This is a genomic window from Calothrix sp. CBUCES-K 9914 (assembly GCF_059640475.1).
In genome coordinates this window covers 1-48786 of sequence record NZ_JBXXZH010000042.1, presented here as the reverse complement: position 1 = coordinate 48786, position 48786 = coordinate 1, and the positions used below count along the sequence as shown (strand labels likewise).

Genomic DNA, 48786 nt, shown 5'->3' with positions numbered 1-48786 from the left:
GCACTCAGCACTCAGCACTCAGCACTCAGCACTCAGCACTCAGCACTCAGCACTCAGCACTCATAACTAAAAAAAAGGAGCAGGTGTCGATTAAGGACTGCTCCAAAAAGGTTATAAATTACTCAAGCGAAGAATTATGTCCGAAGACAGTAATTGTTATTAAATGTTTAAGATGTTTTTGAATTTGACTAATTTCCCCACTACAAAAGGGATAAATAAGGATTTAGTAATCAAACCGTATTATGTAAACTTTAAATATATAGGCTTTAAAGTTTTTTGGAAGCTTAACAGGAAACAACTTGTTTGGATTGGGAATTACTAATTATAATGACTGACGCAGCATAAACAAGCGTTTTTATGCAAAATCAATTATCTAACCAGTTGGCTCATGCGAAGAAAGCGGGTTTTTGACCTTCTCGCGCGTAAGTCTTGGTTATAAACTGAGATTTTTTGACTTTCAGCCTGTTCAACCGTGAGTTGTTTTATCTATGGTAACTAGCCTTGATCCCCAACCCAAAAAACCGAACGTTCAGATTAATTAGTCATTTTCCCATTCTTCACGACCAATTAAATCAGCAATGCGGTCTCGCAGCAGAAAATCGCATTTTTCTAACTCACACTCAATGCAAACCCATTCTCTAGCAGGAATGTACTGGCACAGGGTGTATATGGGCTGTTGTCTGCTTACAACCCCTTTCTGCACCAGGCGACGTGCTTCGTCTTGAATCACGCCGAGAGAATAGTAATTAATAGAAGGCACCGTATTCACACTCATGTCTTTATCTCACGAATTACACTTAACTAGTGTTCCCGAAATTGTACTGGAACTAACGCAGCAAAAAAATCGACCTATCGCTTGAGTTTTGTAGTTTGCTATACGGAACTATTTTCATTCTGGCGCTACATCTACTCAAATTATCTAAAGAAATGTGAAAAAAATCAATAACCCCTGACATTTATGCAGCTGACGATTTTGGTCTTGCGTGTGAGCTTCATGTTTTTACACCACTACCCGGAGGCATCGTCAAAACAGAAAGCAGCATTCTCTGTTGGAAAAGAATGCTAAAAGCGCGCATTTCCCAGCACCGCGAAAGTCTTATGGAAGGGCTGTTACGCAATATATACACGATAATTTACACCTTCAGAAAGAATTACACTTAATAATTGCTTGGCTTGGTAGAAATACACAAATTACCTGCCTAGTGATTGGTGTAATCTAGCTCTCGTCATAGATGTTAACATACACTACAAAATTTTCCAGCTTACCCACTTTTAACAGTTTTTTAAACAAAGTTTAATAATTTAATAATTTGATTGACAGTTAATTTAAGTGTTGTGTTACTGATGTCGGGATGTCAAAACAGCATCTAGATTGGGATAGCAGCATCCCTTGTCATGGCAGCGTAAACGGTAGCGTGCGTGTTCTGGGAGTTAGGTGAACAGTAGATGCAGGTGTAACTACGCGGTTATTAAGTTCAAAAGGCGACGTAGACAGGTGAGCGCAATCAAAATGATTATGCGCTTTAATCTAGACATAATATAATTACAAATTGTTAATTTACGTTACGTTTATGAAGCTAATCAATATTGCAGTGTCAAATAGTGCTGAATTTGGCCGACCTGTAAGCACAGAAAATGTTTACTCGTTGCCCACGCAAAAATAGTAGGTGCCTTCATATCGTTGTTTCGACGTTATTATCTAACGTCGAAGCAAAGGGTTATTCTTCGTCTGGTTCTTGTTCGTCTGGTTCAAGTTCAGTGGAAATATCTGTCGGACGCTCGTTGCGAATACGGTTTAAAAGTGATAGAACATTAGTACCGCGTTCAATTGAATCATCCTCAACAAACAAAACTTCTGGAGTACGACGCAACCGCACGCGCGCACCAAGTTCAGTGCGAACAAAACCGGTAGCTGATTTTAAACCTGCCATTGTTTCGGCTTTAGCTTCTTTACTTCCATAAATGGAAACAAAAATCTTAGCGTGTTGTAAGTCACCAGAGACATCAACATCTGTAACGCTGACCATTCCGGCGCCGACACGGTCATCTTTAATGTCGTTAAGCAGCATTTGACTAACTTCTCGTCTAATCAATTCTGCAACGCGCTCTACGCGGCGATTAGTTGCCATAAAATTTACTAAGCCTCCTCAAAAGAAATTAGCACTCAGCACTCAGCATTCAGCACTCAGCACTCAGCACTCAGCACTCTCAACTAAACAGCAGTTAGACCAAGCATTGCTCGCAGTGTTAAAGTCAGGAATACGAAACCACTGACTAAGATGCCGATTATAGCGACTAAAGTTACTGGACGCTTGAGTAATGGTGCTAACGGCGCCAAGAGGTTTAAGAAAATACCTAAAAGGGTTGAAATAAAGTAGCGAGGGTAGCGAGAAACGTTATCCCAAAAACCATCAAACATTTGAATTTATACTGCCTTAGTTATAGTATGTGTTTACAACAAATTTACAAGCGTACTCTCAATTGTAATACAGATGGTAACAAATTTTGACAACAGAATGTAATTGATAGGCGCATCCAGTAGAGACGCTCCGGTTCAGGAGCGTCTCTACACGTACTGAAATAATAAACCCCGGACGCTCGATAGAACCGGGGTTTATTATATATCAAAATTAAATTTAATGATTTCACTTATTTACTTAACTGAACGCTGCCGCTTTAACTTAGAAACTGGGTTTCTTAGTAGGTGACAATAATAATAACTAGAACCAGGAAAAAAGCATCAAGCTCGAAGTAGCCCATCAACTATATGTTTAACACTATAAGTTTAACAGTATCGATTTAATGTTCATCCAATTAACCTGCTTGCGCTTCGGTGTGATGACCGTTACGAATTGTCCAAGCTATTTCTAGAAGTTGAGTCCAGCGTTTTTGCAGTTGTTTGGGAGTGCATTTAACAGTTTTGGCAATAACTTGGTCATTAACCGATGCTGTTTTGAGTTGTAGAATTTGTCTTTCTTGCTCTGTAAGCTGGTTGACAAAGTTGTCCCACTGCTGCGAAGATAACCCCAATTTCTGATCAATACCAGCACCTAACCACTGATGTACTAACTGCCAGTTGTGAGTGCGAGCAAATTTCTCAACGTGATATTTAAAACGTTGTTGTAAGTAGTCGCGCTGACGGCTAGTTAAACCCAAAATACTGTCAATCTCTGGAGCAGGGAGGTCTTGAAGTTTAAGCGTCAAATAATCTATGCAATCTTTTTGACCTTGTGCTTCAAGATAGTTGATCAATTCTTGGACAACACGGTTACGTTCTGAATCTTCAGCAGGATCAAAGTTTCCTTGCGATACTAACTGCGCGCGTAGTTGTTGTACAGTTGAGTTACGTTGGTAAGCTTCAGATTCCTCGGTGCGTGAACCTTCGAGGGCAGCTTCAAAGTCAACTGTTGTTTCTAATGGCTGGCGCCGACTATAATTTTGAGCGCGTAAGATAATAAGTTGTTGGTTACAACCACCGGGTAAGTTAATTCGGCGTTTAGCATACTGCTCAGTAAATGCCATGTATTCAGCTAATTGTAACTTTGTACGTGGCGAGTAATTTTCGGCGAGTTCGTTTTCGCGACGGAAGGCCTTGATTGCTTCGATATAAAACGCTTGTAAGAAATCTTCAATCAAATTATAACGTGCATCAAATCCAAGTTGAGCGTTAGGGGTTGAAATATGGCGGTATACCATTGAACCTAAGCTACTGTGTAGTTCAACGCGACCTCTTTGAGAGCCGAGTTTATAGTAGTGCAAGCACTTTTGGATACGATGTTTTGCTAATGTTAGAAGCCAAGAATTAACTTGCCCAGAAGTTTGAATACGAGAGCTTTTATCACAAATGCGCTCAACTTCTTTAGCGATGCGTGTGGAAACAGCTTGAATGCAAGCTTCGGATGCCTTGATTTGTGGCTGAAATTCTTGAATTAGCAAATCTATCAAGCTGTTATTGTTTGCAGTGGAAAATTCAACGGAACCGTGCTGGGTTGCTGGGGAGATGTTGTTGGTGAGATTAGATTTCATGATTTTTTTCCTGGAAGATAGCACCGTAACAAGTGCGAGCGAATTTTGGGCAACAGGGCAAACTCGTTTAAGCTTGAGAGTCGCTCAACCACCGCTCACATTTATGACTGTATAAAATCTAAAAAAGTTACGGGTATCCACTTGTGTCGGTTTTTCTATACGCACCACTTTACGACTGGCACAAGGATGTCCAATACTATAGGAAATCATCTCTAATCCTTACACAGCAATACTTATACCACTGTTTACATCTGTCTATTTTTATCTGTTTGTATGTGACACTTTTAAAAGTGGCGCCAAACAGGAATTTTCATTTTAGGAAAAAAACCCTCAATCCATAATCTAAAATTCCAAATCAACACTGCCTAGTCCTTGACGCACTAGGACAGGCTCATCTCCTGTTAAATCTAAAATGGTAGATGTACCTACCGTTGGTTCCTCACCTGTATCGACTATTACATCAACTAAGTCATCTAATCGGTCAAATAATTCGGCTTGTGTAATTGGTGGTTCAAAATCTGGAGATTCATATTCATCATCATCACGTGGTAAATGCGCGCTCGTTGAGATAATTGGATTTCCTAACGCTGACAACAAGGCCGAACACACATTATGGTTAGGGACTCGAATGCCAGTAGTTTTACGTTTGGGGTTTTGTACTATTTTAGGTACTAGTTTAGTTGCAGGTAGCAAAAATGTGTACGGGCCAGGAATTAAACGCTTCATAGTTCGGTAAGCGTTGTCGCTCACAAAAGCATAAGTCGAGATATCTGAAAGGGAGGGACATAGGAATGTTAAAGGTTTGTTATTTGCTAGCTGCTTTATTTGTCTGACTCTTTCCACTGCTGATTTAGCATTCAAGTCACAACCAATGGCATAAACTGTATCTGTGGGATACAGCATAACTGCACCACGCCTTAGTTCTGCTTGTATTTGCTCTATTCCACGGGTTTGAGGGTTTTCAGGATGAATTGAAAAAATTTTTGCCATGAGTGTTTAGATATTACGTTACCTTAACAATAATCATCTACTACTAACGTCACTGACCCAAAACTTTAGTTAGGGGCTTGCGATAGAAAGGCTAACCATCTTTTAAAGGCAAGTTAAACCAGTGTCTAGCTTGCAGGTTAATAACCTGAATTGAACTGTTTGGGTATGGTAGCCCACAAGAAGTTAAGAATGCCTCCCTAGTTTTTAACCTCTCTGACAGTCAATAGCGAAGGGAAGTACACACAATTAGTAGCAATACTGATTGATTTATAATTCAATATTGACAATGTTTGTGCCAGTAGTAGATTCCAATCAAAGACCGTTAATGCCAACATCTCCGAGTAGAGCAAGGCGTTGGATCAAGCAGAAAAAAGCTACACCATTTTGGAGGAAAGGGGTATTTTGTATTCGATTAAATGTAGAACCAAGCGACAGGAATTATCAACCGATTGCAGTTGGTTTAGACCCCGGCTCAAAGCGCGAAGGATTTTCTGTTAAATCAAAAGCGCATACTTATTTAAACGTACAGACTCATGCGGTTGATTGGGTGAAAGACCATGTGGAGACACGTAGGAATATGCGACGTGCAAGAAGATCCCGCAATACTCCATGTCGGCAGAATCGTAAAAATAGATTGAGGAATAAGCCAAGACTTACACCATCAACTTTAGCTAGGTGGCAGTGGAAGTTACGTATTTGCAAATGGTTAGCATCGCTGTTTCCCGTTACTGTATTTGTAGTTGAAGACATCAAAGCTAAAACGTGGAAAAGAGCTAAAAAATGGAATAAGTCATTTAGTCCTTTAGAAGTTGGTAAAAAGTGGTTTTATTCGGAATTAGAACAACTTGCCCGACTTGAAATTAAAACAGGCAACGATACTTACGAATTACGTCAAACTTTAGGGTTGAAAAATTCTAAAAACAAACTCTCTAATAAATTTGATGCTCACTGTGTTGACTCATGGGTGCTAGCTAATTGGTATACCGATGGTCATTCAAAACCAGACAACACAAGCTTAATTGAGGTTATTCCTCTTGAGTTCCATCGTCGTCAGTTACACCGACTAAAACATCAAGAAGAGCATATTAGACCGCGCTATGGTGGAACAATTAGTGCTGGTTTTAAGCGTGGTTCGATTGTGAAGCACAAAAAATATGGTTTCTGTTATGTCGGTGGATGGCAGGAATCACCAACCAAAAAAGACCCAAACAGAAAAACAATTAGTTTGCACAGTTTGGCAACTGGAAAGAGGTTAACTCAAAACGCAAACCCTACTGATTGCAAGTTCAAGACGTATAACTCGTGGCGAACTGAAGAAACAGGATAATCCTGTTAACTCGTTTTTCCTCCCCTAACTTCAGTTAGGGGTTTCCAAACTATACCGGAGGTTTTCATGAGTAAAGTTGTTTATCTTCAATGTCCGACAGGTATTTCGGGCGATATGTGTCTAGGCGCCTTAGTAAGTTTAGGTGTTCCAATTGAGTATTTAACAGAAAAACTGAATGCGTTGGGAATTGATGGGGAGTATACTCTTAGAGCAGAATTAGTTCACCGTCACGCACAGCAAGCAACAAAAGTACACGTTGATTTAGTTGAACAACAACGGCATCACCACGGGCACCATCACGAACATCATCAAGAACATCATTTGGGGCGCCATTTGCCAGAAATTGAAGCGATGATTTTGCAGGCAGGTTTACCACCGCGCGCCCAAGCATGGAGTCTAGCAGTGTTTAGGCAGTTAGCAGTTGCAGAAGGTGATGTACATGGTGTGGCGCCAGAAAAAGTTCACTTCCACGAAGTTGGTGCAGTCGATGCAATTGTGGATATTGTAGGTACTTGTTTAGGTTTAGATTGGTTGGGTATTGATAATGATGATATTGGTTTACCTTTACTATATTGTTCGCCGTTACCTACGGGTGGGGGAACTGTTAAGGCAGCACATGGACTAATGACTGTACCTGTTCCTGCGGTATTGAAGTTATGGGAAGCGCGCTCTTGCCCTGTTTATAGTAATGGTATTGAAAAAGAATTAGTCACTCCAACAGGTGCAGCGATAGTAACGACTCTTGCAAAGCAATTTGGCACCTCCCCAGCTATGACTATCAAACAAGTAGGGCTTGGTGCAGGAAATATGAATTTACCTATTTCAAATATTTTACAAGCTTGGTTAGGTTTATTAAGCTCCGAATCAAATCAAGACCAAACTAATGATAATAGTCCTTACGTTGAAACAATCTCAGTTCTGGAAACACAAATCGATGATTTAAATCCACAAGCAATAGGCTATATTTATGATACATTATTGGCTGCTGGTGCGCTAGATGTGTTTACTCAGTATATCGGCATGAAAAAATCGCGTCCAGGTATTTTATTAACTGTAATTTCTCATCAGGACAAGATGCAGCAAGTTCAAGAAATTATATTTCGCGAAACTACTACTTTAGGTATTCGCGTCTCTACACAACAACGTAGTACTTTACGACGCGAGCTTGTTGCAGTAGAAACTGAATATGGAACGGTTAATGTTAAAATTGCGTGGCTTGGGCAAGGAGCAGATAAGGTTATAAGTAATATTCAGCCTGAGTACGAAGATTGTGCTTCTTTAGCAAGACAATATAATATTCCTTGGCGCGAAGTTCAACGTGTTGCTTTGCAAACTTGGCATCTGAAGAATGAAAGATAAAAAGAGATAATATAAATCCCCCTAAAGGGGGATACACTCTGTATTAAGTTGTATTCGTTTTTACGAATCCAGTCTAGCTTCTGCCGGCATTTTTAATACCTTCGATTGGATTTCCAACTGTCTTTTCAGCTTGTTCAGCCGCATAGTCAGGGGCTTCCTGGGCATTATTTTTAATGTTTTTTAAGCCCTTCTTAGCAGATTTTCCAAAACTACTTGCTTCGTCCTGTACCTTATCTTTTACAGACGAGGCTTTATCTTGAATCTTTTCTCCCAGTTTGTCGGCATCTCTTGCGACACGGCGAGCATTTCTACCGGCATCAGACGAGCTTCTTTTGATATTTTCTTCAGCTTGACGCTTGAGTGCTGCTGCTCGATCTTCTACATTTCCGAGTGCGCGCGCATCTCTATCGCTAAAGTTATTGATTCCGCCTTCGTATTCGTTAATAGCACCCGCGTCTTTTGGTGCATAATATTCGGACTTCTCTCCGGCATTAGGTTTTGTTGTCGCAGCAAGGGAAGTACTTACGCTTGTAAAGAATAGAAACATGCCTATTACTATAACAGCTAAAACCTTCAACGGACGCAACTTTTTCATCGTATGGTTCCTCTCTATTTGAACTTTCGATATTTGGATGATTATTTGGAAATGGTTGGAAGTAGCTTTTAAGCTTCTATGAACGGGAACCTAGATTTGGCTGTAATTCTGGTCTAGCTCCAGCTTCAGAACCTTTATCCTTTAAAAATGCTGATGCATCTTCAACTGATTCTTTCACAGTTTCAATGCGGTCTTTGATACGCTCACCTACGTTTTCTTCGCGTTGAATTAAACCACCTGGTTTTGGTTGATTAAAATCTTTTTCGGTGATGATTGGCATTGAAGCTTCTTTTTCTGCCCGACCTTGTGGAGTTTCAGCACCAGGGTACAATAATTCGTTCTCACGACTTGCTACTCGTTGCGAATCGGTCTTTAAGCTAGCTTCAGAGCGACTTTGTACTGGTTGGCTATTAGGATTAGTAGCTTGCTTCTCGGCTGAAGCACAAGCAGTTGTTACCATCAACAATAAACTGAAGAGTGTAACAGTTAGAATTTTACGCAAGCGAACTTGCTTGATTCTTGAAAATAAGGTTTTCACTTAGCCCTCCTTCGATTTAAGATTGCTCAAGGAAATAGCGATTCGCACGGGTATTTCTGCACGACATCCGCTGCTGCTTATAGCTTTGAGCTAGCTGCAACACTTCACAATATAGAAATATAAATTGGCTTGTGTCCTCTAACGAAAGTCTAATCATTATTAACCGTTAGAGTGATATATTATAACTAAATAGATATATAGGCATTGACTAAAAATGAACTTTTGAGTCTCTGAGCGCATCTTAAGTAATATCAGAATGTGTAGGAAAAATTATGCCTATGTTAAAACGGATACTGCGCTGGTTAATTTTGGGTGGAACGTTATTTTTTTTGGCGAAAGCTTTAAAAGATAATTGGTACTCGGTAATGGCTACTCGTATTGATGAAGTGGGATGGGCTATACTCAGTATTGCAACAGGGGTAACTTTACTCGCACATACTTGGGCAGGTTTAGTATGGACTTGGGTGTTGAAAGAATTAAAGGCGCCTGTTCCAACTTTACATTTTATCCAGGTTTATCTCAAAACTAACGTCGCTAAATATTTGCCAGGTAACGTTTGGCATTATTGGGGAAGAATTGTTGCCGCAAGTCGCGCGGGGGTTCCGAATTCAGTAGCAACTTTGAGTGTAGTTCTCGAACCTCTACTAATGGCTGCTGCTGCTTCAATTATTACTGTTTTATTCGGCTACGAGTTTACTGTACTTACTCCCAGTATCGGTTTGCGAATACTACAATTTATAGGTTTAATCGCGGTGCTTTGTTGTTTTCATCCCCGCTTACTCAATCGTGTCCTACGTTTATTACAAAAGCTGAAGTTTAAAAAAACTAAATATTCTGATACCGAGACTACAGAAACTTCTACTGAATCTACAACTAGTTTTTATTTGCAGCGTTATCCATTAAAACCGTTGTTAGGAGAACTTGCCTTTTTAGTATTGCGCGCGTCGGGATTTATCCTAACTATATACGCTCTTGCTCCTATACGATTAGAACAGCTGCCTTTACTGCTGGGTACATTTAGTCTTGCTTGGTTACTCGGACTTGTTACACCTGGATCCCCTGGTGGTTTGGGAGTTTTTGAAGCAACTGCAATAGCTCTATTACAATCTCATTTTCCCAGCGCATTAGTAATAAGTGCTGTTGCTTTATACCGTTTAATCAGCATTATCGCTGAAACTGCTGGTGCTGCTTTTGCGGTCATTGATGAACGAATAACGATTGATTTTTAATGTGGAGACGTGATTAATCCCTACGGGAAAACCTCCGGTTTACACGTCTCTAAGTTTTTAATTGCGAGAAGACTCGATAGGCATCTAATTCATCATCTTGCTGTGTAATTTTATTTTGTTCCATCATAATTAAATTATACTCAACATTTTCTGCATAAATAGCAAAAGTAATATTGAATATCTCAATAAAATTAATTACCCACTTACACTCATCTTCAGGATACTGATCATAGTAGCGGATTAAATCAGCAATCCGCATTTCTAAATGACTACGTGAATGTTTTGAAACCAAGACAATTTTTAGTAGCGTAACCACTAAAGTTAATGGATTTCCTTTTGAGAGCAACATGATAAATAGTACCGAAGGTTCGCGTCCGTTTTCAGTTGTTAAACAATCAATAATTTTATTACACGTTCTTAAGATAAAATCTTTATTGATAGTGCGTTCATGATATTCTTGTTTCCATGCATCTAGTTTTTCGGCTAATTGTTGCTTGAGAGTTTCTACAAAATCTTGCTGTTGAACTGCAAATATTAAATATTTTTGTAAACTTGTTTTAAAATTACCAAATGTTTGATTTTGTGTCTGCTTCACAAAAATGTTGGCAATATTTTCATAGCTAAAAACACCCTTTCTTAACACTATCGTTTTAATTAATCTTAGGACATTATCTCCCAGGATAGTTGGATTTCGATAGCGTGTGGTGGTGGCAATAGAAAAATTTGTTTGTGATTGCGCACGCGCAATATACATTGCTAGCTCAAATTTATACTTTTCTTTTAAAACCTTACAAAGTTTTCTAGCAGCTTCTCTCTGCTCTTTGGGATTTTCATCTTTCAAAGATTGAGATAGCAGTAGATATGAACTATAGCGTGTAACCCAATGTCCTTTGACGGGTTGGTCGTGACGGTGGGTAAACAACTGTAATTCTTGGTAATCAGTACTTTTAATAAAATTCTCTAACCAAGTCCGAGCTATTTTTATTTTAGAAGGAGTAGTTGGTGTAATACGAATTTCATAATTACCTAATATATCAACCAAATTGCAAATATATTTAATTCTTCTAGTACTCTCCCAATTATTAATCAAAATATAGCAGCAACGCTTGATAGTGTTGCGAAACTCTTGTTCGTTATGTTCCAAAAAAACAAGATACAACCCCAAAGAAGACTTTGAGGTTTCCGAGTCTAGGCAATCGATAAATGAACGCTTGAAAACTTGTAAAACTTCCTCTGGTTGCCAGCTTTTTACAATTCGCAGTAAAAAACTGTACAGCTTTTCTTGAGTGTTCTGTAGTTTTAGAAGTTTATCCTTCGATTTCGCAAGATCTCGATTACCCTGACCATGTGGCAAGCTATTTACGGTCATTGCAGTACCCAAGACCAATAGTCCTCAGTTCACCTTGTTTACAGCTTAACCTTGCTCTATGCGAGTATCAATCTATCTTTCCCAGAATATTTATTCTTTTTACAGAAAATTAATAAACGACCCAATTTGTATGTAATTACATTGAACTTTTTTTTAGTCACTACTGATAATATTATGTTGCAAATAGTATTATTTTCACCATAAATACACTTAGGGAACGGTGCCAAATTCCTAGAGGATAAGTTGGATACGAATATATCCTCTAGGAAAATCACTAACTATGGCGCCTAAATTCCTAGAGGATAAGTCACATACAAATATATCCTCTAGGAAAATCGCAAACGATGACACTTTCGTTTTAGTAGTCGATTTATAGGCGCCATTCGTTCAACGTAGGATAAGCTGCATACAAATAGTCCTCTAGGAAAACTATAATCATGGTGAGATTTGTTCCTAGAGGATAAGTGTATCTAATATTATGTTGTAGGTTAACACCCAAGAAGATGGGGGCGGAGGGACTTGAACCCTCACGACCGTTTAAGGTCAACGGATTTTCATCCTTTTGTAGCTTTCACTACTACCGACTGTAAATCAACTGAAGGTTTTAAGGATTGGACTCTCCCTTTACCCTCGGCTTTACGTTAGGGTAGCTCCCGTCGAGTCTCTGCACCTTCCGAAAAGTTAGGGTAGAGACGCAATTAATTGCGTCTGTACGAGGAACGGAGTTAAAATACTCAGCACTCAGCACTTTATTACTCATCACTTTTTTGGCTTGGCTCAGGATTGCCGTATCTGTGAGATTTAGGTTTCCCTGAATTTGAGAGCTTACACTTGAAGGATTTCTCACAACAAGGCTCAGTTGTCTAAGTCCGTAGCGTCTACCATTCCGCCACGCCCCCGCAATTTGCATTTGGGAGTTACTTGTATGTGGTGGCAGGCGTTAACTGCCCCCTGATATATTTGAGCATCAATTATGTGATTTGTCCAACATTTTTGGAAAAAAATTTGAAAAAGTTTTGGAATCAGCATTTTTTAGCCTATGGCGCCGCAAAAATCAATCAAACTGTACTAGGCGTAAGTCAAGGTAAAAGCCTATGATGGAAATAGTGCGCTAAATCAATAATGCTCAATATGACAGAAGTTTTATCCTCTTTATCCTCAATCCAAATTGTGCCTCTGCTATATCTAGCTTTGGCTGGAGCTTATCTCCTAGTACTGCCCTTAATAATTGTGTACTATATGAAGTTTCGCTGGTACTCGGTAAGCTCGTTTGAGCGCGGATTTATGTACTTTTTGGTGTTTCTCTTTCTTCCAGGATTGCTCGTTTTGTCTCCTTTCCTGAATTTTCGACCCAAGCGGCGCCAAATTCCTGCTTAAACAGCATTAAAAAGCATAAAATATCTTATTCGGTAGGTCATTTACAACTTTATGCGACGTATAGACGCGATTGGGATTATATTGGGCGTTTTTTTAGCCGGTGGTTTAGGATACCTTTTATTTCAACAGGTTGGCTTTGATAGTCAATCTGCTGGTATTTGGACTCAAGCTGTGCTAGTCGTCGGTTTGATTGGTTGGCTTGTTACTTACCTGAGACGCGCGGTAAGTAACAACATGACCTACCATGAACAGCGTCAACGATACGAAGATGCCTTTTTTGAAAAACGTCTTGCTGAACTCACACCCGAAGAACTAGAAAAAATCCAAGCCGAAATCGAACAAGAAAAGCAATCTCAAAATTAAAAAACTCTCTTCGCTCTGTAGAGACGCGAGGAACCGGAGCGTCTCTACTGCGTCTCTGCTGCGTCTCTGTGGTAAAAATATATACTAAATAAGCAAGCCAATAGTAAATTGATTGACTAACTACCATAAACAACTGAGGATTAACTATTAGCTGTTAAAGATTGACTTATTAACGAATGACTGCTATTTCAGATTGCTTCCAAAATTTGGCTAAAACTAATTCCTGTGCCTTTATTCCGTTTATTACTGCAGGAGACCCAGATTTACAAACGACTGCTCAAGCTTTAGAGGTTCTTGACCAAAACGGTGCCGATATCATTGAGTTGGGTGTTCCGTACTCTGACCCATTAGCGGACGGACCTGTTATTCAGGCAGCAGCAACGCGAGCGCTCGCGAATGGGACTACATTTGTATCAGTGTTAGAGATGTTAAAGGCGACGATACCAAAAATTCAGGCGCCAATAGTTTTATTCAATTATTACAACCAGATTTTAAATCGTGGTATTGATAATTTCCTTGAACAAATAAAATCAGCTGGTGTTGCGGGGTTAGTAGTTCCAGATTTACCACTCGAAGAAGCTGATAGCCTACTCTCACCCGCTGCTGCTATGGATATTGATGTTATTTTACTTGTGGCGCCGACTAGTTCAGAAGACCGCATTCAAGCTATTGCTCGTGCGTCACAGGGTTTTATATATTTGGTTAGCGTTACAGGAGTTACAGGAGTTCGTAACACAATTGAAACACGAGTATCAGATTTAATTGGTCAGATTCGCGCAGTTAGCGACAAACCAATTGGTGTTGGCTTCGGAATTTCACAAGTTGAACAAGCAAGTCTTGTCAAAAACTGGGGTGCTGATGCGGTAATAGTTGGCAGTGCAATCGTTAAACGTCTAGCAACTGGAACACCAGAACTAGGTTTAAAGTCGATTGGTGAATTTACCCACAGTCTCAAACAAGCAATCCGCTCTTAGTTCATAAATAATTCAAATACTTATGGAAGTGTGTTGCCCGGAAACTTGATTATAAAAAGTGTTAAGAGTAACTGGAGCATTACCCTACGTAGTAGACAATTTAACAGTTATCGTCTTGAATATATAAAGCGTATACGAGACGATTAGCTACTACCGAAGGGCGCCATGTATCATGATTCGGGTGTCATCATATAGTTGATTGAGGTATAAGTGTATGAGTGTGAGAGTGTATAGGTTACTAATGAATATATTTACATCGCTAGAGGGGTTAGCGCGATGAGTGAAAGCATGGCATTTATTGGCGGAGTAGCAGTCGCTGGATTAGCTGCTTTAGTTCTACTCAAAGGAACTGGCGCCCCAGCTACTACAAGTTTCGTCGCTCCGCAAATCCAAACGCCGATGGTGGCGCCGCAAGTAATGCCGCAGCAAAATCCATACGGCTATCCCGGACAAGGAGTTGCACAAAATCCTGTACCAATTGCTCCAAATGATCCACAGCGTCTTGTAGAGTCAGAGCGCATGAAAATGCAACTCGATACTCTCCAGCGCGACAATGACCGACTCAAAAATGAAAATCAACAACTCAACACCCAACTTCTAGCTTTCAGTAATGCTCAACAACAACGAGCATTCCAAGACCAACAAAATCAACAGCGAGCAGCTGCACTTCAGCAAGCTCAAACTCCCTGGTGGTCTTCTGGTATTATTTGGGCTGTTGGCGGTATGGCTTTAACAGTTGGCGGTGGTATAGTCGTAGCCGGCGTATCCAGCTTGTTCTCACAAAAACCACGTCCAGTTCGTACTGTTCAAGTAGTGCATCCGTATACAGGCCCGACTCCACCACTTGCTCCTACCCGACGCGCGGAGTTCCTACCTCCACGCAATGAAGCCAGACGAGTCGAAACTCACGAGTATGACGATGCTTATTAGGCATTGTTAAGAACTTTGAAGACAAATAATGGTGATGGGACAATAATATTAGTGCTAAGTACAAAAGTTTTGGCGTATCACTAGTTTTATTAGTCCCTTTTGATTTTTCAATTTACTGGCAACGGATGATAAACAGATGTAACGGATAAGTTATTGGTTACAAACAAAACCTATTGGTCTGTGTCATTAATTCTGGTGTGTTGTAGCATAGGCGTCCCGCCTGTGCGTCCGGTCAGGCGAGACGCCTAACCTACCAGAACTATTGACACGAACTACTAGCTATTTAAGATCAACTATCCGTTACATCTGTTCTATCCGTTGCGAAAATTTAGCGAAACCATAACTTTAAGTCTATTAAAGTGAGTCCTACGTGAAGTCGTTACAAGTTGAGGGGACACTTTTTTAACTGGCACTGAGTATAAAGAACTAGCTTAAATCTGAATATTTATATAACTTTGTATTAATTCTTACCTTGCGCTCAACTCAATTTAATTGATAGATTTAGCGCTTTTTCAAAAACTATAGTATTACCTTATACTTACTATTGAATATACTGAGAAGCTCTATCTAATAGTTTTCTTATCTAGTTTGTGATGAATATAGCTAATAATTTATCAAAGATTCATAAAAACGAGAAAGTTGTTTTATAAAAAATAACAAAATTATGATACCCTATAAAAAGGTTAAAAATAACCCTTCCCTGAGACGGCGTAGAGGATAGTTATCAATTAAATGCGACAGTAGCGTAAATCTGCGTTTGTCGTTTCAAAAGTATTTATATATCTCTTAGTACTTATCAAAGCTAATTTCTTACAGCTTTATATATATCTATGGGTATGAAGTATAAAAAAAAACATATACCTCTAAAGATGTATATACGGACAGAATTGCACGTGAGAAGATAAGAAAAAATACTTAACAATTTTTTTCTACCCTGATTGCTAGTTGGTAATTTGTGGGTAATATTACTGAAGTGTTACTAAGAGCTTTTAGGGTTCGGTTGCATCGACTAAAATATCGTAACTTTGATTCATCCTCCATGAGTTCTAGGTAGCAGCAGATATCATGATTAATCATGGCTAATGTATGCGTGAATATGTTTTCCTCTTGGGAACATAATAATCGCCTTAGCAGTCTGCGTTTTTGGCGCCCGTTGCACTCATTGAAGTTCCCCATCCTCACACAAAAATCACAGCAAGCTTGTTCATAAGCTTTGCAAAATTTCATAGGTCAAAGCAGCGATTACTTCTTTTTGTGAAGTTTATATGTTGCTGAATTAGAGCGCAAATTTGTACAAAGTTGATTCAATTCAACTGGAGTACATCACGACTTGCTAATGAAAATTGTTAGCCACCGATAGAGTTATCTATACATTGTTAATTATTGTGTACTTGAAAAAAAAGTGCAAATATGCCTCAAATGAGGCTGAAATGCCATGAAAATACGAGAAAAATAACATGAAATAATGATGAAGATACTGGCTAGGATTACGAAGACTGATTGTGAAGAGGATAAACGTTTGCTAATATGCTCTAACTAGAAAAATAAATACAAAGATTAAACAATCACAGGAAAAATGATTTTTGACTGAGCATAACTTGTTTTATGATCAACAATTTTTGCTGAACTCCCTCATGAGTACAGGTTTGATAACAATAATCGGGCTGATGATTTCTAAAATTCAAGCCCACTTTTAAGTAAAACCGATTCCTATTAGTTGATGCCTAACAATGACATCTATATTTTCGTGGTTGAGGCGTAAGCACCTCTTTATTCCCATTTTTGCATTCAGTATATTTGCTAACGGTATAATACCTGGTTCTGCTCAAACAGAAATACCTAACACTGCACGTGTGGGTGCGGATAATATTCCGGAAAGACCAGGTGGTAGGGTTGTTGACTCTAACCAAGTAGTGGTTAGGGCAGGTCAAGCTGCGCTAGAGATTATTAAAACTGGAGACCGAGCAGCGGCAGAGCCAGGTGATACTGTTATTTATCGTCTTGCAATTAGAAACACAGGTAGAGCGGTAGCAAGAAATATCACAGTCACAGACAGGCTACCGTTAGGGTTGTTATTTATTCGCAGGTCTATACGAGGCACCATTGGCGACCGAGTAGTACAAGTAAATATCAGTAGCGGTACTACGGGTACAGTAACAATCAGTACACCAGAAGAACTTCAACCGAACCAGTCGTTGAATGTTTCTTATGCAGTCGAAGTAACTCCAGATGCTGTGCGTGGAAACGGTAGAAACCTTGCACAAGCGCGCGCTGGAAACCTCACGAGTAATCAAGCAAGTCATACGTTGCGTATACGTAGCGGTATCGTTTCAGACTGCGGCACAATTATCGGGCGCGTGTTTGTCGATAAAAACTTTGATGGAGAGCAACAACGTAACGAGCCAGGAGTGCCAAACGCTGTAATCTATATGGATGATGGTAATCGAATTGTCACTGACGCGAACGGAATGTACTCATTAGCAAACGTTGTATCTGGCTATCGGTCGGCAACGCTTGATTTAACGAGCTTACCAGGCTATGCTCTAGCACCAAATAACTACTTTATCGAAAGAAACAGCCAGTCACGGATGATTCGATTGGCACCAGGAAGTATGGCACGAGTTAATTTTGCAGTCACTCCAGCGTTTTCAGAGGGTAAACGATGAAAACACAATTAGAAAAAAACATACCTGATCAGTCTCACCTAAATTGTTCTGATTGTCAAAGGGGACAGACCCCACACACAGAACATAATCCAAGTGCTAAAGGTACTTCAGTTTTAATGGCTCTACGTTTAGCTTCGTCAGTCAAAAGTAATGCTGTAAGCACTGCATTTCTGATCTTCGTTGTACCTTCGCTTTTTGCCGCCAAGATATTTGTACCATTATCAGCGCAGGCAGCAACGCTGAATCCTGTACCGAGCGAAGTTAACCGAGATAGACTACTTATTGCTGAAGCGGAAGAAGGGACAACACCCGCGAGTGGACAACTCAACACGACGAACTTCGCAAATCCCACATTCACTAATCCTATAGTTCCTTCTTCTAGCCCAACTCTAACAAATCCGGAGACTTCTCCACAAAATCCCAATCAAACACAATCTACACCACAACAACTCGGTCAAGGAACTGAGACCACCACCCCAACAGCTTTACCCCAAGGAATTACTGCTCAAAAAATTAAGTTAGATATTGCTCCTGCTGGAGACCCAAGAACGCAAGCTGATGGACGTTCAACGATTAAGTTACGTGGGACTCTAACTGACGAAAAAGGTCAGCCGATTTTAGGTGATGTAGTTATAACATTAACCACAAGCGCCGGTAAATTTGTTGGCGCCGACCAAAGTCGTGACCAAGATGGTTTTCAAGTAATCGCGCGCGATGGGGAATTCACTGCTACGCTGCAATCAGATATAAAACCACAACAGGTTCGTGTTCGAGCAGCAGTTGACAAAATCAAAGTTAGAAATTCTTCACGTTTTTCTCCCAGAGTTGACCAACTTGATCCGAGAATAGTTGGACCACGTGGGGATGAACCATTTCCACAAGCGAACGACACCACAATACTAAATAACACGATTGATTCGCCGTTAGAAGCTTATACGCAAGTCGAGTTTGTAACTTTTTTACGTCCTTCCCTCGCTACAGGTATCATCAACTTACGAATTGGTGCGGGTGGTACTGATTACTGGGGTAGCTTTAGTGATTTTCTTAACCCTGGAAAAATAGATAATGGAACAACGGTAGACTTTAAAGCTTCGGTGTTCGCAACGGGTAAAGTTGGCGAATGGTTATTTACTGGAGCATTTAATAGTTATCGTCCGATAAATCAGGACTGCGAAGGCAGAAACAGACTTTTTGGTAGTACTCAGTTTTGCGAACAGCAATATCCTGTTTACGGTGATAGTTCGACGATGACTCCAACTACACCGTCTATCGATAGTGTTTATGCTCGCTTTGAACGGACTCCTTCAATACCAGGCGCCGAACCTGATTATTTGATGTGGGGTGACTATAATACTGAAGAATTCTCGCGCATCTCACAGTTATATACAGCTACAACTCGACAACTGCACGGTTTGAAGTTGAACTACAACTTCGGTGCTTTGCAAGTCACGGGGATGTACGCGAATAATATCGAAGGTTTTCAACGTGATACTTTTGTTCCTAATGGTACGAGTGGAAATTACTTCTTATCGCGGCGCCTACTTGTACCAGGAAGTGAAACTGTTTATGTAGAGGCTGAGGAAATTAACCGTCCAGGTACAGTAGTTGAACGACAACCATTGTATCGAGACTTGGATTACGAAATCGACTACGACCGAGGTACATTACTATTCCGGCGCCCAATATTAGCAACTGATTTAAACCCGTTTGGTACAACTTTGGTAAGAAAAGTAGTTGTATCCTACCAAAACGAAGGTGGTCAAGGCTCTAGTCTTTATGCAGGAAGAGTTCAATATAACTTCTCAAATGATTTGCAGCGAAAATCATTCTTAGCAGGTAGTTATTTGCGTGAAGACCAAGGAGACAATCAATTTGAACTATATGGTGCCGACTTTTTAGTATCGCTTGGCAATGTCGGTAAGATTGTCGGGGAAATCGCGCGTTCAAATAGCGATTTGCTGACAGGACAGAACGTCAACGGTAATGCGTACAGATTTGAAGCAAACGTAAATTTAGGTGAAAGAGTTCTAGGTGAAGGTTATTATCGAGCAGTAGAACCGGATTTTGTCAACAATGCGACAACCAGTTTTTCACCTGGACAGACTCGTTACGGAGCATCGGTACTAGCTAGAGCAACTGAAACTACTACGTTCCGGTTTTCTTATGACTTTGAAGAGAACTATGGTACTGCTCCGGGTAGAGTTGTAGACTTCTTTGATTTGTTTGATCCCCAACCGCAGTCACGTCCAGGTACACAAGTTAGTAATAAACTGCGAACTTTGCGCGCGGGAATATTACAACGCTTTGGTACAAATCGTTTGAGTCCAGAAGCGAGTTTGGAATATGTAAATCGTGACCGTCAAGATCGGGTAAATAATACTCTGAGTGGTAATGCAGATCAACTAGTATCACGATTAAAAGTACCTCTGGGAGAATCACTTTTATTCCAAGCACAGAACGAACAAAATATTGGTGGCAATGACCCCCTATATCCAAACCGAACAACGTTGGGATTAGATTGGAAAGCATATCAAGGTGTGACATTTCGATTAGCGCATCAATTTTATGACAGTAGCGCATTACTTAGAGGAAACTCAATAACAACTTTCGACACCATACTCGACCATAAGTTCTCTGAAAATACGGCAATTACAGGGCGTTATTCTGTACTGAATGCTTATAACGGACTTCAAGGACAAGGCGCCGTTGGTTTGAATAATAAATGGGCAATTGCTCCTGGGTTGCGATTATCACTTGGTTATGAATACGTTTTCAGCAATCTTTTCGGCGCCACTGCCGCTGGTCCTCGCTACGAGCAATACTACACAGTTGGACAAACCGCATCTTCCCTAGGACTATTTTCTGGTTCTGTTTATAGCGTCGGTCTTGACTATACTGATAATCCCAATTTCCAAGCTAGCACCCGATTTGAATATCGCGATGGTAATGAAAACAATAACCTCGTGATTTCTGCAGCGGCTGCTGGTAAGATTACTCCCGCGTTAACGGGGTTAATTAGATATCAACAAGCAGGTGAAGCTAACGTATTTTTACCGTCCGGTTCGAGTGTTACCGATACTGGTGGCATCAGATTACAAGGTCTTGGTGATACTGCTAACTTGAGAATTGGTTTAGCGTATCGCGACCCTACAAACGATAAATTTAACGGTTTACTCAAATATGAATGGCGCCAAAATTACGACTCAATACCCGAAACACAACTCGTAGGTTCGACAGTAACAGGTCATGTGTTCTCAGCGGAAGGAATTTACGCACCAAACTGGCGCTGGGAATTTTTTGGAAAATTCGCACTTCGTAACGGTGTAACCTTTGCTTCGGGCGATAGATTTGATGGAACGGCGAAATTAGCCCAACTCCGTGCCACATATCGTTTAGGTTATCGCACTGACTTAGCTGTAGAAGGACGTTGGATTGGTCAAGATTCAAACAGTAATAACGGCTATACAGAATATGGTTTCGCGGTTGAAAGCGGTTACTATTTAACACCCGATTTACGGTTAGCAGCAGGTTACAGTTTTGGTAGCGTTGAAGTTAATGGCGATAGAGACTTTACTGGTTATCGTTCCGAAGGTGGCTTATATGTAAATATCAGCTTGAAACTCAACGAACTTTTAGGTGGATTCGGGCTACAAAAACCTGTACCAAAACAACAGCAAGAATCTACAGTTCAACCAGTTTCAGCGGCGCCACAAACACCCCCAAATCCATTCCCAGCTAACCCTAGTAACGAAACTCAACCTCAACAACAAACTACACCACAAAATCAAATCCAACAACCAACTCCAACAGAACCAACGCCAACACCCGGTAATCAGTCAAGTACACAAACTCAAGTTGAGTCAAACACACAAAATATACAGTCGAATCAAACTCAACAAACATCAACTCCTGATACTCCACTTCAACAAGCACCTTTACAGGAAACTGTTCCTAATAAAACAGATTCTTTATTACCTTCCAAACAAAGTGAGTTGAAACAGCCAACAGATGTTGAATCTTTTGTGAATCAGCGTACTTTTGGATTTGATACTAATCATACTAATACTGTTTCGTCACAGGAACAAATATCGTTTAACCAACCTCAAGAAGTCGCTGCGGGTGTTGAGTTTACGAGTGAAAATGGATGGTACACAACAGAGGATATTAATAGTCTAAATAGTCGAGATATCCATTTAGAAGAACAAAATGTACTTTCTTACCCCACAAAGTCGGAAAATCAACGAAGAATTCAACCCCTACAACCATTAAGGATATCGGGGCAACAACAGCTTCTAGACAAACTTAAAAAGCATATGAGAGCGTCAATTGACTTCAATCAGTCAGTAAACGCTGCTACTGTTCAAGGTGTAGAGGAGAGGAGTAAGAGTAAACAACCCGCCACTGACTCCCTGGGGTTATAGTGGGGGCTTTTAAAAAGCCCAGTTTACCAGCCTCAGTAACAACTACGTTCTTTACGTCACGACACCCACGGATGCGTAGCTAGTCCGTCCAGTATATCTGGGTATCCATTCGGCTCTGTCGTTAGTCATTAAACATCTTTAAAGGGTTAAGGAAGTGTGGCTAGCGTAAAAAGCGTTAAGAACATTGGCGAAGCTAACATTACCCAAGTTTCTTGGAGGGACATTATGTCCAAAGTTTTCTTAATTGATACAAACAAAAAACCATTAAACCCAATTCATTCAGCACAAGCTCGGCAGTTATTGCGCTCGCAAAAAGCGGCAGTTTTCAGACGTTTCCCGTTTACCCTAATTCTCAAGGAGGCAAAACCTGATATAGAAGTTCAACCACTGAGATTAAAAATTGACCCTGGTGCTAAAACCACAGGTTTATCATTAGTAAACGATTCAACTGGTGAGGTAGTATTTGCAGCAGAAATTCAACATAGAGGTTTTCAAATTAGGGATACTTTGACATCTCGCGCGGCTTTACGTAGAAGTCGTAGAAATAGAAAAACTCGTTATCGGCAAGCGCGATTTACCAATCGTAGACGTAAAGAAGGTTGGATACCACCCAGTCTTACTAGTCGCGTTGATAATATTATTACTTGGGTAAAACATCTGCAAAAATTTGCAAAAGTTGATGCGATTAGTCAAGAATTAGTAAAGTTTGATACCCAATTAATGCAAAATCCGGAAATATCTGGAGTTGAATATCAGCAAGGTACTTTGGCAGGTTACGAGACGAGACAATATTTATTAGAAAAATGGGATAGAAAATGCGCTTACTGCTGTGCAAAAAATGTTCCTTTGCAAGTAGAGCATATTCATTCAAAGGCGAAAGGAGGTAGTAATAGAATTTCAAATCTGACATTAAGTTGTGAGAGATGTAACTTGAAAAAAGGGACAACAGATATTAAAACCTTTCTCAATAAAGACCCGAAAAAGTTAGAGATGATACTCAAGCAAGCTCAAAGACCATTGGCTGATACTGCCGCAGTTAACACTACCAGATTCACTTTATTGAATGCATTAAAATCCACAGGTTTAGCAGTAGAGACTGGTAGTGGTGGATTAACCAAATTCAATCGTAGTCAACAAGGTTTAAAAAAGACACATTGGATTGATGCAGCTTGTGTAGGTCTATCAACACCAACTTTGATTATTAAAGGAGTTAAGCCTTTGTTAATAACTGCTAAAGGACATGGAACACGGCAAATTTGTCGAACTGACAAATATGGTTTTCCAACAAGATACGTACCCAGAAATAAGTTTGTTCATGGTTTTCAAACTGGGGACATCGTAAAAGCAATTGTTAAAAAGGGTAAGAAAATTGGTACTTATGTTGGTCGCATTGCAACCCGTTCTAATGGAAGTTTTAATATCTTAACCAAAACTGGTTTAGTTCAAGGAATTAAGCACAGCGATTGCAAACAAATTCACAAAAAGGATGGTTACTCCTATGCATTTTAAGAGATTGGAAATTGTTTGCCTGTTCCCCTCCTTGTTTTGCTGCTATAAAGCAAAATTCAGTCAGGGTACTACTCAAAATTTCCCTTTCTTTCCTCCCAACACTAAACACAGTGGGTATAGTGTGAGTCTCCAGGGAGGTAATTGATGAAAAATAGGGAAAAGGGAAAAGGTCCAAGGGAAAGGGGAAAAATAAAATGGGAAAAAAGAGATGGAATAACATTTCTATCCTTTAACCAAAACCCCTTACCCCTTACAATACTGGCTTTTAGCTTGTGTTTCCTACCATCAAATGCTGCATTGAGCGAGCAAAATAGTACTAATATTGCCCAGCAACCAAATGCGCCCACAAATGTAACAACGCCAACTCCGGCACTGCGGATAATTGTAAATAGTAACCAAGACGGTAATGTTCAGCAGGACAACCAATTAACTTTACGCGAAGCGGTTGAACTCGCAAATGGAACCCTCAAAGTTGAGCAACTTAGTCCTGCGGAAAAAGCGTTAGTTACACCTTCTACATCTGGGGGTTCGCGGATTGAATTTAATTTACCCGCAGGCGCCACAACAATTCAACTGCAAAAAATCTTGCCTGACTTAGCTTCTCCAAACCTCGTAATTGATGGAACGAGTCAACCTGGTTACGATGCGACAAAATCAGCAACTGCGGAAATTGCTATTCCCATACCAGTTGTAGCCGTAACTCCGGCGCCAAACATAGAGATTTTTCGTGGGTTGACGGTTGTTGCTGATGGAATAACCGTGCGGGGGTTAAGTTTATATGGCTTCAACGCAAGTCCTGTTAAACAGCAGTTGGGAAACTTACTTATATATGATGGTGTTCCCAAACCTGTGACACTAACTACACCACCAGGTGACATTGTTGTTGCCCACCGTTTTCCACCACCAAATACAACAAAACAGCAACCCCCTAACAGCAATTTTCCTTTTTATGACAGGGATGTCCCACCCAAAAATGTCGTTATTGAGGATAACTGGTTAGGACTGACTACTGATGAAAAAATACCCCAAGAAACTTCTGCGTTTGGGGTTTATGTGTTTAACTCACAAGGTACTACAATTCGTCGTAACCGTATTTACTACCATGATGGTAGTGCGATTATTACATCTGTACGTGGTGAAAATACTTTAGTAACACAAAATATCATCGTTGGAAATGGCTTGGCTGGGATGCCGGATGCTTTGCGTATCGAGGGTGTTGTCACAAATTCCCAAATTACAGGCAACTTGATATGCGCTAATGATGGTGCCGGGGTGTATTTATTTAAACCTGATGGTAATCTGCTACTGCAAAATAACAAAATCACCTATAACGGTAGGCGCCTGCGACGAGCGGCAGTATATTTGATGGGTAGTAACCATCGCGTTATTGGTAATGAAATTGATAACCAAACAGGCCCCGGAGTCAGCGTTACCTCATTTCCACGTAACGACATTGGTAGTCGTAGCACATCGAGCGGCAATATCATCAAGGATAACCGATTTGCTGTACTCGAAGGATTGAGTATTGACTTAATCACCCAGCAAAATCTTGAAGTTAGCGACTTTCAACGCGGTGATGGGGCAAACCCAAAACGTAATTCCGATAACCGCCGTCTCGATACTGGAAACGGTGCGGTTAATGCTCCAGAATTTTCCACACGCGCGTTTCCACCGTCAGGCTCAAGTGTCACGGTACAAGGCAAAGCTGACCCAGGTTCGGAAGTCGCAATTTATAAATTGAGCGACTACCAACGCGGCAAACAAGCTGTCTACGACTATGGCTACGGCGCCCTCAATGTACCTTTGGGCATCGTTACTGCTGATGCCAAAGGTAATTTTACTACCAGTATTACTAATATCCAGCAAGGAGACGCAATCAGCGCAATTGCCACTGATACAAAATATGGTACTTCAGAACCATCAGTAGCAGCGGTCATTGGTCAAGCGGGGACTTTTCCTAATCTCACGCCAAATTCACGCCCTTCTCCGATAGTTCCACCACAGTGTACAACGCCACCGAAACCTCCGGCGCCACCGCCACCACCACCGCCACCACCACCACCACCACCATTAAAAATTCGTGTACCGCGTAATATTCACTTCGCGCTTGATAAATCGTTTATCAGTCCAGCTTCTGCGGAAGTGTTAGACAGAGTTGCGGAGGTATTACTACAAAATCCAGTAATTGTAATTGAAATTGTTGGACATACTGACCCACGTGCAAGTGACGCATATAACTTAGCACTAGGTAGACGAAGAGCGTTATCAACACGTAACTACTTATTACGTAGAGGTGTGGCACCTGAACGAATGACCATACGTTCAGAAGGTGAATCACAACTTCTTAACCCTGGAAGTACGGATATTGTGGATTATGCAAGAGATCGACGCGCGGAAATTATCTTTAAAGATATTCGTGGCGTAGATATTATCATCGAACCACAAGAAGACGATTTACAAATCGAACAGCGGCGTCGTAACCAAGCTCAACCACAACGCACACGCCCTCGTCGTACTCGATAAGGAATAAGGACAAAGGGGAAAGGAGAAAGGAAAAATAATAACACTTGTATCCTTTAACCCTAAACCTTTAACCTGAAATATTAGAAATTTAGTGTACCTGAGACTGATGAAACATCCATTTAAACGAATAATTCAAGCGTTTAATAGCGGCTGGATTCGTGTCTGGAAGCGAGATGTAGGAGTTGTAAATCGAAGATGGCTTTATTTTAAGTTTTTTAGCTTTAAGTCATTACGATATTACTTTTTGGCATCAGTGATTGCAGTCACACAAATAGTCGGCTTCTCTTACTTTCCGAAACAGAAAGTAGTAGCGCAAACGGAAAATTTATGTCCTGCGGGAAATGTGCCAACACCTGTAAATTGGACACCAGCAAATGGGGCGCCTGCTATTGCGGCTGAAACTATAAATGTTGGCGAAGTGGCTGTAACTTTCAGTTTTACAGAAAGTCTTCCCGGACGAGTTATTGACAATGTGGAAACAAAAATCGAGAACGGAAACTATGGTGGGATATCCGGACCTAACTTACGGTTTAATATCGGTCAAGACAAAACTCCATCACCAGGAAGTGCGACTTTAAGTCTCAACTTTTCTAGACCTATAATAATTGCATCTCCTTTAACTCTTCTTGATGTAGACCGTAATGGCACACAGGATACGGTAGGGGGTACGGCATTTATTTACCAAGATAGAGTCACAGTTAATGCATTTAATGGTGATGTTCCTGTTGGAGTAACTTTAAGGTCACTTCCCAGTAGGCAAGGTACCATTAATACTCGTGTGACAGGAAACACTGTTGTAGGTACTATTGGAAATTCTTTGCAACAAGATTCAGATTCAAATGTTTCAGTGACACCTGCTAATCAGTTAAACCGCATTGACTTTCTTTACGAACCAGGTACGGAATTTGGTCAACCTTTACAGGATGAAACCGTTGGTTTGGCACAATTTAGTATTTGTCTTCCTGCTCCTCCTGGCGCCACAATTGGTGACACTGTATTCAACGACCGAAACAGTAATGGGACTCAAGACGAAGGAGAACCAGGTATTCCCAATGTAACTTTAATTTTGCGTAACTCGAAAGGTCAAGAAGTCCGCAGAACAACAACTAATAGCAACGGTATTTACAGCTTCTTGAATTTACCATTAGGTAATTATACAGTTGAAGCACTTCGACCAAACACTGACTTTAGAGCAACAACAAATACAACTTTAGCTGCGAATTTAACGCAGCCAAACCAAGAGTTACTGACAGTTGATTTTGGGTTTAATACAAATCGACTAGGTGCTGGAGACGCGCCGAATGTCGTTTTAATCAAGCGAATTACCAACGCTATACGCAATGGTCAATCAATTACTGGTACTAATTTTAACACTTTTGTTCCAGACCCTAATAATAATAATGATGATGCCTTAACATCACCAGAACGCTTTCGAGGTGTTCCGGTATTGGAGGCGCCTGTACAGTCACGAGATGAAATCGAATACACGATTTATTTTTTGGCTGAAGGTAATGAGCCTACAACCAATCTTCGCTTCTGCGACTTAGTACCAAACGGAACTACCTTTGCTAATAATAGTATTAGTATTAGCGGTGCTGGTAGCGGCGCCGACGGTGCTAGGTTTTTATCTCCCCTTGCCCCATTGGACACCTTTACTACCATTTGTTCCGGTAGCAATAATAACGGTGCCGTAGTTGCCAATTTAGGAAATATACCTGGCGGTAATTTCGGATTCGTTCGCTTCCGTGTTTCAATTAACTAATATATGAGGCGCGAAACTTCGCGTCTTTATTCCCTATTATTCTATAATTAATGAATAATTAACAAATATTAAAAACATTAATTGTTCCCTATTTCACTAAAATTTGTCTGTATTTTTAATAAATTATCAAGGAAGGCGCGTCAATGAAACGCTTATTGACCAAAATATTGAAGTCGATACCGATACCGTACAGCAGGCGGTCGCAGCAATTATCGGTTTTATATCCTAAAGCAAATAATCGGAGATGGCGAAAAATTAGTAGACCTCTTCGATATTTTTTTCTCATATTAACGATGGCTGTAACGCAAATAGCCATCTTTGGTACTGTTCCAAACCAAAGAGTAGCTGCTCAAACTGGCAGTATTTGTCCCGCAAATACGGCGCCAACAGTCATAAACTGGCAACCAGCAATTGGTGTAACTGCAATCTCCGCTCAAAACCTCAATGCTGGTGGTGTGGGAGCTAGGTTAAGTTTTACTGAAAGTGTTCCCGGAAAAGTCATTGAATCTGAACTAGTTGAATTCAATAATGAACTTTACGGAACTCGTATAGACAATAACGTTTACGGTGGTCTACCTGGCCCCAACTTAAGATTTCATATTGGTATTGGTAAACAGCCGGCGCCCGTAGGTAGTAATGCGACTTTAACAGTAAATTTCGATAGACCAGTTACACTCGCATCTCCTCTGACTATTCTTGACGTAGACCGGGATGGTTCAAGAGACGCAGGATTTACTTATCAAGATAGAGTAACAGTCAATGCGTTTAATGGCTCTTCCCCTGTTAATGTCACGCTTCAATCACTTGGTAGTACTACGCGCGTAACAGGAAACCTTGCGCTTGGTATCAACGAAAATGCTTTCCCAAATAGTTCGGATGGTAACGTATCTGTTACACCTGCCGGTCAAATTACCAGCGTCAGACTTATTTACGAACCTGGTACTGAATTTGGTCCTCCAAAACAAGATGAAACAATAGGTCTTGCCAGAATCAATATTTGTGCCCCCTCGAATACTGGTTCAATTGGTGACACAGTATTCAATGACCGTAACGGTAACGGAGTTCAAGACCAAGGTGAACCAGGTATACCGAACGCGACTTTAATCTTACGAGGCGCCAACGGTCAGGAGATATCCAGAACTACAACTAATAGCAATGGTATCTATGGCTTTACAGGTTTACCAATTGCTGATTACACAGTTGAAGCAGTTCGACCGAACAATGACTTTAGACCAACAACAAACACAACTTTAGTAGCCAATCTCACACCGACTAACTCAAACAGACTTGATATTGACTTTGGTTTCCGTTCAACTGCTTTAGGCGCCGCTGGGACACCAAATATTCAACTTCTTAAACGAATTACTAATGCCACACGTAGTGGACAACCGATTACTGGCACAAATTTCAATACATTTGTTCCAGACCCAAATAATAATAACGACGATGCGCTTCCAGCACCAGAACGTTTTCGAGGAGTTTCGACGTTAGAGGCGCCAGTACAATCAGGAGATGAAATTGAATACACAGTTTACTTTCTGACAGAGGGAGAAGAAAACATCAGTAACGTGCGCTTCTGTGACTTAATACCAAACGGAACCACATTTACAAACAACAGCATTGCTATAAGTGGTGCAGGTAGTGGTGCCGATGGTGGCAGATTTTTATCTCCGCTTGCCCCATTAGGTACATTCACCAATATTTGCCCAGGCAGTAACAATAACGGTGCCGTAGTTGCCAACCTAGGCAGTATTCCTGGCGGCAACTTTGGGTTTGTACGCTTCCGCACCACGATTAACTAGTAGGGTGTGTGACGCTACCAACAATCTGAAAACGAAGCAATAATCCAGTAGCGTCACGCACCTTGGTATGATGTGGATGGTTTTTACCTCTCGTGATCTGATTATTTTTCTAAATTTATGCGAAAAACTCAAAAAAATCGTTTGTTTGCTTTAATAGCTGGCTTACTTGTATCTTCTGCTTTGATAGGTGAAAATATAGTTCAAGCACAACGTCAACCACGTCCAGTAGATTTACTTAGGTCAAAATGTGTTTCAAGCGGACTAGGAAGCGCGCGTGAAGATAATACAGACATTTCAATAGGGAGATCAGTATACACAAGTCGATTCTTTTTGGGTCCAGGTTCACGTTCTGCATCACTAACGTGTAAAATCAAACCTGATAATAAACCGCAGCCAATTTTTCAAACCTTAAATTTAGGGTTTGGGATGCGTGATAGCGATAATCGTAGTCCAAATGCGGAAGTCAGAATATATTTAGATGGTAAACCAGTAGATAGTCGAACTGTTTCAGCTTCACAGCAAAACACATTGGCATTAGATGTTAGTAATGCTAGTAATGTTTCGATAGAGGCTGTTTGTTTGGGTGGCAATAGATATTGTGACCGCATTTACTTTTACCAAGCAAAGCTGACACGTCCAACAGTTCAATCAAATGTGGTGCCATCTTCACAACCAACTCAACAATTTAGTGTTCCTGGGGCGCCAACACCTGTGCCACCACCGGCATCTACCCCTGTAACTCCACAAAAGTATTGATTTTATGTTTTTCGTAGTAAGCACTGAGCGTGCTTATCTTCAGTATCGACATGAAAGCACTGAAGTGCTTATTACAACGGGTGGGGACTCTTGTGAGATTTTGGAGTTGGTGCTGGTTGCGAACTTCCAAAATCAAATAACTTCTGTAGGTTTTCCTCCAAGGTCAGGTTTTCCTGTTTCGGAGGCACCTTTTTCTGAGTTTTCGCCCCTTTTTGAAGATTAGGTCGCTGCTTTGATAAATTTTCGGCACCTTGGGCTATATTATCGGCAGCTTGCTGCAACAGTGGATTGATTTTATCTCGCCAGTACTGAATATTAGGCAGTTTTTCAGGGTGTTTCTGATACGAAGTAACTTTGTCCCAGTTACCCTTCGCAACTGCTTGATCTATATCCTTAAATAAGGACTCGGCTTTTGACCAGTCTTGCTGCCATTGAGAAATCATTTTACCTGTCTCCTCAATTCCCGCAGGTACTGATTTTAATAAATCAATTGCTCCCTGTAAATCACCAGAATCATACCTCTCGCGCGCTTCTTCGACTATTTTAGTGTCCTGCTCAGACTTTGTTGAGGTTACTTGGTCGGGAGAAGTTAATTTATTATTATCTGTATTATCTTCTGTATTTTGGTCTTGATTATTATTCTTATCTTCACTGTTATGATTTCCGAACGGCAACCAATCAGCTATGGTTTTAGGTTTTGGTTCCGGACGCGCGGCAATAACTTTACTATCGTTAATAATTTTTGTCGCAATACCCTTGTCACGTAAACAATTCCCCCACTCCGAACTGTTGCCAATTACATCCGAGTGAACCCAAGCGACTTTACCTGTATCTAATCGCACTTGTACCCAACCACGTTTTGTGCGTGTGCCAGTCACTTCTAAGGCAGTACGCTCGCTAACGGTTTGTAATATCGTATCAGAAGATATAGCCGTGGGTTCAGAACGAATATTAGCTGTTTCACTCGTGACCGCCATACAAGTTTGTGCAGCTAGGGTATTACCCGACTTCCAATTAGCTGTTGCGCTTTGAAAGTTTTTTACAATTGCTGGCGCCACGTATGCTGCACCACCAGCTAGTAATGCCAAAATGAATAGCTGTAATATATCTGGTCCAGTGGCTCCTTTACGTATCGCTCTTACACTCGTAGTCACAGAATATTTATCATGATTCCCAGGCGCCACGGCAATTGTTTGCTGTCGCGATTGTAGCGAAGAGTGTTTAACGATTGCGTACTTTTCGTGATGATATTCTTGGTTTGGGGGAGCGGCTGGTACAAATGCACGTAAAGCTTGTAAAGCTTCGGTTGCGGTTTGAAACCTGTCTTTAAAGTGATAGCGAATCATCTGATTTAAGATGACGCTTAACTGTGGACTGATAGAAACAGAGTTTTGCCATATCAGTTCCCCGGTGTTATGGTCTTCTTGTAAATCCATTGGCGCCTCACCAGTCAGCGCTTGAACGGCAATAATACCAAGTGCGTAAATATCGCTATTCGGACGAGGTTTGCCCTGACCTTGTTCGGTGGGCATGTATCCTGGCGTGCCAATTGCTACCGTAGCTGAATGCTGTATACCAGCAGTGCGGGTATAAGAAGTAGCACGTAACTGTTTAACGGCGCCGAAATCGACTAATACTAGCTTGTTGTCACCACGGCGCCGGATAATATTATCAGGCTTAATATCCCGGTGAATAACTCCCTGCTGATGGACAAATTCAAGAATGCTAAGGACTTCATCTAAAAGTTGAACGACCTGACCCTCGCTGAGGCTTTCTCCCGGAACGAGTTCTTCACTGAGTGTATGCCCTTCAATAAATTCTTGTACTAAATAAAATTCTTGATTATCAACAAAATAAGCCAAAAGCCGAGGAATTTGGTTATGACTCCCCAGTTTTTCCAGTGTTTCTGCTTCGCTATGAAACAAGCGTTTAGCAGTATCAAATATTTTAGAATCGTTATTAGAAGCAGGTTTGAGATGCTTGACTACGCAGATGGGGTTGCCAGGTCGCTTGGTGTCCTCAGCAATGTAAGTTTCACCAAAACCGCCCGTGGCAAGAACTCTGATAACTTTATAACGATAGTCTAGTAGCTTGCCAATCATATATCCTCCAAGCTTGTTGACACCCGACTCGAACGGGTGGTAATAAATATCTCCAAATCCTCCGCAGCAAAATCCGCTATCTTAAGAAAAGATTTTGCCAAAAACCCAACTTTTTTATAGATATTTTTGTAAACATAATTTGTAAATTTTTGAGAGAAGAATTTATCAAACGTCAACTATGGCACTTAAGATAACCGACTCCAACTCCTGGCAGCAGGCAGAAACCCTGATGCAACCAGCATTTATCCGTCTCATCGATAATATCCGTAAACATCTTGACGTATCGAATTGGAAAGGAACGTACCAGGATGTACTGGTTTGGCCTCCTGACACTACTTCGGAAACCAAAGTAATGGTGACTTCTTTAGTCGAGGAACTCGAAACAGCAAGTCCGGAACGAGCAGACGATGTAAAGCAGACCCTCGCAAAATTACCAATTCCCCAACCAGGATATCATCTGTGTCTACAACGTCAAGAGCAGCGCCAAGAAGTCGATTTGTGGGAATTGTGCTACAAAGTATGTTTTGAGAATTATGGGTCAGATGAAGAAGTATATATAGATACTACTTTAATCGATGAACAAGGAGAAGTGGATTGGAATGCACTAGATTTAAAAGCCAAGCAAGTCGTTGATACTGTGTTTGAAAATTTACCTTGATCCCCCCTAGCCCCCCTTAATAAGGGGGGAACAAGAAAAGAAACAAATCTTAGCCCCCCTTATCAAGGCTTTCAAGGGTAGGTTTTTTTGAATCGAGCAAATAGTTGAGAGAATTCTCAATTGCTGAACGAGGTTTCGTGGTTTCAGGATTTGGACACCCGCGCTCAATAGGCAAAAAACGACCAAATCCAAAATACCTACCTTGGTAAGCCTTATCAAGGAGGGTTGGGGGGATTTTAAATATTTTATACAATATATACTTAACTAATAATCATTGTAGGTTGGGTGCAGGCTTTGCGGAACCCAACTTAAAATCTATACTGATGTCATGCTGAGGTACGTAAACGAAGTTTTCCCGAAGGGTAGCATCTAAAAGATTTTAAGGCTTATTTAATTTTGAAGAGTAAGAGAAATAACCACAAAGGCACAAAGGACACAAAGAAAGAATTATTAACCCAGTAAACTTAATGAAACTGACCAATAGCTCACGACGTTATTGATATCGGTAGTAAAGATATTTACCATAGAGACACAGAGGGCACAGAGAGGAGAGTTTCTTGAGCTTAAAATTAGGCGCCTATTTTCTAAAATTTACGGAGACAGAGAAAATGTTCTAAAAGCGCCCTTTCATGTCATAAGTCTGCTTTATCATAAGTAGAAATCATTCAGATTACGGAAAATCATACTGTAAGCGGAAATTCTTTGTTTGATGCGGCGCCTACAATTGATAATTTGTACCTTATCTAATATTTGGCGCCTTAAAATCCTTAACCGAGCATTATGGGAATCTGCTTAGGTTTCCAGCTATCTAAAGACGTGCGAAGCGGAGCTAATTCGTTTAAATACTCATTTAACTTAACTTTCTGGGTTTCAAGAATAGCACGAATTCGCATTTTTTCAAATTCTCTGGTCTCCCGTTCTTTCAACAAACTGTCAAACTCATCCTGAAACTTATTGATATAATCATTAATTTGCTGCTCTGCACTTCTAAAGTCCTCGAAAATTTGTTTTTCAACAATTCGTTTGAGAGCCTTGATGCTTGCTAATGATTGATTATCTATGTTTTTTTGAATTGCTTGACATGTTTGTTGTAGATCAATCTCATAAAAGAAGCGTTGTTTATCATCATATACTGGCACTTCTTTAAAAGCTCTTTTTTCATAGTCAACATCAGATTCACAAAAACCTTGTCCTTTCTCTCCTTCCTTCTTTTCTTTTTTATTTTCTTTGAATACTTTATATGGTTCTTGTTGTTCTTTTATTTTTGCGTCTATTCCAGAAAATTCAAATTCAGGAAACTGAATAGAGTTGATGTTTAATGTAACTTGCAACGACTCTCCCAAATAGCTAGATAGTTCATTTGATATTTCTTGAATATCATGTTGAATACTATGTACTAATTCCTCTCTAATTTTAGTACCATGTCTAATAAGTTTATCTTGTGTGTCTAACCACCAAGTTTTAATATGGGGGGCATAATATTCATTTATAGAAGTTTTTATATTTTCAGCTTCTTCCCTTGTTTTGCATCTAACTTTGTAAGGGTCAGAGCTTTTATAATACTCATCAGATAAATTATCAAAAATAGCTGGTATTGATTTTTTCAAATTATCTACCAGAGAAGTTTTTGTTTCAAATGAGAATGAGAGACCACCTATAAAAGGAAGCCATTTTGGTAGGCTAAATCCTAATCTTACTTCTCTAGAAGGAAGAATTTTACTGTCATCTATTATTTGATGTTGAGTTTGATATTGCTGTTGCTGGTTTTCCTGTTTGCGGGATACAGCTTTAGCAATTTGTTCTATTTCTGCCTCTATCTTAGCTTTTGCCCCATCTGAAAATTGGCTTACTCCCTTGCTAAACTCGCTAATCAAAATTTCTTTTTGTTCTTCCACAGACTTTTTTACATCTTGCACTTTACTTTTAGAATAATCAGCGCGTTTCCTGTAATCAGCTACTTTTTGCTTTAAGGTTTCGATCTCCATATCCCAAGCGCTAATTTGTGTGTTCAAAGTATCCTCGATACCTTTAGTCGCTTTTTCAAGTTTTGCTAAGGCATCACTTAAAAGATTCCAACCTGAATTTTGTACAACTGTTTGAATTACAGATTGTTCAATCGTTACTATTCCACTATCTACCAGTGCTTTTGGTGCAATATCAGTCATTTTTGGAACACGTATATCACCGTCTTCATCTTCTTCAAAATATCTCGAAAGGAAAAACTTTTTAAAATCCTTTTTATGCTCGTCGCTTGCTCGTTTGCTTTTTATAAGTTTTGCTAATAGCCCTTGCCATGCACTTGCTGAATAAATAATTGGTTCTGGTATGCCAAAGCCAATCAAAGCTTGCCTTAAATCAGCTATAACATCTTCAATAGCTCTGTCTTTCTCTGCTTTCCGGTCAATCTTATTAAGGATAAAGTAAATTTTTCCGGTATTTTGTGCCAAAAATTCTTTTCGCTGCTCGATTAAATCTTGGAGTAGTTCGGAATTTGTATTGTCTTTGAACGAAGAGTAATCCAAAATAAACAAAATAGCATTACAAGTTCGTAAAGCTTCTAAAGCTGTTTGTTTAAGTGCTACTGTACTAAGATTAGCAGATTCCCACTCGTTGGGGCCAGGAGTATCTACCAAAGTAAAACCGTTTAAAGATGTTAGTTTACTAATTGCCTCAATCGGATGCTGTATTTCAAAGAGTGTAACATTATCTTTATTTGCTGTACGTCGAATCTCACGGGTGCGTTCTAACAATGTGTGGCGAAGTTCTTCCGCATTTTCTACAGGAATTTCAAATGGTTTCCTTTGTCCCTGTCGATACTCCAACAGTTTTGGTGTAGCTTCAGCACTAATTGGTCGTATATCAGTACGGCAAACTGTACATGCTTCTGACTCACTGGCTAAAATATCGGCGCCAATAATGGCATTCAGGAAAGTACTTTTACCAGCTTTCATTGCCGCAATTACCGCGACTTGATACTTTTGCTCTTTTAAAGCGGTTAGTGCTTTGTTAATGTCATCCTCTACACTCTGTAAACTTTTTGTATCATCTCCCTGATTAAGACGACTTTGACGAATTTCAGAAAGATACTGTAAAAGTCGCGTACCAATACTATGTATATTTTCGTGCGTTAATTGAAACTGCTCAGAAGACATCACTGCACTCACCTTTGAAGCAAAAGTTAGTTGAAACACGTACAGCTTAAATTAACAAGTTAAATAATGCCTTCAGTGATACCACTGAGGTAGAAATATGCGGGCACCTATAATATCTCAAATTCCTCAATGCTTATCCCAGCTTGTCGTAAAATACTGCCAAGCGTACCAATACTTATTTCCCGTTTGTTAGGTACTATCGCAGTACGTGTTCCTTCGTCGGTTATTTTTGCAAACTTTACGTGACTACTTTTTTGACTAACTTCCTCAAAACTAGCAGCTTCCAGCTTACGTTTTACTTCACGAAAAGGTAATGGTTTAAGCGGCACCTATTTCTACCTCAAAAGTCTTAATCTGGGGTAGTATCGTAGCTATTGGTGGCTCAAAATACAGTGACAAAGCTTCGCTTAAATTCGATAAAGCTTCAGCTTCAGTTTCTCCTTGACTTGCAATATCCACTTCCAAGCATTGTGCGACAAACCAGTTATCCTCTTGCCATACACTTGCTGTAAATGCCTGTTTCATAAGTTTCGCTTTTTAAATCTTTATATTTTTTTAATTAGATAAGTTTATATTGTGTATTATAACATATTTATTCAGCTACGCTAGTTACTTGCAAAGAAAAAAAACTATATGAAAAATCCTGAAAAAATTAAATTACATATACGTCCTCGTCCGACTGAGACGGTTTCTATCAAAATACCAACTGATACATTAAAATCGCTTCAAAAAATAGCTGCGATAAGGGATATGTCTGTAGAAGCTTTACTTAAGTTTTATATTGGTCAAGGTTTAAGGCAAGACGAGCGCTAAACAATTTTCTGGGCGCCTGTTGGATGGCAAGATATATACAATCTGAAGAAGAGGTTACAAGAATTATTCAATAAATTCAAGCGGAAACATCGCTATAGTTATTATTTAAAAAATTTGATAAGGAGAATTATTTTTCTGCCAATTCTGAATTAATGTATAAAGCTGTGTGCTACGAAAATATGACTCTTCGTAAGCAAGACGTAATTCTCTTTCTAATAATTCTGGTTTCACATCGTTTGTGTTGCATGACCCTAGTGTCTTACATAACCCTATAGACAAAATGCAAATGAGGTCATGACCGCAACAAACATGCCATAAGTCATGATTAGGATTTTGTAACGCATTTAATAGCTTCTCGACTTCTTTATCCACTAAGGCAGGTTTTTGAGAATGATTTTTAACTACTTGTATAAATGTCAAAGTATTTATAGATAGAGATTTTTGCTCGATAAATTTGCTAAAAGTTAATTCTTCAAACTTCAGATTGAGATTATGTTTAAGAGAAGTCCACCTAAGATAGCCTATAATTTTTCCACATTCAACAAGCGCTTTGCGAACATCTTTACCAAACTTAAGAATTTTCTCTTCACTACCTACCTCACGAAGAAGCTTGTCAAGAGCAGGTGATTTAATCAGCATTACCTCAAGGTCATGGTCATCCGTCATCAGTAAGTTATTACTGGTACGAACAAAACCTTCAAGTATATTAAAATCAGCATCTACAATTGCAAGCACACCTTTAAAATTATCTTTGTCAAGAATATCTAGCGCATTTATGGCATTATCTTTATTCAAGGCAATAGAAAATTCACACTTATCTTGAGATACTAAACGTTCGTATACTAAATTATCAGAGCGACCTTCTACTATAATAAAGGCGCCAGGAAAACTACTGCGCCTCAAACGTATTTGATTAGCAATACGTTCAGGAGTTATATATTCTCTCATTTATTATGCACCCTTTAATTCTACAGTTAAATCCCATCTATCATGAATTAAGTCAGGAGAGTGAGTTGCCAATAATACATCAAGCTTAGAGACTTGGGTAATTTTTTGTAAGTCTCTTAAAAACTGAACTTGCCACTCAACATGAAGCGATAACTCTGGTTCATCTATAAGAATTAATGCATTGGGTTTTGCTTTGAATAATAATTCATAAAGCATTATTAACTCGTGCTGCTCACCTGATGATAAATTATCTGGGGATAAAGAGCTACCATTACGATTAAATACAAAACCTTTTTCTTTGTTAATCTTTAATTGTTTATATGAAAATCTTTGATTAATAATTCCTTTGAAAATGTCTATTCGTTCTGCAAGGTCTTCAAATAAACTAAGCTTTTTATCTATATCATCTATATATATAGATAAAACTTGCTTTGTACTATCGTCTATTTGCTCTTGTATTTCAAAGTCAGGGTAATTATCTTTTTCCAGTAAACCAGTACTAACTAAGTGAGAGCGCTTCTCTTCTAGTGTACTTAGTTTTTGCCGTAGTTCTTCAAAAGTTAATAATTTAGCATTTTTTTGCTGAACTAACCGAATAGGGAAGCTTTTATCTAGAGACTGAGATAATGAACCATATTCTGCTAGTTTAGCTTTAATCAAGCTTGAAAGTTCATTTGCGTATGAAGCAACTGACAGCATTGTAGATGGTTGTTCTAATTTTGAATTAATATTGTATAATGATAAATCAAATAGTCTTTGAGATTCAATAAAACGAATACTAATAGAGTCTTTTAACTCTTGAAGCCAATCTGGTATTTTTATATAATCAGAAGCTACAGGTAGTAAGTGACTAAACTTCTCAAATACATCTTCCAAAGATAAAATTTCGTTATTGTCGAGGTTGACCCATGCTCTAAGTGATATTCTCTCTAATTGAGGTATATTTTCTATAGCAGATAAAGGAAAGTCTAATATGTTGGCATCTAATACCTTAGTTTTAAATTGCTTTTCTTCGCTCCAGTTTTGCTTTCTATAATTTAATATAATGCTTTTTTCTAGTAATTTATTATTGTTTGCTTGGTTTACTCGTATATAACTAAAATCATCAAATTGTATTTTCAACTCATCAAAATAAATTTTAGATAGTTCATAAAAGTTTAGACTAAACAAACCATTAATTATTCTAAGTAAAGCGGTTTTACCAACTCCATTTTTACCATGAATGATGGTGATACGTTCATCTAGTTTCATGGTGACTGTATGGTTGAATATCCCAAATAGGTTACGCGCGCAAATTTCTGTAATTCTCATACTCAGATATTAAGATTTATTTAAATCTATATATATAATACGCTTTTGTTCTTGGAATTTGAGAGGATGTTATAAAAGTGTCTTTCTGTGTTACACCTCACTACATATCGTGCGGCGCGTCTCTACTGTCTCTGTGGTAAAAATCTTTACTATTAAAATTGGTGTTAAAGTTTTTATTTTTGATGTTGGGTTGCGCGCGGGCGCTTCACCCAACCTACAGGTGTTACACTAGCATTTGAAATAACCCAATTAAGTTTTCGTCTGGGTCGCGTAGGTAAGCTGTTTTTATTCCGTAGTGCGGGTTATTCATTGGCGCCACGGCAAACTGAATTCCTTTATGCTTTAATTTGTTGTATTCTTCTTCTACATCATGCACTGTTAAGATTAAGGCTACTTTGTCTTGACATTCTGCATTGTCTGGTTTGTGTGCGTTATGGATTATTTTTGCCATTTCTTGACGACGAAATAAACTCAGACGCATGTTTCCAACGGCAAATTCAGCATAACCGTCTTCGATGTCTTCTTGTTTGACTTCAAATTCCATGATTTCTTTGTAGAAGAGAAAACATGCTTGTAAGTCTGAGACGAGCAGTCTTGTATACGCAGAACTAACTTTCATACAGTTTTGTTTTAGTTTTATAAAGTATTTACATGATCACTCATAGCTCTCCTTGTACTGTCTCAGCTTCTATTCTCTTCTTTAATTCGGCTTCCAATCGTTCATATGTACTAACCGCTACCCCAGGTCTTGACCTAACAATGGTAAGGTAATGTTGAAAACCGTCTTCGTCCGAGGGATGTTTTTTTACGTACTCCCTCAACTCAGCTTCGGTTAATTGTTGATAGTTACTCATCTGACTAATTCCTCTCCATTACTTAAAATTTCTACTTCAATTGTTTCTCCTATAAGCACCACAATTCTTTGTGTGCGAGTATCGAACTTGTTAGTTCAACTGTTCGTAGTAGATTGCTTACTCGCACGCATAAGCTGTAGAAAGCTTTTACCTGTTCAATTGTTGGCCTGTTTAACTGAATGTCTCTGGTCATACACTTTCCCTATCACTTTTTCCATCTTCTTTTTTTTTGCGATTAGCTACGGATTTAAGAATGATGGCTCTACACAGTTGTGTTACTGGTATAAATTCTGACTTAGCCCACTCTTCCAGGTAGCCAAAATCCTCCTCATCAAATCTAATTTGTACTCTAGGTTTATCTGACGGCATAAATAACAAGTTACTTCTAGTAACTCATTATCAGCCTAGAAAAGCCTTTTGACAATTTTAGAGTCTCTTGGTTAACAAGTGACTCACTTGCAATCTAGTATACCACTAATCGTCAGGCGCCCTTAGTTGTGGTGTTTCTGCCAAAACTGGATGCTCACGATAGATTTTTATGCGGGTATTTCGTATCGGCTCAATAAGTTGGGGTAAGTAGTGATTACTTGGTGTTGTTGAATAAATTTATTATTCATACAAATAACTTAAGCCATGCGGGCGCCCCGCGCCCGCTGCGCCACGGAACGCTGCTTTAAATAATTTGTGTTTCTTGGCAAGAATGCGGCTAAGAGCGTTTTAACTACATGAGCGCACATGTTTTTATTAGAAAGTAGAAGAACTGATTATATTGACTAACAACAAAAAATATAAACTACTATAGTGTTAATCTAATAACGAACTTTTAAAGCGCACCACTACGACCGCGCGCTTCTGCTCTTGCAGGCAACGAGCATAAAAATTTTTAAGCAGTACAGTTGAGCGCACCTAAAATCAAAGGTACGAAGTTTTTAATTTGATACGCGGATTAACTTGTTAATGTTTATCCTGACATACAAAATAGTTCTTCTTGCCACGAAGAAAGCAGATACGTAGTCAAAGATTTATTTCTAATGATTGTTCCCAATGATGGAATGTCACTTTTACTTCGTTAAATTCAGATTCAAAATCATCGTAATTTTTTATGAGCAGATTTGATAAGTAACCTGCTGACATTGAAATACCAATATCTTCTAATAATTCTAATAATTTACCTTGCGTCATGTTACCTCCGTAATATAGGCTTATGACCAAGGCTTTGATACAAGCGACCGAACTCCCCATCATAACCTGCTGGTAACGGTGCCAAGTATGTTTTACCCTCTGATGCAGAGTAGAATTTCTGTTTTAGGAATAGTACATTGTCAGTTTTTAGTGAAATATCTTGTACTATTACCTCCTCGTAACCCTTAAATTCTGCGTCAACTGGTAGCTTAGATTGTGGGTACTCTAAAATCTTTTTTCTATCTATTTCGATGTTGGCATTTTTGCTACTTTTAGTATGCTTAGAAGGAGTTTTTCGTTCTTTCTCCGACGAATGGTCTTTCTTGAATCCACTTGTTTTATTGGCTTTAATGTCTGGCTTACCCTTTTCTCCTTTAAGACGGTTGTTTTCATCTCTAAGCTTTTGGTTCTCTTCTTCTAAGCTTTTTATCTTTATATTTTGTTCTTCTATTAAATTCAAGAGTACTTCTATAGTTTGACGCAGTGAAGGGTCTGCAATTCCTCTTGGGTCAACGCTTTGCAGTAACTCAGGTGCTAATTTTTTATTCTTCGGATTTTGCGTCATGTATCATATTCTACGGCACCATGTTACCAAATAAATCTTTTTATTTTTTCGTGCTATGTATCCGCTCTGGGGCACCACCATTAATGCATGACGTATCGGCTCAAATACGTGTATAAATGGCATAAGGCGCCGTTTGGGTTAGACTTTGGAGGCAATAGGGCAATATCATTGGCTTGGTAAGAGTGCGCTTTCCCTTTACTTTACCCTAGCATGGCGCCATGCTGTTGTGCATGGACGCTACCCCTACTTATTGAGCGGATACCATTAAAGCAAGTTTCTAAGTCGTGTTTTAAACCTAATGCACTTTGGTATCTATCTTCGGCATTTTTGGCTGTGAGCTTGGCAATAATATCTGATAAAATCTCAGGGATATTTGGATTTAGATGGTGAACTGGTGGTAGTTGTTTGGCAATATGACAATGTACCAATTCGATAGGGTCATCCGATTCAAAAGGGACTTTACCTGTGAGGAGTTCGTATAGAGTAATACCTAAACTATAAAAATCAGTGCGATAATCGATACCGCGATTCATGCGTCCTGTTTGTTCGGGAGAAATATAAGCGAGTGTACCTTCGATAACACCAGGATTTTGTAATTCTTGTATTTCTCGTGGTAGTAGAGAGGAGATACTAAAGTCAATGATTGTAACTTTCTTCGTCTCAGGATTAATTAAAATGTTGGCAGGTTTGATATCTTTGTGAATAACACGGTGGTTGTGTAGCTGGTCGAGGATAGATGCAATTTGAATTGCGACAGTAAAAAAATCGGTTAAATCATGATGACTTATCCATTGAGTGAGTGGTATTCCACCAAATTCCATGATTAAAGCATAACGTCCACATGTTTCAAGACTATATGGTTTAACAACTCCATCAATATTAAGGTTATTAAGGTTTTTGCTGATAATGTACTGATTACGAAACTGAACGATTTCGTCGAAACTTGGGTTGAGGTTTCGCATCAGCTTAATTGCAACGGATGCTTGGTCAGAAGAACAGGCGCCTGTATATACTAGGGTTCTGGAACTAGCATAAATTTGTTGTTTAATGCTGTAACCTGCAATTACTGGCTTTTCTGTCTCCATGTGTGCTACCTAAAAGTCAAGCTGTCACATGTATTATTCCCAGGAAAAGCCATACTAATAACAACTTTTACTTACCAATACAAAACCTACTAAAAATTTTATCTAATACAGATTCTGTAACCTCTTCTCCTGTAATTTCACCTAAAGCATAAATGGCGCCACGTAAGTCAATGCTCCAAAAGTCAAGAGGTAAATTTTGTTCGATTGTTAATAGTACTTGTTCTAAACATGATTTTGCTTGTGTGAGTGCGGCGCCTTGACGCTGGTTAATGGCAAAATCTAAATCAGCAGCAGTAATCTTTTCAGTTTGGATTTTTTCTAGAATGGCTGTTTCTAATGCGTCTATTCCTTGATTTTTGGCTGCTGCTGTTTTGACGATATGGTTTATTTCTGCTGGGTAATCATATACCGACGCAATATCGATTTTATTAATGACTAGGATTAATGGGCGCCCTTTCACATTCAGATATATTTCTTCATCATCAGGTGTCCACCCTTGGGAAGCATCGATAGTTAATAGTACTAAATCTGCTGACTCGGCAGCTTTGCGCGAACGTTCGACACCAATTTTCTCTACAGTGTCTTCTGTCTGTCTGATTCCAGCAGTATCTAATACTTGTACAGGTATACCACCTACAACTAATTGTGATTCTACGACATCGCGCGTCGTGCCAGGTAAATCTGTAACAATTGCCCTATCGCTACGACTCCACGCATTTAGTAAACTGGATTTTCCGACATTTGGGCGCCCAACAATAGCCACTTTTAACCCGGTTCGTAGTAATTCTCCTTTTTCTGCGGTAGCAAGAATACGATTTATTTCTAAGCTAATTTTTTGAATTTCCGTAGTGATAAACTCATAATCCAACGGAGGTAAATCGTCTTCAAAGTCGATACGTGCCTCAATTTCCGCTAAAACATCCAAACAATCGGCACGCAGTTTTTTTATTGGTTGAGCAAGTTTTCCTGTAATACCAGCTAATGCAGTTTGTGCAGCTTGTGGAGATTTGGCGCCAACTAAGTCAGCGATACCTTCAGCTTGCGTTAAGTCTAGGCGCCCATTTAGAAACGCGCGTAGTGTAAACTCACCTGGTTGTGCAAGACGGGCACCTGCTTCTAAACACAGCTGTAACACTTGCTGTACTGCCATAATTCCCCCATGACAGTGAAACTCCACCACATCCTCACGGGTATATGAACGTGGTGCTTGCATTATTAATAACAACGCTTCGTCTACAAGTTCTTGGGTTTGAGGATGACGAATGTAACCATATAAAATGCGGTGACTTTCCCATGCTTGTTTACCCGGTGCATGGAAGAGTTTTTTGGCAATGTCTAGAGCTTCGGAACCTGACGCGCGTACTATTCCCACGCTACCTTGTTGTGGGACGATAGCGGTAGCGATGGCAGCAATGGTTCCAGTAGTGGCGAAAGGCATAGGGTTTGGATATGGGATATTTATATTTTGTACATTAAAACGTAGGGTGTGTGGCGCCATGCACTAACGGAAAATTGTGACAATATTTGTATTTAATGCGATGTATATGATGATCTGGGCTGCGTTCATTAATAGCCTATAGCTGCAAGCTATAGGCTGATAGCTTAAGTCCTCTGAAGAGGACTGATTTTAAATAAAATTTTAAGACCTGCATCAACGTGCGTTTCAGCTACATTTAAGATGAGATTGCTATTAGCCCAACACGAGCAATGATTAAGCAAGCACTCTGCTGTTACTAATGCTATGCTTTTTTATCAAGCTAAACCTTTATCTACGATTGGTGTCAACGGGTCACTTCAAAGCTAGTATCCCATTAATAAGCAGTGTAGGATCAGCGATAGCATCATCGGCAGCAAATAACACCCAAACAAAGCCAAGGATTGTCAATCCGCCGGGTACAGGCGGTTGCTAAAACCTCTTATATGATAATTAACCTTAATAAGGCGATCCTTCTCCACTATCTGTTGGACCTTGACCACTATAATAATTTTCTCGAAGTCAGTTTCTAATAAATTGCGCGCGTAGTAACGTCCTGCAAATTGGTAGTATTGAGCATCAGTTGCAGTATAACAGCGTTCACCATCAAGGATTAAATGGACGCGCTTACTGTCTCCTGGTTCAATTAAAGAACGTTCAGTTCTCGTTGCAGCCCATCTTTTGAACAACGCACGGGTAGTAGTAATTTCTTCATCTGTAAATAATACAGACAATTCAATACGCGGCGCCCCCCAACGTTGGTAGCGACCAGGAAGAAACCCTAGCCAATCAAAATCTGTAACTCGTTGAATTTGTTTTGTTGCCAGTGCTAAAGGGAGGGCAATAGCTTGTAGCAAGGTTGTCTTCCCCGTACCATTATCGCCTAGCACCAAAAACCTGTTACTAATGGTATTAATGGTTTGGTTTTGGAATGACACCTCCAGATTCTCAAAGCGCTTAAAATTATTGATGCTGATGGACTCAACTTTCATAGAAAACTTGGGGGTACACGCGCATTTCACCTCGTTATACTATAAAGCGTGCAAGTTCAAAGCGTCCTAGAGAAAGGCGCCTTTACTTATATAATAAAAGTCTTCGGACTCCTTAAGTTATAAATATGACATCAGAACTAATTGCAAAACTAGAAACTTTGGCGCCACAACAGCAACAACAAGTGTTAGATTTTGTGGAGTTTTTAGCAAATAAATATACTTGTTATCAAGAAGCACCGCAACAACGAGTACCAGACTTAAATAAAGGTCAGATTTGGTTGAGTGATGATTTTAATGACCCGCTACCGGATGAATTTTGGTTAAGTAAGGGTATAATATATAAATACCACGAATGCCTACAACCTAATTTTATAGGTGTACTGCAATATGTGGATAAGTATACAAAAGTATATATTCAAAAGGAATTAAGATGACTCCTCAAGTTCTTGATACGACGTCAGAAGTAATTACCAAGTTACAAACACTACCACCTGAACAAAAACAGCAAGTGCTAGATTTTGTTGAATTTTTAACACAAAAGTATGCACAACCTGAAAAAACACGAAAAAAACGAGTTTTAGGTTTAAATCGGGGAAAGTATCAGATGAGCGATGATTTTAATAACCCTTTACCGGATGAGTTTTGGTTAGGTGAAGGTGTAATATGATATTGTTATTAGACACACATGTTCTGATTTGGTTAGCTGTAAATCCAGAACTTCTTTCAGAGAAAGTTAGTAATTTATTAACAGATGATAATAATTTTTGGGTTCTGAGCATTGCTAGCGTTTGGGAAATACAAATTAAGGTTCAGCTTGGTAAGCTAGATTTACCTATATCAGTTCCAGAGTTAATTGCGAGTCAACAAGAAGTTAATGACATGCAAATCTTACCAATTGAGTTAAGTCATGTTTATGCATTAAAAGACTTACCTAATCATCACCGTGATCCTTTTGACCGTATTATAATCGCTCAAGCTATTTTTGAGCAAATGCCTTTATTGAGTGTAGATGAGGCTATTGGTAATTATCCTGTGGAAAAAATTTGGTAATGGTTTAATTATTATTTGTTGAAATATATATTGTTGTGTGTTGGGTTGCGCGTTGCTACCCTGCGGGAAAACTACGTTTACACCCAACCTACGTTATTGAGGGTTATCGTACAAGCGTGAGAAACCCGGTTTCTTTTGGTAACGCTGAAAATTGTTGTGTTTAGTGTGGAAGAAACCGGGTTTTCAGGGGGTTTATTTGGCGAATGTCCATTCTAGGGTTTTGATCGGCGCCTTTTGTAGTGCTTCTGTGAGTTCGCTGTTGTCGGTAAATTGTAGTTGATCTAGGTAGGATGCTTCGACTCTTACTGTGAATTTATTTTCTTTGAATACCCACGGTGTTACTGTAATGTTTCCGTCGCTACGTTGATGGACATCATAGCGTTGTCCACTGGCATCTTTGGCTATTTCTAGCGCGCGGAAGTCATTTGCATTTTCTACACTGCTGGCGCCTTCGGGTATTTCATGGTTGCAAAGTATTAGTGACATTCTGTCGCACCATTGGAAGAAAGCATATGCTTCGGCTGCTTCTTCTTTGGTAATTTTTAGTTCTTTGCGCCATTGATGTTGATTTTTTAGCTGTTCGTCTAAAAATTCATCTACTTCTTTTGATTCTCCGCGTCTTGCTTCGTTTAAAAAGCTTGTATGCATCGATATGAGCATTGCTACCCAACGTCCGCGATATCGGGAGTTTTGAGTTAGTTTTTGCAAACCCTCTAAGTCAATATCTTTTTCTAGTGTAAAGTCACGTGGGGCGCCTGCTGATGTAAGATGGTTTCCTTCCCACTCTTTTTCTAAGTCGTCGTGGTGCGATATTGCGGCAATTGTTTCTAACCAACGTTGTGGACGTAATTCTGAGTTCCAATGTCCAGCTAATTGAGCAGCTAGTAATGCATGGGCACGATGGTATATTACCTCCCAACCTTTTTCATGTAAGTTTACTATCATGTTTATACCTGGAATCTTAGTGTAATATGAGTTTGCTATTTTTATCATGCAGGAGCTAAACTCTTTTATCCCTCTATCTACAGTACAGGTATATTGACCGAGCAGTAGTAGTTTGTTCTAGTAATTGTTTAATACCCTAGCGTTATGCAATCTATTAAAGTTAAAGATAAGATTCGTATTCAACAGCAGTTAACACCTTATTTATTTTTACTGCCTGCTTTATTTATTTTAGGACTTACGGTATTTATACCTGCGCTTCAAGCTTTTTATTTGACTTTTACGAAAATTCAAGATATAACCAGTCCGCAAACACAGTGGGTTGGTTTGGCAAATTTTATCCGTTTGTCTAATGATTCTGTGTTTTGGAAAACTTTAGGCAACACTATATTATATCTAATTATAGTTGTACCAATTCTTGTTACGGCGCCTTTAGGTTTAGCAATTTTAGTCAATCAAAAGCTACGCGGTATTACCTGGTTTCGGGCAGCATATTATGCACCAGTTGTAATTTCGATGGTGGTTGCTGGTATTGCATGGAACTGGCTGTACGAAGAAAGAGGTTTGATTAATCAATTTCTTCAAGGTTTAGGTATTATCAAAGAAGGTATTCCCTGGTTAACAAATCCAAGATTCGCCCTTTTCAGTGTAATGGCTGTAACCGTGTGGAAAGGCTTGGGTTATTACATGGTTATTTACCTCGCTGGGTTACAATCAATTCCTGCTGATGTATATGAAGCTGCTTCGATAGATGGTTCGGATGGTGTGCGTAAACATTGGGATATTACTTTGCCTTTGATGCGTCCTTATTTAGCACTAGTTGCTGTAATTTCGGCAATTTCTGCTACTAAGGTGTTTGAAGAAGTGTATATTATGACCCAAGGTGGACCACGCAATAGTTCCAAAACTATTGTTTATTATTTGTACGAACAAGCTTTTACTAATTTAGAAATTAGCTATGCTTGTACAATTGGTTTGGTATTGTTTTTGATTATTTTGGCTTTGTCTGTTTTAAGATTGTTGCTCAATAATGGCGCCGAACAAACATTAGGATAAAATCCCCCCAAGCCCCTTAACAAGGCAGGGCTGTTTCATTCCCTCTCAAATCGGATTTGTCAAGATGGTTAGCTATAAAAATCATA

Annotated in this window: 43 protein-coding genes and 1 pseudogene; 21 read left to right on the top strand and 23 right to left on the bottom strand. The window is 39.5% G+C overall.

Features of this window, described 5'->3' with window-relative positions:
- The coding region (locus tag AC2JBO_RS12420; RefSeq protein ID WP_496953959.1) for a hypothetical protein at positions 1–182 on the top strand (182 nt) is incomplete at its 5' end.
- A gap of 356 nt (positions 183–538) precedes the next feature.
- Here the strand turns inward: AC2JBO_RS12420 and AC2JBO_RS12415 are convergent.
- The 5 genes from AC2JBO_RS12415 to AC2JBO_RS12395 all read right to left on the bottom strand — a co-directional run bounded on the left by AC2JBO_RS12415 (position 539) and on the right by AC2JBO_RS12395 (position 5016).
- Positions 539–775 carry a DUF4327 family protein gene (locus AC2JBO_RS12415; RefSeq protein ID WP_096690973.1) on the bottom strand — a complete coding sequence of 79 codons (237 nt, stop codon included), beginning with the start codon at positions 773–775 and terminating at the stop codon, positions 539–541.
- 943 nt (positions 776–1718) lie between these two features.
- A complete protein-coding gene (gene rbfA, locus AC2JBO_RS12410) occupies positions 1719–2129 on the bottom strand; it encodes a 30S ribosome-binding factor RbfA (protein WP_496953958.1) in 411 nt (136 codons plus the stop codon).
- Between the two features lie 83 nt (positions 2130–2212).
- Positions 2213–2419 carry a DUF751 family protein gene (locus tag AC2JBO_RS12405; protein WP_496953957.1) on the bottom strand — a complete coding sequence of 69 codons (207 nt, stop codon included), beginning with the start codon at positions 2417–2419 and terminating at the stop codon, positions 2213–2215.
- Positions 2420–2814: 395 nt separating this feature from the next.
- Complete coding sequence (locus AC2JBO_RS12400) at positions 2815–4026, bottom strand: HetZ-related protein (RefSeq protein ID WP_496953956.1); 1212 nt, start codon at positions 4024–4026, stop codon at positions 2815–2817.
- Positions 4027–4368: 342 nt separating this feature from the next.
- Positions 4369–5016 (bottom strand): L-threonylcarbamoyladenylate synthase, encoded by a 648-nt coding sequence (locus AC2JBO_RS12395; protein ID WP_496953955.1) that lies wholly within the window; start codon positions 5014–5016, stop codon positions 4369–4371.
- A gap of 286 nt (positions 5017–5302) precedes the next feature.
- On the opposite strand from AC2JBO_RS12395, the gene AC2JBO_RS12390 reads away from it, so the two are divergent.
- Together AC2JBO_RS12390 and larC are read left to right on the top strand one after the other, a co-directional pair.
- Entirely contained in the window at positions 5303–6343 is a 1041-nt protein-coding gene (locus AC2JBO_RS12390; protein ID WP_496953954.1) for an RRXRR domain-containing protein, read from the top strand.
- A gap of 66 nt (positions 6344–6409) precedes the next feature.
- On the top strand, positions 6410–7702 hold the full coding sequence (gene larC, locus AC2JBO_RS12385) for a nickel pincer cofactor biosynthesis protein LarC (protein WP_496953953.1): 1293 nt from the start codon (positions 6410–6412) through the stop codon (positions 7700–7702).
- A gap of 73 nt (positions 7703–7775) precedes the next feature.
- Here the strand turns inward: larC and AC2JBO_RS12380 are convergent, their stop codons facing one another.
- Both AC2JBO_RS12380 and AC2JBO_RS12375 read right to left on the bottom strand, forming a co-directional pair.
- Positions 7776–8297, bottom strand: a complete 522-nt coding sequence (locus tag AC2JBO_RS12380; protein ID WP_496953952.1) for a DUF6658 family protein — start codon at positions 8295–8297, stop codon at positions 7776–7778.
- 76 nt (positions 8298–8373) lie between these two features.
- Entirely contained in the window at positions 8374–8835 is a 462-nt protein-coding gene (locus AC2JBO_RS12375) for a DUF6658 family protein (RefSeq protein WP_496953951.1), read from the bottom strand.
- A 278-nt stretch (positions 8836–9113) separates the two neighbouring features.
- Here AC2JBO_RS12375 and AC2JBO_RS12370 point away from each other — a divergent pair, with 278 nt between their 5' ends.
- On the top strand, positions 9114–10064 hold the full coding sequence (locus tag AC2JBO_RS12370; protein WP_496953963.1) for a lysylphosphatidylglycerol synthase transmembrane domain-containing protein: 951 nt from the start codon (positions 9114–9116) through the stop codon (positions 10062–10064).
- 49 nt (positions 10065–10113) lie between these two features.
- Here AC2JBO_RS12370 and AC2JBO_RS12365 read toward each other — a convergent pair whose 3' ends face one another.
- On the bottom strand, positions 10114–11433 hold the full coding sequence (locus AC2JBO_RS12365) for a Sll1247 family protein (protein WP_496953950.1): 1320 nt from the start codon (positions 11431–11433) through the stop codon (positions 10114–10116).
- 1131 nt (positions 11434–12564) lie between these two features.
- Here AC2JBO_RS12365 and ndhL point away from each other — a divergent pair.
- The 11 genes from ndhL to AC2JBO_RS12310 all read left to right on the top strand — a co-directional run bounded on the left by ndhL (position 12565) and on the right by AC2JBO_RS12310 (position 30516).
- Complete coding sequence (ndhL, locus tag AC2JBO_RS12360; RefSeq protein ID WP_496953949.1) at positions 12565–12810, top strand: NAD(P)H-quinone oxidoreductase subunit L; 246 nt, start codon at positions 12565–12567, stop codon at positions 12808–12810.
- Positions 12811–12861: 51 nt separating this feature from the next.
- Positions 12862–13173 carry a DUF3007 family protein gene (locus tag AC2JBO_RS12355; RefSeq protein WP_496953948.1) on the top strand — a complete coding sequence of 104 codons (312 nt, stop codon included), beginning with the start codon at positions 12862–12864 and terminating at the stop codon, positions 13171–13173.
- A 176-nt stretch (positions 13174–13349) separates the two neighbouring features.
- Positions 13350–14147: a tryptophan synthase subunit alpha gene (gene trpA / locus AC2JBO_RS12350; protein ID WP_496953947.1), complete on the top strand. Its 798-nt coding sequence runs from the start codon at positions 13350–13352 to the stop codon at positions 14145–14147.
- A gap of 276 nt (positions 14148–14423) precedes the next feature.
- Positions 14424–15077, top strand: coding sequence for a heterocyst differentiation related protein (locus AC2JBO_RS12345; protein WP_496953946.1), 654 nt, complete (start codon positions 14424–14426; stop codon positions 15075–15077).
- Positions 15078–16807: 1730 nt separating this feature from the next.
- On the top strand, positions 16808–17743 hold the full coding sequence (locus AC2JBO_RS12340) for a hypothetical protein (RefSeq protein WP_496953945.1): 936 nt from the start codon (positions 16808–16810) through the stop codon (positions 17741–17743).
- Positions 17740–22164 (top strand): hypothetical protein, encoded by a 4425-nt coding sequence (locus tag AC2JBO_RS12335; protein WP_496953944.1) that lies wholly within the window; start codon positions 17740–17742, stop codon positions 22162–22164. The genes AC2JBO_RS12340 and AC2JBO_RS12335 overlap by 4 nt, the downstream gene beginning before the upstream one ends.
- Before the next feature lie 225 nt (positions 22165–22389).
- Positions 22390–23673 carry an RNA-guided endonuclease IscB gene (iscB, locus tag AC2JBO_RS12330; RefSeq protein WP_496953962.1) on the top strand — a complete coding sequence of 428 codons (1284 nt, stop codon included), beginning with the start codon at positions 22390–22392 and terminating at the stop codon, positions 23671–23673.
- Between the two features lie 144 nt (positions 23674–23817).
- Positions 23818–26196 carry an OmpA family protein gene (locus AC2JBO_RS12325; RefSeq protein ID WP_496953943.1) on the top strand — a complete coding sequence of 793 codons (2379 nt, stop codon included), beginning with the start codon at positions 23818–23820 and terminating at the stop codon, positions 26194–26196.
- Positions 26197–26302: 106 nt separating this feature from the next.
- A complete protein-coding gene (locus AC2JBO_RS12320; RefSeq protein ID WP_496953942.1) occupies positions 26303–27958 on the top strand; it encodes an SdrD B-like domain-containing protein in 1656 nt (551 codons plus the stop codon).
- A 143-nt stretch (positions 27959–28101) separates the two neighbouring features.
- Positions 28102–29760, top strand: coding sequence for an SdrD B-like domain-containing protein (locus AC2JBO_RS12315; RefSeq protein WP_496953941.1), 1659 nt, complete (start codon positions 28102–28104; stop codon positions 29758–29760).
- A gap of 117 nt (positions 29761–29877) precedes the next feature.
- Entirely contained in the window at positions 29878–30516 is a 639-nt protein-coding gene (locus tag AC2JBO_RS12310; RefSeq protein WP_496953940.1) for a hypothetical protein, read from the top strand.
- 71 nt (positions 30517–30587) lie between these two features.
- Here AC2JBO_RS12310 and AC2JBO_RS12305 read toward each other — a convergent pair whose 3' ends face one another.
- Positions 30588–32618 (bottom strand): protein kinase domain-containing protein, encoded by a 2031-nt coding sequence (locus AC2JBO_RS12305; RefSeq protein WP_496953939.1) that lies wholly within the window; start codon positions 32616–32618, stop codon positions 30588–30590.
- Between the two features lie 178 nt (positions 32619–32796).
- Here AC2JBO_RS12305 and AC2JBO_RS12300 point away from each other — a divergent pair, with 178 nt between their 5' ends.
- Entirely contained in the window at positions 32797–33276 is a 480-nt protein-coding gene (locus AC2JBO_RS12300; RefSeq protein WP_496953938.1) for a hypothetical protein, read from the top strand.
- Positions 33277–34043: 767 nt separating this feature from the next.
- On the opposite strand, the gene AC2JBO_RS12295 is transcribed toward AC2JBO_RS12300, so the two are convergent.
- The 3 genes from AC2JBO_RS12295 to AC2JBO_RS12285 all read right to left on the bottom strand — a co-directional run bounded on the left by AC2JBO_RS12295 (position 34044) and on the right by AC2JBO_RS12285 (position 36953).
- Complete coding sequence (locus tag AC2JBO_RS12295; protein WP_496953937.1) at positions 34044–36428, bottom strand: dynamin family protein; 2385 nt, start codon at positions 36426–36428, stop codon at positions 34044–34046.
- Between the two features lie 107 nt (positions 36429–36535).
- Positions 36536–36757: a type II toxin-antitoxin system HicA family toxin gene (locus tag AC2JBO_RS12290; protein ID WP_496953936.1), complete on the bottom strand. Its 222-nt coding sequence runs from the start codon at positions 36755–36757 to the stop codon at positions 36536–36538.
- The gene (locus AC2JBO_RS12285; RefSeq protein WP_496953935.1) at positions 36747–36953 is read right to left on the bottom strand and encodes a type II toxin-antitoxin system HicB family antitoxin; all 207 of its coding nucleotides are present in this window, start codon (positions 36951–36953) and stop codon (positions 36747–36749) included. Before AC2JBO_RS12285 ends, AC2JBO_RS12290 begins: the two co-directional genes overlap by 11 nt.
- Positions 36954–37061: 108 nt before the next feature.
- On the opposite strand from AC2JBO_RS12285, the gene AC2JBO_RS12280 reads away from it, so the two are divergent.
- The gene (locus AC2JBO_RS12280; protein ID WP_496953934.1) at positions 37062–37241 is read left to right on the top strand and encodes a hypothetical protein; all 180 of its coding nucleotides are present in this window, start codon (positions 37062–37064) and stop codon (positions 37239–37241) included.
- Positions 37242–37346: 105 nt separating this feature from the next.
- On the opposite strand, the gene AC2JBO_RS12275 is transcribed toward AC2JBO_RS12280, so the two are convergent.
- From AC2JBO_RS12275 to AC2JBO_RS12230, 10 genes and pseudogenes are all read right to left on the bottom strand, one after another.
- Positions 37347–38189 carry a DUF4435 domain-containing protein gene (locus tag AC2JBO_RS12275; RefSeq protein ID WP_496953933.1) on the bottom strand — a complete coding sequence of 281 codons (843 nt, stop codon included), beginning with the start codon at positions 38187–38189 and terminating at the stop codon, positions 37347–37349.
- 3 nt (positions 38190–38192) lie between these two features.
- On the bottom strand, positions 38193–39500 hold the full coding sequence (locus tag AC2JBO_RS12270) for an AAA family ATPase (RefSeq protein ID WP_496953932.1): 1308 nt from the start codon (positions 39498–39500) through the stop codon (positions 38193–38195).
- A gap of 223 nt (positions 39501–39723) precedes the next feature.
- Positions 39724–40119, bottom strand: a complete 396-nt coding sequence (locus tag AC2JBO_RS12265; protein WP_496953931.1) for a VOC family protein — start codon at positions 40117–40119, stop codon at positions 39724–39726.
- A gap of 40 nt (positions 40120–40159) precedes the next feature.
- Positions 40160–40354 (bottom strand): DUF6887 family protein, encoded by a 195-nt coding sequence (locus AC2JBO_RS12260; protein ID WP_496953930.1) that lies wholly within the window; start codon positions 40352–40354, stop codon positions 40160–40162.
- On the bottom strand, positions 40351–40413 hold the full coding sequence (locus tag AC2JBO_RS12255) for a hypothetical protein (protein ID WP_496953961.1): 63 nt from the start codon (positions 40411–40413) through the stop codon (positions 40351–40353). The genes AC2JBO_RS12260 and AC2JBO_RS12255 overlap by 4 nt, the downstream gene beginning before the upstream one ends.
- Positions 40414–41368: 955 nt before the next feature.
- The gene (locus AC2JBO_RS12250; RefSeq protein ID WP_496953929.1) at positions 41369–41536 is read right to left on the bottom strand and encodes a hypothetical protein; all 168 of its coding nucleotides are present in this window, start codon (positions 41534–41536) and stop codon (positions 41369–41371) included.
- A gap of 1 nt (position 41537) precedes the next feature.
- The gene (locus AC2JBO_RS12245; RefSeq protein WP_496953928.1) at positions 41538–42101 is read right to left on the bottom strand and encodes a hypothetical protein; all 564 of its coding nucleotides are present in this window, start codon (positions 42099–42101) and stop codon (positions 41538–41540) included.
- A gap of 269 nt (positions 42102–42370) precedes the next feature.
- Positions 42371–43186, bottom strand: a pseudogene (locus AC2JBO_RS12240) (serine/threonine protein kinase); the annotation flags it as partial.
- 67 nt (positions 43187–43253) lie between these two features.
- A complete protein-coding gene (gene mnmE / locus AC2JBO_RS12235) occupies positions 43254–44624 on the bottom strand; it encodes a tRNA uridine-5-carboxymethylaminomethyl(34) synthesis GTPase MnmE (RefSeq protein ID WP_496953960.1) in 1371 nt (456 codons plus the stop codon).
- 443 nt (positions 44625–45067) lie between these two features.
- Positions 45068–45652: an AAA family ATPase gene (locus tag AC2JBO_RS12230; RefSeq protein ID WP_496953927.1), complete on the bottom strand. Its 585-nt coding sequence runs from the start codon at positions 45650–45652 to the stop codon at positions 45068–45070.
- A 125-nt stretch (positions 45653–45777) separates the two neighbouring features.
- Between AC2JBO_RS12230 and AC2JBO_RS12225 the strand changes: the two genes are divergently transcribed.
- The 3 genes from AC2JBO_RS12225 to AC2JBO_RS12215 are packed head-to-tail and all read left to right on the top strand — an operon-like array spanning position 45778 to position 46702.
- Positions 45778–46086, top strand: a complete 309-nt coding sequence (locus tag AC2JBO_RS12225) for a DUF2281 domain-containing protein (RefSeq protein WP_496953926.1) — start codon at positions 45778–45780, stop codon at positions 46084–46086.
- Positions 46083–46319, top strand: coding sequence for a type II toxin-antitoxin system VapB family antitoxin (vapB, locus tag AC2JBO_RS12220; RefSeq protein WP_496953925.1), 237 nt, complete (start codon positions 46083–46085; stop codon positions 46317–46319). Before AC2JBO_RS12225 ends, vapB begins: the two co-directional genes overlap by 4 nt.
- Positions 46316–46702 (top strand): type II toxin-antitoxin system VapC family toxin, encoded by a 387-nt coding sequence (locus AC2JBO_RS12215; protein ID WP_496953924.1) that lies wholly within the window; start codon positions 46316–46318, stop codon positions 46700–46702. The genes vapB and AC2JBO_RS12215 overlap by 4 nt, the downstream gene beginning before the upstream one ends.
- Before the next feature lie 192 nt (positions 46703–46894).
- On the opposite strand, the gene AC2JBO_RS12210 is transcribed toward AC2JBO_RS12215, so the two are convergent.
- Complete coding sequence (locus AC2JBO_RS12210; RefSeq protein WP_496953923.1) at positions 46895–47647, bottom strand: DUF3891 family protein; 753 nt, start codon at positions 47645–47647, stop codon at positions 46895–46897.
- 144 nt (positions 47648–47791) lie between these two features.
- Between AC2JBO_RS12210 and AC2JBO_RS12205 the strand changes: the two genes are divergently transcribed.
- Positions 47792–48700 (top strand): carbohydrate ABC transporter permease, encoded by a 909-nt coding sequence (locus tag AC2JBO_RS12205; RefSeq protein ID WP_496953922.1) that lies wholly within the window; start codon positions 47792–47794, stop codon positions 48698–48700.
- Positions 48701–48786: the final 86 nt, after the last annotated feature.

Bases quoted from the DNA above. Each gene is read 5' to 3' on its own strand.
- AC2JBO_RS12415 (WP_096690973.1), bottom strand. From the start codon at position 775: ATGAGTGTGAATACGGTGCCTTCTATTAATTACTATTCTCTCGGCGTG.
- rbfA (WP_496953958.1), bottom strand. From the start codon at position 2,129: ATGGCAACTAATCGCCGCGTAGAGCGCGTTGCAGAATTGATTAGACGA.
- AC2JBO_RS12405 (WP_496953957.1), bottom strand. From the start codon at position 2,419: ATGTTTGATGGTTTTTGGGATAACGTTTCTCGCTACCCTCGCTACTTT.
- AC2JBO_RS12400 (WP_496953956.1), bottom strand. From the start codon at position 4,026: ATGAAATCTAATCTCACCAACAACATCTCCCCAGCAACCCAGCACGGT.
- AC2JBO_RS12395 (WP_496953955.1), bottom strand. From the start codon at position 5,016: ATGGCAAAAATTTTTTCAATTCATCCTGAAAACCCTCAAACCCGTGGA.
- AC2JBO_RS12390 (WP_496953954.1), top strand. From the start codon at position 5,303: ATGTTTGTGCCAGTAGTAGATTCCAATCAAAGACCGTTAATGCCAACA.
- larC (WP_496953953.1), top strand. From the start codon at position 6,410: ATGAGTAAAGTTGTTTATCTTCAATGTCCGACAGGTATTTCGGGCGAT.
- AC2JBO_RS12380 (WP_496953952.1), bottom strand. From the start codon at position 8,297: ATGAAAAAGTTGCGTCCGTTGAAGGTTTTAGCTGTTATAGTAATAGGC.
- AC2JBO_RS12370 (WP_496953963.1), top strand. From the start codon at position 9,114: ATGTTAAAACGGATACTGCGCTGGTTAATTTTGGGTGGAACGTTATTT.
- AC2JBO_RS12365 (WP_496953950.1), bottom strand. From the start codon at position 11,433: ATGACCGTAAATAGCTTGCCACATGGTCAGGGTAATCGAGATCTTGCG.
- ndhL (WP_496953949.1), top strand. From the start codon at position 12,565: ATGACAGAAGTTTTATCCTCTTTATCCTCAATCCAAATTGTGCCTCTG.
- AC2JBO_RS12355 (WP_496953948.1), top strand. From the start codon at position 12,862: ATGCGACGTATAGACGCGATTGGGATTATATTGGGCGTTTTTTTAGCC.
- trpA (WP_496953947.1), top strand. From the start codon at position 13,350: ATGACTGCTATTTCAGATTGCTTCCAAAATTTGGCTAAAACTAATTCC.
- AC2JBO_RS12345 (WP_496953946.1), top strand. From the start codon at position 14,424: ATGAGTGAAAGCATGGCATTTATTGGCGGAGTAGCAGTCGCTGGATTA.
- AC2JBO_RS12340 (WP_496953945.1), top strand. From the start codon at position 16,808: ATGACATCTATATTTTCGTGGTTGAGGCGTAAGCACCTCTTTATTCCC.
- AC2JBO_RS12335 (WP_496953944.1), top strand. From the start codon at position 17,740: ATGAAAACACAATTAGAAAAAAACATACCTGATCAGTCTCACCTAAAT.
- iscB (WP_496953962.1), top strand. From the start codon at position 22,390: ATGTCCAAAGTTTTCTTAATTGATACAAACAAAAAACCATTAAACCCA.
- AC2JBO_RS12325 (WP_496953943.1), top strand. From the start codon at position 23,818: ATGAAAAATAGGGAAAAGGGAAAAGGTCCAAGGGAAAGGGGAAAAATA.
- AC2JBO_RS12320 (WP_496953942.1), top strand. From the start codon at position 26,303: ATGAAACATCCATTTAAACGAATAATTCAAGCGTTTAATAGCGGCTGG.
- AC2JBO_RS12315 (WP_496953941.1), top strand. From the start codon at position 28,102: ATGAAACGCTTATTGACCAAAATATTGAAGTCGATACCGATACCGTAC.
- AC2JBO_RS12310 (WP_496953940.1), top strand. From the start codon at position 29,878: ATGCGAAAAACTCAAAAAAATCGTTTGTTTGCTTTAATAGCTGGCTTA.
- AC2JBO_RS12305 (WP_496953939.1), bottom strand. From the start codon at position 32,618: ATGATTGGCAAGCTACTAGACTATCGTTATAAAGTTATCAGAGTTCTT.
- AC2JBO_RS12300 (WP_496953938.1), top strand. From the start codon at position 32,797: ATGGCACTTAAGATAACCGACTCCAACTCCTGGCAGCAGGCAGAAACC.
- AC2JBO_RS12295 (WP_496953937.1), bottom strand. From the start codon at position 36,428: ATGTCTTCTGAGCAGTTTCAATTAACGCACGAAAATATACATAGTATT.
- AC2JBO_RS12285 (WP_496953935.1), bottom strand. From the start codon at position 36,953: ATGAAACAGGCATTTACAGCAAGTGTATGGCAAGAGGATAACTGGTTT.
- AC2JBO_RS12280 (WP_496953934.1), top strand. From the start codon at position 37,062: ATGAAAAATCCTGAAAAAATTAAATTACATATACGTCCTCGTCCGACT.
- AC2JBO_RS12275 (WP_496953933.1), bottom strand. From the start codon at position 38,189: ATGAGAGAATATATAACTCCTGAACGTATTGCTAATCAAATACGTTTG.
- AC2JBO_RS12270 (WP_496953932.1), bottom strand. From the start codon at position 39,500: ATGAGAATTACAGAAATTTGCGCGCGTAACCTATTTGGGATATTCAAC.
- AC2JBO_RS12265 (WP_496953931.1), bottom strand. From the start codon at position 40,119: ATGAAAGTTAGTTCTGCGTATACAAGACTGCTCGTCTCAGACTTACAA.
- AC2JBO_RS12260 (WP_496953930.1), bottom strand. From the start codon at position 40,354: ATGAGTAACTATCAACAATTAACCGAAGCTGAGTTGAGGGAGTACGTA.
- AC2JBO_RS12250 (WP_496953929.1), bottom strand. From the start codon at position 41,536: ATGACGCAAGGTAAATTATTAGAATTATTAGAAGATATTGGTATTTCA.
- AC2JBO_RS12245 (WP_496953928.1), bottom strand. From the start codon at position 42,101: ATGACGCAAAATCCGAAGAATAAAAAATTAGCACCTGAGTTACTGCAA.
- mnmE (WP_496953960.1), bottom strand. From the start codon at position 44,624: ATGCCTTTCGCCACTACTGGAACCATTGCTGCCATCGCTACCGCTATC.
- AC2JBO_RS12230 (WP_496953927.1), bottom strand. From the start codon at position 45,652: ATGAAAGTTGAGTCCATCAGCATCAATAATTTTAAGCGCTTTGAGAAT.
- AC2JBO_RS12225 (WP_496953926.1), top strand. From the start codon at position 45,778: ATGACATCAGAACTAATTGCAAAACTAGAAACTTTGGCGCCACAACAG.
- vapB (WP_496953925.1), top strand. From the start codon at position 46,083: ATGACTCCTCAAGTTCTTGATACGACGTCAGAAGTAATTACCAAGTTA.
- AC2JBO_RS12215 (WP_496953924.1), top strand. From the start codon at position 46,316: ATGATATTGTTATTAGACACACATGTTCTGATTTGGTTAGCTGTAAAT.
- AC2JBO_RS12210 (WP_496953923.1), bottom strand. From the start codon at position 47,647: ATGATAGTAAACTTACATGAAAAAGGTTGGGAGGTAATATACCATCGT.
- AC2JBO_RS12205 (WP_496953922.1), top strand. From the start codon at position 47,792: ATGCAATCTATTAAAGTTAAAGATAAGATTCGTATTCAACAGCAGTTA.